Below are 44,615 nucleotides of genomic sequence, written 5' to 3' on the forward strand. Positions count from 1 at the left end.
TGCCTTGTTCCAGTTTCACCTGATAACTCAAAGGCGGCGCCATGCCCTGCAGTGCCAGTTCGCGGACACGGGTCGCGAGTGCCGGGCTGTCCACCAGCACGCCGACTTCGGTGTTCCACAGTACTGACCGTGGGTCGAGGTTGAACGAGCCAATGAACGATTTCTGCTGGTCGAAGATCATTGCCTTGCTGTGCAGGCTGGAATCGGAATTCGGCGAGGATTTGCTGGCAAAAACAAGCGGTCCGCTGCCACTGCCACTGCCGCCGCCGGGCTGTCGACGCAATTCGAACAATTGCACGCCGTGCTCCAGCAGTACCTTGCGATAGGGCGCGTAACCACCATGCACCGCCGGCACATCAGTGGCCTCCAGTGAGTTGGTCAGCAGCCTCACCGAGACGCCAGAATCGGCACGCCCGGTCAGGTACACCACTCCCGGTTGGCCGGGTACGAAGTATGCCGCAATCATGATCAGCTCTTTGCTGACCCCGTTGAGCTCAGGCGCCAACTGCGTGGTCAGCAGCAACTGCGGGTCGGGTTTGCCGTCGGCCAGCACCTTGCTCGGTGCATCCCACAATGCCTGGCTCCGGGCCCAGATCAACTCCCTGCGCCAGATGTCCAGGCGCGGGTGCGTGGCGTAGGTCATCATCTGCCGATAGAGCGCGTGATTCTGTTTGCGCGTTTCTTTCAGGGATTTTTCCAGCTGGGTGCGGGTATTTTCCAGGTCCTTGGTGGTCGGCTTGTTCGTGAGGAACTCATTGATTGGCTTGCTCAGCGCACTGTTCCAGTACTGGTCAAAACTGTGCCCCAGTTGCTCGGCAACCGGGCCGACGCCGAGCAGGTCGATGTCGGTGAAATTCAGGTTGGGCTCGGCATCGAAATACTCGTCCCCCAGGTTGCGCCCGCCGACAATCGCCACGCTGTTGTCCGCCAGCCACAGCTTGTTGTGCATGCGCCGGTGTTGCTGCGACAAGTTGAACAGTCGGCCCACGGTTCGCGTGACACCGGTGCTGCGGCCCAGGTGCAGCGGGTTGAACAGGCGGATCTGGATCTGCGGATGTGCCGCGAGCGTGGCGATGATCCAGTCCAGACCGTCGCTGGTGGTGTCATCGAGCAGGATTCGTACGCGCACGCCACGGTCGGCAGCCTTGAGCAGTTCGTCCACCAGCATCCGTGTACTGATGCCGTCGTGGACGATGTAGTACTGCAAATCAAGACTGCTTTTGGCGTTGCGGATCAGCTCGGCGCGGGCCGTAAAGGCTTCGGTACTGTCGGGCAGCAGTCGAAAGCCGGATTGCCCTTGGTGGGGGGCGGCCTGGGCCTGGATTGACCGGCCAAACGCCGAGTCGCTGGCGGGTAGCGTCTGGCTGGGTTCGCGCTGAACGTGGACGCTGGCGCAACCGCCAAGGAGCGAAGCGAGTAACAGAAGAGCAAGCAGGGGCGGTCTGATTCTCACGTGGGATCGTTCCGATTGGCGGTAGATGTCGGCTTATGGAAGCTGGCTTACTGGTAAGGTTAGTCGGTGATGCGGTTAGTTTCTGCCAGCAATTTGATTGCTGCGGCGCCGACCTTGCGTACCGCTTCCTCAATCAGTGGTGTCGGCTTGGCAGCGTAGTTCATGCGCAGGCAATTGCGGTACTTGCCCGAGGCGGAAAAGATACTGCCGACGGCAATCTGTACGCCCTGATCGTGCAAGGCGCGATTCAGTTTCAGGGTGTCGAAACTTTCCGGCAGTTCGACCCAGAGCATGAAACTGCCTTGCGGGCGACTCGCGCGGGTGCCGGTCGGGAAATACCGGCTGACCCAATCGATCATCATGTCGCGATTGCGTTGGTATTGGCTGCGCATTCGCCGCAAATGCGGTTCGAAGTGCCCAGCCTTGAGGAATTCCGCAATCGCGATTTGCGGTTGTGGAGCCGTAGAGCCCGTGCTGATGTATTTCATGTGCAGCACCCGTTCCAGATACCGGCCCGGCGCAACCCAGCCGATCCGCAATCCCGGTGCGAGTGTCTTGGAGAATGAACTGCACAGCAGGACGCGGCCGTCTTCGTCGAAGGATTTGATCGTACGTGGACGCGGATAGGTGTAGGCGAGTTCGCCATACACATCGTCTTCGATAATCGCCACGTCGAAGCGCTGGGCAAGCGTTAACAAGGCACGTTTACGCGACTCGGGCATGATGTAGCCCAGCGGGTTATTACAGTTCGGAGTCAACTGTATGGCTTTGATCGGCCATTGTTCCAATGCCAGTTCCAGCGCATCAAGGCTGATCCCGGTGAGCGGGTCGGTGGGAATCTCGAGGGCTTTCATGCCCAGGCCCTTGAGGGTCTGCATGGCGCCGTGAAAGCTTGGCGAATCTACCGCGACGATGTCTCCCGGTTCGCAAATCGCCCGAATGCTGGTGGACAGTGCTTCGTGGCAACCGGTGGTGACCACCAGCTCGCTGGCGCTCAACTGGCAGCCCGAATCGAGCATCAGGCGGGCGATCTGTTCGCGCAGTTCCAGGGTGCCGTGGATGTTGTCGTAATACAGTCCGGGCATGTCCTGCCGGCGGCTGATACGCGCCAGGCCTCGCAGCAGTGGTTTCATCGTCGGCGTAGTGATGTCCGGCATACCGCGACCCAGTTGCACCACATCCTTGCGCGGCACCGCGCGGATCAACTCCAGCACTTGATCCCACTGGGAAATATCCACCGGTCGCTGGGCCGGCCGGCCAATGGCTGGCAGCTCGGGCAGCGCTCGGCTCACCGGTACGAAATACCCGGATTTCGGTTTCGGAGTCGCCAGTCCGCTGTCTTCCAGCACGCGATAGGCCTGCTGCACCGTACTCAGGCTGACCCCGTGTTCGACACTCAAGGCCCGCACCGATGGCAGCCGGTCACCGGGGCGATAGAAGCCCTGTTCGATACGCGTGCCGAGCAATTCGGCGAGATTGACGTACAGGGTCATGGCGCAGTCTCGGTAGGGTTATTCACTTGAGCAGTACAGATCAGGTAAAAATTTATGATTCAGAGGTCAAAATGGCAAATCTGTATGGAGTTAATACAGATATTTTGAATCTGTAATGCTTTTTGCCGTCCCCGCATCATGAAAGCTCTGGCTACCCAAGTAAACAGGAGCGATAGAAATGAGCGGCTTGAGCGATGTGCGGCTGACCTTATACAGTCAGGAGCTGGCGGCAGGGCAAATCAATGGCGCGCGTGAGGCGGTCATGCGCAATGCACCGTCCGGCCTGGGTCGTTGGGGGCTGTTCTGGCATCGTCTGCACACGCGCAAGGCGTTGCTGGAGCTGACACCCCAGCAGCTCAAGGATGTCGGATTGAGCCGTGAGCAGGCGCGGGAGGAGGGGTTAAGACCGTTCTGGCGGATGTGAAATCTATGGTGTTTCTGCCGGCCCTTTCGCGAGCAAGCTCGCTCCCACAGGTGATCTGTGTCGTTCACAAAACCTCTGTAGGAGCGAGCTTGCTCGCGATGAGGCCTGAAGCAACACAGACAGTGTCTCAGACCAACTCTTTAAGCCGATGCCACAACATCCCCAACGCCAACAACGGCGAGCGCAAATGCTTTCCTCCCGGAAAAGTGATGTGCGGCACTTTGGCAAACAAATCGAACCCACCGCTCTGCTGCCCGCTGATCGCTTCAGCCAACAGCTTGCCCGCCAGGTGCGTGGCATTTACCCCATGACCCGAATAAGCCTGGGCGTAATACACATTCGGCTGGTCCTTGAGCCGACCGATCTGTGGCAGGCGATTCGCACCAATGCCAATCATTCCGCCCCATTGATAGTCGATTTTCACCCCGGCCAGTTGCGGGAAAACCTCCAGCATCTTCGGCCGCATATAGGCCGCGATGTCCTGTGGGTCGCGACCTGAATAATGGCAGGCGCCGCCGAACAGCAAGCGTCGGTCCGCCGAGAGCCGGTAGTAATCCAGCGCTACTCGTTGATCGCAGACGGCCATGTTTTGCGGCAGCAAGGCGTGCGCCTGTGCTTCGCTCAAGGGTTCGGTGGCAATGATGTAGCTGCCGGCGGGCAGCACTTTGCCGCTGAGTTCGGGATTGAGCCCGTTGAGGTAGGCATTACAGCCCAGCACCAAGGTCTTGGCGCGGACCGAGCCTTGAGCGGTATGAACCTTGATCTCGGGGCCATAATCGATGCGGGTAACCGCCGATTGTTCGAACAGCCTGGCGCCCAATTGTTGTGCGGCAGCGGCTTCGCCAAGGGCCAGGTTCAATGGGTGAAGATGCCCCGAACCCCTGTCGATCAGGCCACCGACGTATCGGTCGGAACCCACCACGCTGGGCATTTCGTGGGCTTGCAGTAAGCGGGTTTCGTAACGGTAACCGAGGCTGCGCAGTTCTTCGGCGTCTTCGGCGAAGCCTTCGAGGTCACGAGGTTTGTTGGCGAGGTCGCAGTAGCCCCAGGTCAGGTCGCAAGGGATCTGAAAACGCTCGATTCGCTGTCGGACGATTTCCACCGCTTCGAGCCCCATGAGTTTCATCTGACGCACGCCTTGCGCACCGATGACGTTGGCGAATTGATCGAGTCCATGGCCAATGCCGCGAATCAGTTGCCCACCATTGCGTCCGCTGGCGCCCCAACCGATTTTGCGGGCTTCGAGCAGCACCACGCTGAGGCCGCGCTCGGCCAGTTCGAGCGCCGTGTTCAGCCCGGAAAACCCACCGCCAACCACGCACACATCCGCGACCAGCTCGCCCGCGAGCGCTGGATAATCAGGCTGCGGCAGACTGCTGGCGGCGTAGTAAGAGGCAACGTGCTGGGCACGGGCGTTCATGCGCATCATCCTGATTCTGTGTGTTTAGAAAATTTGACGGAGCATAAGCCGGACCCTCGAGCGCGGGCAACACTGGTCGGTTGGTGCTGTCTGGATCGGGTTTTTTGCGGCAGAATCCCGCTCTATTCCGCTTTCGGCACCGCTTCGATGAGTTGCAACAGTCAGAAAATCCGCACGCTTCGCCAGCAGATTCCCTCGTTCGAGTGTGTGCCCGGCTGCCATGACTGCTGTGGGCCGGTGACCACTTCGCCGGAAGAAATGTCCCGCCTGCCGCGCAAGACACGCGCCGAACAGGATGCGGCGATGGATGAGCTCAATTGCGTCCATCTTGGGCCCAATGGCTGCACCGTGTATGACGAGCGTCCACTGATCTGCCGATTGTTTGGCACCACCAAGACCTTGCCATGCCCCAATGGGCGGGGGCCGGTGGAGCTGATTCATCCACGGGTCGAGAAGCAGATCCACGAATACATGGCTTCGACTCGGCAGGTCCTCGTCTAAGGGAAGACCGAGTCGCCTGCCTTCGCGAGCGGGCTCGCTCCCACAAGGACGCCACGGTACCTGTGGGAGCGAGCCTGCTCGCGAAGGCGCCAGACCAGGTGGCACTTCAATCCGGAATCGGCAGGTTCAAGCTCTCTTTCACCTCTTCCATCACGATATAGCTCTTGGATTCGCGCACATGCGGGAGCTTGAGCAATATGTCGCCCAGCAGCTTGCGGTACGAGGCCATCTCGGAGATCCGCGCCTTCACCAGATAGTCGAAATCCCCTGATACCAAATGGCATTCCAGCACGTGGGGCAATTTCAGCACTGCGCGTCGGAACTCTTCGAACGTATCGCCGGATTTGTAGTCGAGGCTGATCTCGACGAACACCAGGAGACTACCCTTGAGGTGCTGCGGATTGAGTCGGGCGTTGTAGCCCATGATGATCCCTTCGCGCTCCAGGCGCCGGACCCGCTCGGTACAGGGCGTGGTCGAGAGCCCGACCTTTTCCCCCAGCTCGGTGAAGGAGATGCGCCCGTCTGTTTGCAGGATCCGCAAGATATTACGGTCGATCTTGTCCAGCTCGCGTTTGGTTTGAGTGTTGGTACGCATAGGGGATGCGCCTCCGTGAAAAGCGTTTTTGCCGAGAATTCTCGCCAAATATAGGCACTTATATAGTGAAAAGCACTGCCTAATCTTTTTTACACTGCGCACATCTAATGCTTTGAACAAACAACGTCAGCGGTAAGCCGCGATGAGGGATATGAAAATGCGCGTTATGGTCTTGGGTAGCGGCGTCATCGGTACCGCCAGTGCTTATTATCTGGCACGCGCCGGATTTGAAGTGGTGGTCGTGGACCGTCAGCCGGCCGCTGCCATGGAGACCAGTTTCGCCAACGCCGGGCAGGTCTCGCCGGGTTATGCCTCGCCGTGGGCCGCGCCTGGCGTGCCGCTCAAGGCCATCAAGTGGCTGCTGCAACGCCATGCGCCTTTGGCGATCAAGGCCACTGCCGACATCGACCAATACCTGTGGATGGCACAGATGTTGCGCAACTGCACCGCCAGCCGTTACGCGGTGAACAAAGAGCGCATGGTCCGCCTGTCCGAGTACAGCCGTGACTGCCTTGACGAACTGCGCGCCGAAACCGGTATTGCCTACGAAGGCCGTAGCCTCGGTACGACCCAACTGTTCCGCACCCAGGCTCAGCTCGACGGCGCCGCAAAAGACATCGCCGTTCTGAAAGAGTCCGGCGTGCCGTTCGAATTGCTCGACCGCGCCGGCATTGCCCGCGTCGAACCCGCATTGGCCAGCGTCACTGACATTCTCGCCGGTGCGTTGCGCCTGCCGAATGACCAGACGGGTGACTGCCAGATTTTCACCACTCGCCTGGCCGAAATGGCTGTGAAACTGGGTGTGGAATTCCGTTTCGGTCAAGACATCCAGAAGCTCGACTACGCCGGTGATCGCATCAATGGTGTGTGGATCGACGGCAAGCTGGAAACTGCCGACCGCTACGTGCTGGCGCTGGGCAGCTACTCGCCGCAGTTGCTTAAGCCACTGGGCATCAAGGCGCCGGTGTATCCGCTCAAGGGCTACTCGCTGACCGTGCCGATCACCAATCCGGCGATGGCACCCACGTCGACCATTCTCGACGAGACCTACAAAGTCGCGATCACCCGTTTCGACAACCGCATTCGCGTCGGTGGCATGGCTGAGATAGCCGGTTTTGACCTATCGCTGAACCCGCGTCGGCGCGAAACCCTGGAGATGATCGTCAACGACCTTTATCCTCAGGGCGGCGATCTGGCCCAGGCGAGCTTCTGGACCGGTCTGCGTCCGACCACCCCGGACGGCACGCCAATCGTGGGTGCCACGCCGTTCAGTAACCTGTTCTTGAACACGGGTCACGGTACGCTCGGCTGGACTATGGCGTGCGGTTCCGGCCGTTTGCTGGCTGACCTGATGGCGAAGAAAACGCCGCAGATCAGCGCTGAAGGCCTCGATATTTCCCGTTATGGCAAAAAAATTCAGGAGTCCGCAAAACATGGCAATCCAGCGCCAGCTCACCAATGAGCGCATGAGTCAGATCGTCGCTCACAATGGAACGGTGTATCTGGCAGGGCAGGTCGGCGATGACCTGAGCGCGGGGATTGAACAGCAGACCCGTGAAACCCTGGCCAACATCGAGCGTCTGCTTGATCTGGCCGGGACTGACAAAAACCACCTGTTGTCAGTCACCATCTACCTGAAAGATATAGACGCACACTTTGAAGGCATGAACGCGGTGTGGGATACGTGGCTGCCAAAAGGCGCCGCCCCGGCCCGCGCGACGGTTGAATCGAAACTGTGCGAACCGCACATACTGGTCGAGCTGTCGGTTGTGGCCGCTCTGCCGTAACTGCTCTGAAATAAGTTGCTCAGAAAGATCCCTCTCCCGGTGCAGCAGGCGGTTAACGCCGTCAGCCAGCGCCGGTTTTTATTCCCAATGACCGACCAGAAGTCTGCCGCCATGCGTCCTGCCCGTGCCCTGATCGACCTTCAAGCCCTGCGTCACAATTACCAAATCGCCCGTGAAGTCACGGGGGCCAAGGCCCTCGCGGTGATCAAGGCCGATGCCTACGGCCATGGCGCGGTGCGTTGCGCCCAGGCGCTGGAAGCCGAGGCGGACGGGTTTGCGGTGGCCTGCATCGAAGAAGCGTTGGAACTGCGCGCTGCGGGCATTCGGGCGCCGGTATTGCTGCTGGAAGGTTTTTTCGAAGCCGATGAGCTCTCGCTGATCGTCGAACATGATTTCTGGTGTGTGGTGCATTCGCTGTGGCAACTCGAGGCCATAGAAAAAGCCACACTGAGCAAGCCGATCACGGTCTGGCTCAAGCTCGATTCGGGCATGCACCGGGTCGGACTGCATCCGAAGGATTACCAGGCGGCCTATCAACGGCTTCTGGCCAGCGGCAAGGTCGCGAAGATCGTGCTGATGAGCCACTTCGCCCGTGCCGATGAACTGAACAGCCAGGCCAGTGCCGAGCAGGTCGCGGTGTTCGAAGCGGCACGTCAGGGTTTGTCGGCGGAAATCAGCCTGCGCAACTCGCCGGCGGTGATGGGTTGGCCGCAGATTCCGAGTGATTGGGTTCGCCCGGGCATCATGCTCTACGGCGCCACCCCATTCGAAGAAGCCAACGCCGTGGCCTCGCGCCTGCAACCGGTGATGACGCTGGAATCGAAAGTCATTTGTGTGCGTGAACTGCCGGCCGGTGAGCCGATTGGTTACGGCGCCAGGTTCATTACCCAGAAGCCAATGCGCGTTGGCGTGGTGGCCATGGGTTATGCCGATGGCTACCCGCGTCAGACACCGACCGGAACCCCGGTGCTGGTCGCCGGGCAACGCAGCCAGTTAATTGGCCGGGTGTCGATGGATATGCTGTGTATTGATTTGACCGATGTGCCGCAAGCCGGTCTCGGTTCGACCGTCGAGTTGTGGGGCAAAAACATCCTGGCCAGCGACGTGGCCGCGGCCGCTGATACGATTCCTTATCAGATCTTCTGCAACCTGCGCCGGGTGCCACGGCTCTATTCCGGGAGCTAGGCGCAGGTAGCCCGAATCGAAAGTCGTTTCACCGAAGAGGATTCAGGTCAAAGTGTTGTAAATACTGAACGCTGTCGCCATGATAACGCTCAATATTCCAACAACCTGAATTCCTGGAGGCGCAAGCTTGGACGTCGGTGAACGACTGCAATCGATCCGTAAGCTCAAAGGTCTTTCCCAGCGTGAGCTCGCCAAGCGCGCGGGTGTCACCAACAGCACCATTTCGATGATCGAGAAAAACAGCGTCAGCCCTTCGATCAGTTCGCTGCGCAAGGTGTTGGGCGGGATTCCCATGTCCATGGTCGAGTTCTTTTCCGAAGAAATCCTGGAGGAAAAGCCGACTCAGATCGTCTACAAAGCCAACGAGCTGATCGATATTTCCGATGGTGCAGTGACCATGAAACTGGTCGGCCGGGGTCACCCGAGCCGTGCCATCGCGTTCCTCAACGAAATCTATCCCCCCGGCGCCGACACCGGTGACGAGATGCTCACCCATGAAGGTGAGGAAACCGGAATTCTGCTCGAAGGGCGACTTGAGCTGGTGGTCGGGCTGGAAACTTTTGTGCTCGAAGCTGGCGATAGCTACTACTTTGAAAGTACCAAGCCGCATCGTTTCCGAAATCCGTTCGATGCGCCGGCGCGACTAATCAGCGCAGCGACTCCAGCAAACTTTTAACCAAAGAGGCGCCCTGCCAGCATGGCCGAGGCACCCGTGCTGTTTTTCCGTTGCACAACAAGACCCCTTCGACTTTGGGGTTGTTTCAGTGTGGCGGGCTTACCGCTATACTTGCGCCCGCCTGCGAACCGTGGCCGTAGGCGTGACTAGCCACCATTGAGGGTGAACGCGTGAACCTAATTATGAAAATGCTGGCCGTACCAGCAACCGTATTGGCCCTTTGGGCAGTTAGCGCTCAAGCGGCGACCAACGACGATATCGCCAAGCGCCTTGAGCCTGTCGGCCAGGTCTGCGTTCAGGGTCAAGAGTGCAAGGGGATGGACGTCGCGGCTGCGGCAGGCGGCGGTGGTGGTGCCAAGACACCTGACGAAGTAATTGCAAAACATTGCAACGCTTGCCACGGTACCGGCCTGCTGGGATCGCCGAAAATCGGCGACGCGGCTGACTGGGGCAAACGTGCCAAAGAGCAAGGCGGGATTGATGGCCTGCTGGCCAAAGCCATCACCGGCATCAACTCCATGCCGCCAAAAGGCACCTGTGCCGACTGCTCGGATGCCGAGTTGAAAGGCGCAATCTCGAAGATGTCCGGCTTGAAGTAAGCCTTCATCTCCAGCGAAAAAGCCGCTTCCGAGCGGCTTTTTTGTGCCTGCTGATCCCTTGTAGGAGCGAGCTTGCTCCGGGCGGCGTTCCGACGATGAATTCGAAGACGCTGCGGGGTGTCAGTCTTGCCGCGTTATCGTTGACGACTATCGCGAGCGAGCTCGCTCCTACAAGGTTTTGTGTTGGCTGATTGGTTTTTGAGTCTGTTCATTGCAGCAAAGACCCGGCAAGCTCGTTCCAACCCCAACTCACGGAATGTAAGGGAGGATCAGATGGTGCAGCTGTGTTCTATCGAGCAGGCGGTCGATGATGTCTTGGCACGGTTGCCGACGCATATTCATATGGGCCTGCCCCTGGGCCTGGGCAAACCCAACCACTTCGTCAACGCGCTGTATCAGCGCGTTGCGCAATTGCCCGATCGCCAGCTGACGATCTACACGGCCCTGTGCCTCGGTCGACCTTCGTTGGGCGACGGCTTGCAAAAACGCTTCCTCGAGCCCTTCATCGAACGGGTATTCGGCGATTATCCAGAGCTGGATTTCCTCGCGGCTCTGCACCAGGACAACCTGCCGCCCAACATTCATGTCCAGCAATTTTTCATGCAGCCAGGCAGCCTGCTACACAGCGCCTGCGCTCAGCAGGATTACGTCAGCAGCAACTACAGCCACGCCGCCCGGGATATCAACGCGGCCGGTTTGAACCTGGTGGCGCAATTGGTGGCCAGCCAGGGTGAACATCCCGATTGCCTGAGCCTGAGCTGCAACCCGGACATCACCCTCGACCTGTTCCCGATGATCGCCAAGCGCCGCGCGGCCGGCGAGACGATCCTGCTGGTGGGCCAGGTGCACAACGCGTTGCCCTACATGCCCGGTGACGCGGAAGTCGGCATCGACACCTTCGACCTGCTGATCGACGAGAAGGACAACACCACGCTGTTCTCCACGCCGAACATGCCGGTAGGTTTCCAGGATCACTTCATCGGCCTGCACGCCAGCACGTTGGTGCGCGATGGCGGCACCTTGCAGATTGGCATCGGCGCCATGGGCGATGCGCTGACCGCTGCGGTGCTGGCGCGACAAGCTGACAACGCGGGTTATAAGGCATTGCTCGCGGACCTGAATCTAAGCCAATGGGCGCAGTTGATCGATCGCGAAGGGGGGATCGAGCCTTTCGTAAAGGGCCTTTACGGTTGCAGCGAAATGTTCGTCAACGGTCTGCTGGTGCTGGTCGATGCCGGGATTGTGCGGCGCAAGGTCTATCCTGACGTGGCGACCCAGCAACAGGCGAATGCCGGCACCCTCGACGAAGCGGCGCAAACCGATGGTATTTGCGTCCACGGCGGTTTCTTTCTCGGGCCGCGCAGTTTTTACCAACGCCTGCGCGAGCTGCCGCACAGCAAGCGGCTCGAATTCAACATGACCCGCATCAGCTACATCAATGAGCTGTACGGCCAGGAAGAACTCAAGCGTTTGCAGCGCATCGATGCGCGATTCGTCAACACGGCATTCACCGTGACCCTTCTCGGAGCCGGCGTGGCCGATCAGCTCGAAGACGGGCGCGTACTCAGTGGCGTCGGCGGGCAATACAACTTCGTGGCACAGGGGCATGCGCTGGAAGGTGCGCGCTCGGTACTGATCCTGCGCAGTTGGCGCGAATCGGGTGGTGAGGTCAGTTCGAACATCGTCTGGGAATACGGTCACTGCACAATTCCGCGACACCTGCGGGACATTGTGGTCACCGAGTACGGTATCGCCGACCTGCGGGGCAAGACCGATGCAGCAGTGATCGAGGCGTTGCTCAACATCAGCGATTCACGGTTTCAGTCGGGGTTGATCGCGCAGGCGCAAGGCGTCGGCAAACTGCCGAAGAATTTCCGCCTCGATCGACGATTCACCGAGAACACTCCACAGCGTTTGCAGGCGATCCAGGCGCGGCATCCGAACCTGTTTGCGGAGTATCCATTGGGCTGCGATTTCACCGAGGTGGAGCGGGATGTGTTGCGGGCGCTGAACTGGCTGAAGAGCAAGTTCAAACTCACGGAGATTCTGGAGTTGGGCAAGGCTGCGCTGGATGCGCCGGAGCCTTCATCATTTCCCGAACATTTGGAGCGGATGCAGCTGAGCAATCCTGAAGGGCTGAAAGAGGATTTGTTTCAGCGCCTGCTGCTCACCGGCCTGAAAGCCACCGCCATCTAACGGCCAACCGAAAATACCTGTAGGAGCGAGCTTGCTCGCTCCTACAGAGGGATATGCGCTGTGGCGTTATTCGATGAACGTCACGACGCCGTCCGCCAGCGACTGCACCCGGGCCAGCGATTCAACGCGATAACCCTGCGCATCCAGTTCCGCGCGGCCGCCCTGAAACGACTTCTCGATCACGATACCCAGACCCGCCACGGTGGCGCCGGCCTGTTTGATGATCGAGATCAGCGCCTGGGACGCTTTGCCGTTAGCCAAAAAGTCATCAATGATCAGCACGCGGTCGCTGCTGGTCAGGTGGCGCGGGGAGATCGCCACGGTGCTTTCGGTCTGCTTGGTGAACGAGTAAACGGTCGCCGACAGCAGGTTCTCGGTGAGGGTCAGGGATTGATGCTTGCGCGCAAAAATCACCGGCACACCCAGGTTCAGACCGGTCATGATCGCCGGGGCAATGCCCGAGGCTTCGATGGTGACGATCTTGGTGATCCCCGAGTCCTTGAACAACGTGGCGAATTCGTCGCCGATCAGCTTCATCAGGGCCGGGTCGATCTGGTGGTTCAGAAACGCGTCGACTTTCAGGACCTGGTCGGAAAGCACGATGCCTTCTTCGCGAATTTTCTTGTGCAGTGCTTCCATGAAGCGTTCCTCTTTGGGCGCCTTGTGCGCCTAAGCTTGTAAATGCTGTCGGTTTAAAAAGCAGTCGGTTAAAAAATAATCAATTCTAGCGCTTTAACATCGCGCGTATATCCGCCAGTGCGGTATTGCCGCGAACCGCTTTGACTTCAACCGGCGTGTCGTCGTTGCCTTCCCAGGCCAGATCGTCCGGCGGCAGTTCATCGAGGAAGCGGCTTGGCGCGCAGTCGATGATCTCGCCATATTGCTTACGTTTGGCCGCGAAGGTGAAGGCCAGTGTCTGACGCGCTCGGGTAATCCCGACGTAGGCCAGGCGGCGTTCTTCTTCGATGGTGTCGGCTTCGATACTGGAGCGATGGGGAAGGATTTCCTCTTCCATTCCCATGATGAACACGTAAGGGAATTCCAGGCCCTTGGAGGCATGCAAGGTCATCATCTGCACGCCTTCGGCGCCGTCTTCCTCTTCCTGCTGACGCTCCAGCATGTCGCGCAAGACGAGTTTGCCGATGGCGTCTTCGACGGTCATCTCGCCTTCTTCATCTTTCTCCAGGGTGTTTTTCAACGCCTCGATCAGGAACCAGACGTTACCCATGCGGTAGTCGGCGGCCTTGTCGCTGGAGCTGTTGGTGCGTAGCCAGTTCTCGTAGTCGATGTCCATGACCATGCTGCGCAGGGCCGAGATCGGGTCTTCGCCGGCGCACTGCTCGCGCACCTTGTCCATGAAGCGCTTGAAACGCGACAGGCGATCGGTGAAGCGCGTATCCAGATGCTCGCCCAAACCGATTTCGTCGGTGGCGGCGTACATCGAGATTTTGCGTTCGGTGGCGTAATTGCCGAGCTTTTCCAGCGTCGTCGAGCCAATCTCCCGGCGTGGGACGTTGATCACCCGCAAGAAGGCGTTGTCATCGTCCGGGTTCACGATCAGGCGGAAGTAGGCCATCAGGTCTTTCACTTCCTGACGTCCGAAAAAGCTGTTGCCGCCTGAAAGTCGGTAGGGAATCTGATGGTGTTGCAGCTTCAGCTCGATCAGCTTGGCCTGGTAGTTACCGCGATACAGGATGGCGAAATCGCTGTACGGCCGATCCGTGCGCAAGTGCAGGGTCAGCAGCTCCACGGCCACGCGTTCGGCTTCGGCGTCTTCGTTGCGGCAGCGGATCACGCGGATTTCGTCTCCGTGGCCCATCTCGCTCCACAACTGCTTTTCGAATTCGTGCGGGTTGTTCGAGATCAGCACGTTGGCGCAACGCAGGATGCGGCTGGTGGAGCGATAGTTCTGCTCCAGCATGACCACTTTCAGGGACGGATAGTCGTCCTTGAGCAACATCAGGTTTTCCGGGCGGGCCCCGCGCCATGCGTAGATCGACTGGTCGTCATCGCCCACCACGGTGAACTGATTGCGCGTGCCGATCAGCAACTTCACCAGCAAATACTGGCTGGCGTTGGTGTCCTGGTATTCGTCCACCAGCAGGTAACGGACTTTGTTCTGCCACTTTTCGAGGATGTCGGCGTGTTCCTGGAACAGCTTTACCGGCAGCAGGATCAGGTCGTCGAAGTCCACCGCGTTAAATGCCTTGAGCGTGCGCTGGTAATGGGTGTAGACGATGGCGGCAGTCTGTTCCTTGGGGTTGCGCGCGTTTTCCAGGGCTTCGGGCGGCAGGATCAGGTCGTTTTTCCATGAGCCGATCATGTTCTTGATCTCGTCGACGCCGTCGTCGCCCGAGTATTCCTTCTGCATGATGTCGGTCATCAGGGCTTTGACGTCGGCCTCGTCGAAAATCGAGAAGCCCGGTTTGTAGCCCAGCCGTACATGTTCCTTGCGGATGATGTTCAGGCCCAGGTTGTGGAAGGTGCACACGGTCAGGCCGCGGCCTTCGCCGCCCTTGAGCAGGGTGCCGACCCGTTCCTTCATCTCGCGCGCAGCCTTGTTGGTAAAGGTCATGGCGACGATGTACTGGGCGCGAATGCCGCAGTTCTGAATCAAGTGCGCAATCTTGCGGGTGATCACGCTGGTCTTGCCGGAGCCTGCACCGGCGAGCACCAAAAGAGGGCCGCCGACGTAGCTCACGGCTTCTTGCTGCCGGGGATTGAGTCGGGACATACGGAATCAGGGAGTCGTTTGCGAAATGGGCCGGCATTTTAACAGGCTCAGCGAATTGTGCTGCTCTCTCCGACTTGTGACGCAATACGCTATCTATATTTGCCGGTTTTGATACTTTCACGCAGGATGCGCGAGGGATTTGCGTCTAATGTTCGTAATTCCAGATACAAAAGACCACGCCTGATAACTGATGTCATTTGGTCATTGGTTACTGGCGCGGCATAATGCCCGCCGCCTACATCATTGCAGAGTCTAGGGAGCTAGCTTGTCTACGCCTGTCGAACCCTTGCGTTTGCTGCTACTGGCCGAAGAGCCAGCGTGGGCAGCGTTGTTGCGCGAGTGTCTGGCTCCGATGGGGAGCTCGGCCGTGCTTATCAGCGCCCCGAGCTGGGAGTCGGTCAGCACTCTGTTCGATGACAACCGCAGCGCGGTGTTGCTGACGATCCCGGCCCTTCAGCCAGCGCCCGGTCGTTGCAATTTGCCGACGGTATTGCTGCTCGAACAAGAGCCGCTGTCGCCACCCGATGGCGTGAGCGACTGGTTAGTGCGTGATCACCTCGACCCGGGCATGTTGCGCCGTTGCCTGCGCCATGTGCGCGAGCGCGGTGTACTGGAAAACACCTTGCAACGCCTGGCCGAGCAAGACCCGCTCACCGGCATCGCCAACCGCCAGGGTTTCCAGACTCTGCTGGCCGCGCGGCTGGCGGATAATGACGGCCGCGGCCTGGCCCTCGGTCACCTCGACCTCGACAACTTTCGTCATGCCAACGACGCCCTCGGCCATCAGGCAGGGGACCGGCTGATCCTGCAAGTGGTCGCGCGGCTGAAAAGCCAGCTTGAGGCCGGCGATCAACTGGCGCGCCTGGGCAGCGATGAATTTGCCCTGCTGATCGACACCCGCCGTGCCCCTCAGCGCGCCGAGTGGATGGCCGAACGCATCACCGAAGCACTGGCCGAACCCTATTGGGTCGATGGCGAAAGCCTGTTGATCGGTTCAAGCCTTGGCATCGCCCATGCCCGGGCCCAGGCCGGTGCCGACCCGCTGATGTGGCATGCGCACATCGCCATGCAACAGGCCAAGAGCACACAGGGCTGCACCTTTCACATCTTCAACGAACGCATCAATCGCAATGCCCGCAGCATCGCTGACCTCGAAAGCGAGCTGCGCCGGGCCTTGCGCCGTGATGAACTGGAATTGCACTACCAGCCACGGCTGAACCTTGAGGACGGACAGATCGTCGGCCTCGAAGCCTTGGTGCGCTGGCGTCATGCGGAGCGCGGGCTGCTGGCGCCAAGCGAATTTGTGCCGCTGGCCGAGCAAAGCGGTTTGATCGTGCCGCTCGGTTATTGGGTCATTTCCCGGGCGCTGCGGGACATGCAGGCGCTGCGCGAACTGGGCCTGCCCGCGTTGCACATGGCGATCAACCTATCGTTCCGGCAGTTCCAGGACAGCCAGTTACTCTCGACGTTGAGTCGCTTGATTAGCGAGCGCGGCGTCGAAGCGCAATGGCTGGAATTCGAACTGACCGAAACCGCGGTCATGCGCCGCAGCGATCTGGTGAAGCAGACCATGGATGCCCTTGGGCGTCTGGGTGTGCGCTTCTCCCTGGACGACTTTGGCACGGGCTTCTCTTCCTTCGTGCACCTCAACAGCCTGCCGATTGCCTTGCTGAAGGTCGACAAGAGTTTTGTCGGCGGCATGGAAGAGCGCGAAGAAAATCGAAAACTGGTCCACGCCATGATCAACCTGGCGCACAACCTAAACCTGGAAGTGGTCGCCGAGGGCGTGGAAACACCCGAGCAGCTGGATTTGTTGCGCGGGTTTGGTTGCGATCAGGTGCAGGGGTATTTGATCAGCAAGCCGTTGCCGTTGGTGGATCTGGTTGAGTATCTGAGCTTTGGCAGTAGCCAGCAGCCCGCCCGGGAAGTCGTGAGCTAACACGAACCCTTTGTAGGAGCGAGCTTGCTCGCGAAGGTGGGTCAGTCAACATCTCTGTGCCTGACACACACACCTTCGCGAGCAAGCTCGCTCCTACAAGGGGATCTCAGTCAGGCTGAGCCATCTGGAAACCGCTCTGTGCCGACGGCTCTCGCCGAATCATCCGCTTCATTTTCCACTCAAACGCCAGCGTCAGGCTCACCGCCGCGCACGCCAACCCCAGTGCCAACCCCCACCAGACGCCCGTCGGCCCCCAGTTCAAATGGAAGGCCATCCACCAGGCGGCCGGCGCGCCAATCAACCAATAGCAGCCCAGCCCGACCAGAAACGTAGTCTTGGCATCCTTGAGCCCGCGAATGCAGCCCATGGCGATGGTTTGCGTGCCGTCGAACAGCTCGAACCATGCAGCCACTGCCAATAGGCTTACAGCCAGATTGATGACGTCGCGAAACGCCGGGTCGTTTTGATCGAGGAACAAACCGATCAACTGATGCGGCAGCAGCCAAAAAACTATTGCGAAGGCGAGCATCGACGCCGCCCCGAAAGCGATCCCGACCCGTCCGGCCAACCGCGCATCCAGTAGCAGCCCGGCGCCGTAGTGCTGGCCGATGCGCATGGTGATCGCATAGGAAATCCCCGCCGGCACCATGAACGCCACCGAGACGATTTGCAGGGCAATCTGATGGGCGCCCAGTTGCGTGCTGCCCATGGTGCCCATGCACAGCGCGGCGAACGCAAATAGCCCGACTTCCACCGCGTAGGTGCCGCCAATCGGCAGTCCCAGGCGCCACAGCTCCTTCAAATACTGCCGGTTGGGTCGCGACAGCCCCTGGCGCAGCGGATAAGCGTCGTAGGCCGGATGCCGACGGATGTGCCAGGCCAGCGCAAGGGCCATGCAGTTGGCAACAATGGCCGTGACCAGCCCGATGCCCATCAGGCCCATTTTCGGCAGGCCAAACATACCGGTAATCAACGCATAGTTGAGCACGAAGTTGGCCACCGTACCGCCGAGGCTGATGACCATTACCGGCGTTGCCCGGCCGATTGCGCTGGTGAAACCGCGCAGAGCCATGAAGGTCAGGTAACCGGGCAGGGCGAATGGCAGGATCAGCAGAAACTGTCCGGCTGCGTGGACGTTGGTTTCGGTCTGGCCGAACAGCAACAACACGGGTTTAAGGTTCCACAGCAGCAGCCCGGCCACCAGCGCCATCAACCACGCCAGCCACAACCCGGCCTGGGTCAGCCGGGTGGCGCCGACGATGTCGCCGGCACCCTGACGGATCGCCACCAGGGTGCCGACCGCCGCAATGACGCCGATGCAGAAGATCGACACGAACGTATAAGTCGCCGCGCCCAGGCCGCCTCCGGCCAGCGCCTCGGGACTCAGGCGCGCCATCATCAAGGTGTCGGTGAGGACCATCAGCATGTGTGCCAACTGCGAGGCAATCAACGGCCCCGCCAGCCGCAGAATGGCCCAGAGTTCACTACGCGCTGGATGCTGCATGATCATCACGCTCATTTATCAAAGAGGACAGGGAAGCGTCGATTCTCGGCGCTCTGCGGAGTTTGCACAAAGGGATAAAAAGGATGGGTCGCATGATTAAAACTCATCCTGAGGAGTTTCTGATAAGTTGACGGCATTGCGCTGTAGGAGTTTTCCTGATGTCCCGTCGTCTTCCTCCCTTGTATGCCCTTCGAGCCTTCGAAGCGGCGGCGCGTCATAGCTCGTTTACCCGGGCCGCGGAAGAACTGTCGATCACGCAAAGTGCGGTCAGTCGGCACATTCGTACACTCGAAGAGCATTTCGCCTGTCGGCTGTTTCATCGCAGTGGGCGCAACCTGCAACTGACCGAGTCGGCGCGGTTGATCCTGCCGGGCATTCGCGAAGGTTTTACTGCGCTGGAGCGGGCCTGCAATACCTTGCGTGCCGAAGATGACATCCTGCGCATGAAAGCCCCGTCCACCCTGACCATGCGCTGGTTGCTGGCGCGCCTCAGCCGCTTTCGCCACTTGCAGCCGGGCAACGAGGTGCAGTTGACCAGCGCCTGGATGGACGTCGACTCGGTGGACTTCAATCACGAACCTTTCGACTGCGCGGTTATTCTCAGCAACGGAAACTTTCCACCTGACTGGGAGGCCACTTTCCTGTTCCCCGAAGAGCTGATTCCGGTGGGCGCGCCGAATCTCCTGAAGGATCAGCCATGGGACGTCGCCCGACTGTGCTCCGCCGAATTGTTGCACCCGACACCGGATCGGCGCGACTGGCGCAATTGGCTGGAGCGCATGGGTCTGGCGGATCAGGTGTCACTCAAGGGCGGGCAGGTGTTTGACACCCTGGAGTTAGGCATGATTGCCGCCGCACGGGGTTATGGGGTGTCGATGGGTGATTTGCTGATGGTGGCCGAGGATGTGGCCCAGGGACGTCTGAGCTTGCCGTGGCCGACCGCCGTCGCCAGTGGTGAGAATTATTACCTCGTCTGGCCGAAAACACGCCCGGGAGGCGAACGTTTGCGCCGTCTCAGCGATTTCCTGCAAAGCGAGGTCCGGGCCATGGAGTTGCCGGCCGTCGAGCACTTGAGCTGAATCGATAGGTTCTATAGTCACCGTCGATCCAATGTGAGCGAGCCTGCTCGCGAAGGGGGACGACTCGATTCCGGCACTCATTGAGTCGCCGGCCGATACTGCAGCGCCTCCGCCAGATGCTCACGGGTAATGCCATCGACCTGCTCAAGGTCCGCCAGGGTCCGCGCAACCTTCAGCAGGCGGTGGGCGGACCTTAGCGACAGGTTCAACCGTTCACACGCTGTCTCCAGCCAGGTTTCGTCGACTGTGGATAACTTGCAATGCTTGCGCAGGCCCGGCAGATCAAGGAAGGCGTTGGCACAGCCTTGGCGTTTGTGTTGCCGCTCCCTGGCGTCGGCAACCAGAGCGGCGGCGGTGGCGGTGTTGTCGCCGGGGTTGACCGCCGGATTGAGGGCCGTGGCTTCGCGGGCAACGGTCAGGTGCAGGTCGACTCGATCGAGCAACGGGCCGGAAAGTTTGTTGCGGTAGCGTTGAACCATGTCCGGGGTGCAGGAGCAACGACCACTCGGGTCGCCAAGGTATCCACAGGGGCAGGGATTCATCGCAGCAACCAGTTGAAACCGGGCCGGGAAACGGACGCGATCCTTGGCGCGGGATATCACAATATGACCGGACTCCATTGGCTCTCTTAATACCTCCAGAACCCTGCGATCGAATTCTGGAAGCTCATCGAGAAACAGCACGCCATGATGGGCGAGGGTGATTTCGCCAGGCTGGGGTTTCGAGCCGCCACCCACCAGTGCCGGCCCCGACGCCGAGTGATGCGGTTGTCTGAAGGGCCGCTGTGGCCAGTGACTCAAGGGAACGCAACTGACCACCGACTTGATTGCTGCAACCTCCAGCGCTTCGCTTTCGGCCAGTGGCGGTAAAAGGCCGGGAAGTCGACTCGCCAGCAGGGTTTTTCCGGTTCCCGGAGGTCCGCTGAACAGCAGGTTATGAGCGCCCGCTGCCGCAATCAGCAAGGCCCGTTTCGCCGAGAGTTGCCCCTGCACTTCATTCAAATCGGGGTAGGGCATGCTGGCATGCATCAAGCCATCTGACACATAAGGCTCGATGGGTGTGTGGCCATTGAAATGTGCAACCGCTTCCAGCAGATGATCCACCGCAATGACCTTCAAGCCCGATGCCAGACAAGCTTCCTCGGCATTCGCCCGAGGCACCATCAACGAACGCCCGGCCTTGCGCGCTGCCAGGGCGGCCGGCAAAACGCCCCTCACGGCACGTACCGCGCCCGAAAGCGCCAACTCTCCCAGGCATTCAATATCATCCAGCGTCAACGTCGGCACCTGCACGCTGGCCGACAGAATCCCCAAGGCAATCGCCAAATCGAACCGCCCGCCATCCTTCGGCAAATCGGCGGGAGCGAGATTCAAGGTGATGCGCCGCGCCGGAAACTGCAGCCCCGAATTAATGATCGCACTACGCACCCGGTCCTTGCTTTCCTTCACCGCTGCTTCAGGCAGACCGACCATCGTCAGCGACGGCAATCCGTTGGCCAGATGGACTTCGACGGTAACGGCGGGCGCATCCACGCCAATTTGGGCGCGGCTGTGGACGATGGAGAGGGACATGGTCGTTCCTTGAGCTTTACGGGGTCCGCTTCCTGCGGGTTTTTGAAGGGTAGTTGGGAGGTGATGATTTGGAGTGGCAGCGGAGGCGCCAAACTTTCACAGGATGTTGCGAGCTTTGTTGCGTTGCTTTGGATGCGAAAAAAAACCGCCACTCGGGCGGTTTATTCGGGGAGCTTGGTCAGGCTCGTGCCTGCAAGCAAGCCATCAGGTTCGAGCTCCTTGCCATACATTGCTGCTACTTTAAAAAAACGATGTTGACTGGCTGAAACCCTTCCGGCCAAACGGAGCGCCTCGGCATGATACTCGGCGATGAGTAACAGTTTTGCTTGCCGTTTTTTGGGTTTCACAGTGACCTGCCTTTGATTGATGGATTTGTTGTTAGGCCAGTCAACTTAAGCGCCGAAGACGGTTTTGATGCAATCGGAATTGACGCATATTTTTGTAGGATCATGCCTAGTTTTGGTCGCCTTCTGAAGGGCGTTAGTAGTCCTCTTCCTAAAATTTTGAAAGACACGCAAATACTCAAAGCCGCGCGTTTGCATTCGTGAGCTCGCCTTATACACTCAATATTAATGCATAACGTTAAGCTTTAAATTATGATCGTTAGCTTTAAGTGTTCTGAGACCGAGTTTCTGTTTCGCAACGGTAAGACCCGTATGTGGTCAGCCATTCTGAGTGTCGTGGAACGAAAGCTGACGATGCTTGATGGGGCTGCCGTGCTGATGGACCTTCGATCACCACCAGGCAATCGATTGGAGGCGCTGGAAGGCAATCGAAAGGGTCAGCACAGCATTCGCGTCAACGCTCAATGGCGAATTTGCTTTGTTTGGGGTCTCAATGGGCCAGAGAATGTCGAAATCGTCGATTATCACTGAGGTGAGTAATGACTAAGAATGGTATGCGCCCGGTTCACCCTGGCGAAATCCTCAAAGAGGAATACCTGGAGCCTCTGAACCTCACGGCTGCCGCTCTGGCTAGAGCGTTGAGCGTGTCGACACCTACGGTGAATGACATCGTGCTCCAGCGTCGTGGCGTCAGTGCTGATATGGCTCTAAGGCTATCTATCTGTCTGGACACGACCCCGGAATTTTGGCTGAACCTGCAATCGACCTACGATTTGCGTAAGGCCGAGATTGAGCGAGGGGCTGCGATTCGGGATCAGGTCGAGCGGCTTGCGCACTGCGCCTGATTGCTGTTTTGGATTTACTGAACCCCACGCCAAAAGCGTGGGGTTTTTTATTCAGAATGCGTGAAGCATCTTCGCGGCCTTTTCCCACCAAGGCGAATTGATAGCAGGCCTTGGAGTCTCCTGATCAGGCAATAGTTGCGGAACATTCTGCAACCGAATCCAAGGCTGGTTGTTCCAGTGCAGCAAGCTCAGTGACATTTCCGGCCAGTTGAGCAGACTCAGTATCGGGCGCTCGGGTGACGTCGGTTGTTGCGCGTCTCTAAGGGCTGGGACGACTTCGTGAGTCAGCCATTCGCGCAAGGCTCGGTATTCGGGGCAGTAGTGGTAGACCAGTAGGGCGTAGACGCCGGATTCGCTGATTAGCAGGGTGTTTTCGATGTTGCCGTGGATGAGCATTCGTGCGGTTTGGCGTTGGTCGGGGTCGAGTTTTCGGACGGCGCGTTCGTCGAGGTAAAGGCGCAAGAGGCGACCAAGGTCGCGGGCGCTGAACCACGGTTGGTTTTCCAGGAGGAGGGCGTGGAGGTGGAGTTTGTGGCGGGTGAAGACGTGAGGAGTCAGATAGTTTTCGTCCATCGAGCAGTTCTCGGGATCAAATGAAGAAAACTGCCTCTGATCGTCGCCAAACGAAAAGGGTGGCAGCCATGCGCGGGTTGGCGAACCGGTGACGCCCGAGAACCGGCAGACCCGAAGGTCTCCCACGCATAGCCGCCATAATTCGAGATGGGAATAAATTCCTCGGCCGAATGTGGTCGCGGTGCTTCGGGGGCTTCCGGGTCGCCAAACCCAGAGCTGATTATTCAGCTGGGGATGAGCATAGAAACCAGAGGCATTACGGCGCAATCGGACGGCGGTGGTTTTCTTGTAGGACGTTGCCGGGATTTTTGCGAGGTTTTAGATCAAAAGATCGCAGCCTGCGGCAGCTCCTACAGGGGATTGGATTTCACACTGGGGCGGTGTGTTACTCGGCAGGCGGATTCAGCCTCGTTTCCAGCTCCGCCACCTTCGCCTCAAGACTCTCCAACCGTGCGCGAGTCCGCGCCAGTACGACCATCTGGCTATCGAATTCTTCCCGGCTCACCAGGTCCAGTTTGCTGAAGGCGCTCTGCAGCAACGCCTTGAACTGGCTTTCGATTTCGCTTTTCGGCAGTGGGGTTTCGCCGCTGAAGAGGCGGGAGGCGGTGCCACTCAGAGCGTCGAGGAAGTCTTTGGGTGCGAGCATGGGAAATGTCCTGGAAACAATGGCGGGCAGTGTATCACGCAGTGTCTATAGTCATTCCCGCAGGCCTCAGGTGCACGCTTTTCGCGCATGGGGACGGACGGTAACGCACCGTTGTTGTGCGTAACGCGACGAGTGTTGTCGCGAAGTGGTAGGCATCGGCGTCCAAAGGCTTGAAAACAGAGAGTTTTGTGGAGATGGCAAGCTTTCTGCTTAGTCCTTGGTGACCCATGCACGAATGCAGTCGCTGTGACGGATGCAGTGCGCCAAGCGAAACGGGGGAAGAGTTTCGTGCGGAGTGGTTAGCAGGCGTCGGACGGGCAGGTAAGGCCGACGATGCGTTACAAAGCCAGGCACTGCGCTTAGACTTGAGACGGGTTTGTTTTCCTGGGGCAAGTCCACCAATTCGGGAGAGAGTTTTCATGAAGCTAGTCACTGCCATCATCAAGCCGTTCAAACTGGACGACGTACGCGAGTCGCTGTCCGAGATCGGCGTGCAGGGCATTACCGTTACTGAAGTCAAAGGCTTCGGTCGGCAGAAGGGTCACACCGAGCTGTATCGCGGCGCGGAATACGTGGTCGATTTCCTGCCTAAGGTGAAGATCGATGTCGCCATTGACGACAAGGATCTTGACCGGGTTATCGAGGCGATAACCAAGGCAGCCAATACCGGCAAGATCGGTGACGGCAAGATCTTCGTGGTCAATCTGGAACAGGCGATTCGCATCCGTACCGGCGAAACCGATACCGACGCAATCTAAGCCGCCACAAACCCAACGCCCCAGGAGAAAACAATATGACTCTGCGTAAATTCGCAGGGCTTGGAGCCCTGTTGTCCATCGTAATGCCCGGCCTGGCCATGGCGGCAGATCCGGTGGCGCCTCCAGTCCTCAATTCAGGCGATACCGCCTGGATGTTGATCTCGACGGCCCTCGTGCTGTTCATGACCATTCCCGGCCTCGCGCTGTTCTACGGCGGTATGGTTCGCTCCAAAAACGTTCTTTCCGTGATGATGCAGTGCTTCGCCATTACCGGCCTGGTCACCGTCCTGTGGTTCATTTATGGCTACAGCATGGCGTTTGACACCACGGGGATGGAACTCAACGTCGTCAACCTCAACTCCTTTGTCGGCAGCTTCGCCAAGGCCTTCCTCGCCGGCATCACGCCTGCCAGTATTACCGGGCCTGCGGCGCTGTTCCCTGAGGCGGTGTTCGTCACCTATCAGATGACCTTTGCGATCATCACCCCGGCCCTGATCGTCGGTGCGTTCGCTGAGCGGATGAAGTTCTCCGCGATGCTGGTGTTCACGGGCCTCTGGCTGACGCTGGTTTACTCCCCTATCGCGCATATGGTCTGGAGCGGTCCGGGTTCGCTGTTGGGCGACTGGGGCGTGCTCGACTTCGCGGGCGGCACCGTGGTGCACATCAACGCCGGTGTGGCCGGTCTGATTGCTGCGCTGGTATTGGGCAAGCGCAAAGGCTTCCCAACCACTCCGATGGCACCGCACAACCTCGGTTATACCCTGATGGGGGCCGCGATGTTGTGGGTCGGCTGGTTCGGCTTCAACGCCGGTTCCGCCGCTGCAGCCAACGGCACTGCCGGTATGGCGATGCTGGTCACCCAGATCGCAACCGCTGCGGCTGCACTGGGCTGGATGTTCGCCGAGTGGATGACTCACGGCAAACCAAGCGCACTGGGTATTGCTTCGGGTGTGGTCGCCGGTCTGGTAGCAATCACTCCGGCCGCTGGCACCGTAGGCCCGATGGGCGCTCTGGTGATCGGTCTGGCAGCGGGTGTGGTGTGCTTCTTCTGCGCCACCACGCTGAAGCGCAAACTCGGCTATGACGACTCCCTGGACGCCTTCGGCGTACACGGCATCGGCGGTATTCTCGGCGCGATCCTGACCGGTGTGTTTGCTGCACCGTCCCTGGGGGGCTTCGGCACCGTTACCGACATCGCCGCACAAGTCTGGATTCAGTGCAAAGGCGTGGGCTTCACGGTGATCTACACCGCAATCGTCACCTTCGTCATTCTCAAGGTCCTGGACGTTGTCATGGGCCTGCGTATCACGGAAGAAGAAGAGGCTGTCGGCATCGACCTGGCACTTCATAACGAACGCGGCTACAACATGTAAGACGCGCATAAAAAACTTGCCCGGCTTGCCGGGCATTTTTTTGTCCGGAATTTGTCATTGAAGAAGTAGCTGAAAGGTTTTTTCTTACAGCTTTGGCCGCGTTTACAGCGGGCATTTTTCTGCGGCCAATGGCTTACGTGATGGAAGGAATATTAGGGCCTTTGTTTTTTCCCAGAGCGCGCTAGAATGCGCCCCGAACGTGCGGAGAACTGTATGTGGCAACAGACTCTGATTACCTTGCGGGCGAGGCCCCGGGGCTTTCATCTGGTAACGGACGAGTTACTCGCCGGCCTGCCTGAACTCAAGGCGTGTCGGGTCGGTCTGTTGCATTTGTGGCTGCAGCATACCTCGGCGTCGTTGACCATCAACGAGAACGCCGATCCGGCGGTACGTCGCGACTTCGAACGATTTTTCAATCGTCTGATCCCACAAGGAGCGGACGGCTATGAGCATAACGACGAAGGCCTGGACGACCTCCCGGCGCACTTCAAGGCCAGCGTGCTTGGCTGTCAGCTCAGTTTGCCGATTTCGGCGGGCCGGTTGGCGCTAGGGACCTGGCAAGGTGTTTATCTGGGCGAGCACCGTGATTCTGGTGGTGCTCGTAAAGTCCTCGCCACCGTGCACGGTGAAGAGGCATAAGCCGTTGGTCACCAATGGCGGTTGAATTTTTTCCGGCGGCCGTCGACAGACGGCGAAGCTGGGCTATAACTAATCTGCTTTTCGCAAGTCATGAGGTAGAACATGAGCGACGATGATCTGGAAAACGACGACCTCGAAGTAGGCGACGACGACGAAACCGAAGAAGGTCTGGAAGCAGCGGTGGAAGACGTCGCTGAAGACGACGGCGGTGATGCGCCCGTTCCGACCGCCAAAGGCAAGGCCAAGGCAGCGGTATCGGTCGATGAGCTGCCGAGCGTCGAAGCGAAAAACAAAGAGCGTGATGCTCTGGCGCGGGCTATGGAAGAGTTCCTGGCCAAGGGCGGCAAGGTGCAGGAAGTGGAGGCCAACGTGGTCGCCGATCCTCCCAAGAAGCCTGACAACAAGTACGGCAGTCGGCCTATCTAAGCGCCAGCTATTTGCTTGCTTGCAGAAAAAGCCCGCCGTCGCTGCGGGCTTTTTTATGGGCGAAACAAAATTCTGAATTCGCGCATATCCCCTGTGGGAGCGAGCTTGCTCGCGATGAGGGCTTAACATTCAAAATTGATATTGACTGACACACCGTCATCGCGAGCAAGCTCGCTCCCACAGGGTTTTGTGGTGATTGCAGGGTCAGTGTCGGGCGTTCCACCGCGCCAACAGCGCCGGCAATTCGGCCAAGCTGCGAATCTCGGCATCCGGTGCCTTCTGCGCTTCCCACAGCTTGCCCGCCGGGTTAAACCAGATCGCCCGTAACCCTGCCTGCTGGGCGCCGGCAATGTCATCACCTGGATGATCGCCAATATGCACTGCTGTTTTGGCGGTAGCGCCACCCCGCTGCAACGCCTCATGAAACAGTCGTGCATCCGGTTTGGCGATGCCGATGTCTTCGGCACACAAGGCAAATCTGAAATAATCCGCCAGGCCCAGCCGACTCACATCGGCATTGCCGTTGGTGACCACGCCGAGGGCATAGTGCTTGGCCAGAATCTCCAGCGTCGGCTCGACTTCAGGGAATACTTCGATCTGATGTCGCGCATGCAGGAACACTTCAAAGCTCTGATCGGCCAGATCTGAAGCCTGGCGATGGTCATAACCGGCCTCTTCCAGCGCATGGAACAGCACCCGCCGGCGCAAAGCGCTGATGCGATGTTTGAGTTCCGGTTCGCTGCTCAGGATCCGCTCACGAATGGTCCACAAATGTTCCACCGGGACCGCGCCAAGGTTCGGCGCATGTTCGGTCAGCCATTCGCGCAAAACGGCTTCGGCGTTGACGATCACTGGGGCGGTGTCCCACAGGGTGTCGTCGAGGTCGAAGGTGATCAATTGGATGGTCATGAATCATCGCCCTTAATGCGTTTGGCCCGTGGATGGGCGCTGTCGTAGACCGTCGCCAGATGCTGGAAGTCCAGGTGGGTATAGATCTGGGTGGTCTTGATGTCCGAGTGGCCGAGCAACTCCTGCACCGCCCGAAGGTCCTGGGAGGACTCCAGCAAGTGGCTGGCAAAGGAGTGCCGCAACATGTGTGGATGCAGATTTTGTCCAAGCTCGCGTTCGCCGGCCGCCTTGACCCGCACCTGAATCGCCCGAGGACCCAGTCGCCGGCCTTGCTGGCTAACGAACACGGCATCGTCCGCAGGGTTGGTCATGGCGCGCAGCGGTAACCACCGCTCCAGCGCTTCGCGAGCCTTTTTGCCCACGGGTAAAAGACGGGTCTTACTGCCTTTACCGAGCACTTGAACCATGCCGTCTGCCAGATCCAGTTGATCGAGATTGAGCCCGGTCAGCTCCGACAAGCGCAATCCGGAGGAATAGAACAGCTCGAGAATCGCCTGATCCCGACGCGCCAGAAAATCATCCTCCACCGCCCCTTCAAGCAATTGCAGCGCGCGGTCGGTGTCGAGGGTTTTCGGCAAGCGACGTTCGCCCTTGGGCGGCGCCAGGCCGTTTGCCGGGTCATGGTCGCAGAGACCTTCACGGTTCAGATAATGATAAAGCCCACGTACCGCCGACAGGAGCCGCGCCAGGCTGCGGGACGATTGACCCTGTGAATGCAGGCGGGCGATCAGGCTGCGCAGGCGCTGGATGTCCAGCGCAGCCCAGCTGCCGATGTTCTGTTTGGCACACCAGCCCAGCACTTTGTCGAGGTCGCGGCGGTAAGCGTACAGCGTGTGAGGCGACACCTGCCGCTCACTGCGCAAGTGTTCGCAGTAAGCGTCCAGTTGTCGTTCCACGATCAGCGCACCGAGCGTAGGGAATTGTTGACCCGTGGCAAGACACGGCCCATGACTTCGGCGATATAACTCAGGAACAGCGTGCCCACCGAACTCTTGTAGTGCTGCGGGTCGCGGCTGGCGATGGCCAGGACGCCGTGTATGCCCTGGTAGCTGATGGCGACGACGGCGGTGGAACCGATCTGCTTGCGCTGTTCTTCGCCGAACAGGAAGTCCAGTTCGTGATCACGCAGGCTGCCGCTGACGCTTTTGTCTTCCGAGAGCAGGCCGCCGATGGCCGTTTGCGCCTCGGCATGCGTCACCCAGCGCCCTACAGGCATCGGGTTGTCGCCCAGCAGGATCAGGCTCACGAAGGGCACCTGAAAGTCCTGGCGCAGGCTGTCTTCGACGCTGATCACCACGTCGTCGAGGCTGGTGGCATCCATCAGCGCGAGAATCAGGCGGCGGGTCTTGTCGAAGAGACGGTCGTTGTCGCGGGCCACGTCCATCAAGTGCGAGAGGCGATGACGCAACTCGATGTTGCGGTCGCGCAGGATGGTCATCTGGCGCTCGACCAGTGAAATGGTGTCACCACGCTGGTGCGGAATACGCAGGGCCGGGAGCAACTCTTCGTGCTCGACGAAAAAATCCGGATGCGCCTCCAGGTACGCGGCAATCGCCGCCGCCTCCAGGCTTTCGGACGGTGATTCGTCGGGCTGTCGGGCGGGTACCTGAGGCTTATCGGTCATGGATTTCGCTCACTCAAAGACGCACTTGTCCTTCATATACGCGGACTGCCGGGCCGGTCATCATGACCGGTTGGCCAGGGCCTGCCCATTCAATGGACAGACGCCCGCCGGGCAGGTCGATCAATAGCGGCGAATCCATCCACCCCTGGCTGATCGCGGCCACTGCGGCCGCACAGGCGCCGGTTCCGCAGGCCTGGGTTTCCCCGGTCCCGCGCTCCCAAACGCGCAGCTGCGCGCGGTTCCGGTCAATGACCTGGAGAAAACCGACATTGACCCGTGCCGGGAAGCGCGGGTGATGTTCGATTTTTGGCCCCAGTTCATGCACCGGTGCATTGTTGATGTCGCTGACCCGCAACACGGCATGAGGGTTACCCATGGACACGGCGGCCAGGTCTACCATGGTGCCGTCGACGTCGACCTGATAGCTCGAAGCCTGCTCCGGCGCCAGGAAAGGAATATCGGCCGGCACCAGGCGCGGTGCGCCCATATTGACACCGATCTGGCCGTCGCTGCGGATATCCAGTTCGATGATGCCGCTTTTGGTCTCGACGCGGATCTGCCGTTTAGCGGTCAGGCGCTTGTCGAGTACGAAGCGGGCGAAGCAGCGCGCACCATTGCCGCACTGTTCCACTTCCGAGCCGTCGGCATTGAAGATCCGATAGCGAAAGTCCACGTCCGGGTTGCTCGGCGCTTCGACGATCAGCAACTGATCGAAACCGACGCCAGTGTGCCGATCGCCCCATTGCTTGGCGTGCTTGGGCAGAATGTGCGCGTGCTGGCTGACCAGGTCGAGGACCATGAAGTCATTACCCAGGCCGTGCATCTTGGTAAAACGCAGCAGCATGGTTTTACTCCGGCAGCAGGCTTTCGCCAGCAAACAACTCGGCTACCGTCTCACGGCGACGCACTTCAACTGCCTGATCACCGTCCACCAACACTTCAGCGGCGCGGCCGCGGGTGTTGTAGTTGGAACTCATGACAAACCCATAGGCACCGGCCGAATGCACGGCCAGCAGGTCACCTTCTTCCAGGGCCAGCTGACGATCCTTGGCCAGGAAGTCGCCGGTTTCGCAGATCGGCCCGACGATGTCATAAGCGCGAGCTGCGCTAGCGCGCGGGTGTACGGCGGTGACGTCCATCCAGGCTTGATACAGCGCCGGGCGGATCAGGTCATTCATGGCCGCGTCGACGATGGCGAAGTCTTTGTGTTCGGTGTGCTTGAGGTACTCGACCTGAGTCAGCAATACGCCGGCGTTGGCGACGATAAAACGGCCCGGCTCGAACACCAGCGCCAGGTCGCGACCATCGAGACGTTCACGCACGGCTTTGATGTAGTCGGCAGCCAATGGCGGCTCTTCATCACGATAACGCACACCCAAACCACCACCGAGATCGATGTGGCGCAGGTAAATACCGCAATCGCCGAGGCGGTCGACCAGGCCTAGAAGGCGATCGAGGGCATCAATGAACGGCGCCAGAGTGGTCAGTTGCGAACCGATGTGGCAATCGACGCCGACCACTTCCAGGTTCGGTAGCTGAGCGGCACGGATGTACACGTCTTCGGCGTCGGCGATGGCGATGCCGAACTTGTTCTCTTTCAGCCCGGTGGAAATGTACGGGTGAGTGCCAGCATCGACGTCCGGGTTCACGCGCAGCGAGATCGGTGCACGAACACCCAGCTCGGCGGCAACAATTTGCAGGCGTTCGAGTTCGTCGGTGGATTCGACGTTGAAGCAATGTACGCCGACTTCCAGGGCACGACGCATGTCGTCACGGGTCTTGCCGACACCGGAGAACACGATCTTGTCGGCGCTGCCGCCAGCGGCTAAAACGCGTTCCAGTTCACCACGGGAGACGATGTCGAAACCGGCGCCAAGACGGGCCAGGACATTCAGTACACCCAGGTTGGAATTGGCTTTTACTGCAAAGCAAACCAGGTGCGGCATGCCGGCCAGCGCATCGGCGTAAGCCAGGTACTGGGCTTCGATGTGGGCGCGGGAGTAGACGTAGGTCGGCGTGCCAAAGCGTTCGGCAATGGCGGACAGGGCAACACCTTCCGCGAACAGCTCGCCGTCACGGTAGTTAAAAGCGTCCATGGCATTCCCTTATTGGTAGACGTCGTGCTTGTGTGCTTTCGAAGGGGATTGCTGCGACGCCTTGGCCTGCTCGGCAGGATCCTGGCTGTCGTCGGGCAGGTACAGCGGGCCTTTTTGACCACAGGCCGACACAAGGCAGGCAACCGCGAGGAGGGCAGCAAGGGAAGAGATCAGGCGCTTCATGGCGAAATCCTTGAAAATGCGTTAATTGCGCCGGAGTATACCGGCCACCCGGCACCTTGCCTATGTAACGCGGCTCCCGTCCGGCGGGGCTTCGGCCTATGCAGATAAGTTATGTGCAATCCATTGTGGGAGCGAGCCTGCTCGCGAAAACGGAGTGTCGGTCAACATTGATGTTGAATATGATGGCCTCTTCCCGAGCAGGCTCGGTCCCACAGTCGTTATCCTTTGCAATCACCGGGGCTCGCCCGTATCTTGCGGCGCTTGAGCGTGAGTAGACACTTTTTGAGGTTCCCGCAATGAGTTTGACTGAAGCCCGTTTCCACGATCTGGTCGATGCTACCCAGCAGACGCTGGAGGATATTTTTGACGAGAGTGACCTGGATATCGATCTGGAGAGCTCGGCCGGTGTGCTCACCGTCAAGTTCGAAAACGGCAGCCAGTTGATCTTCAGCCGTCAGGAGCCGTTGCGTCAGTTGTGGCTGGCGGCGGTGTCGGGCGGTTTCCACTTCGACTATGACGAAGAGAGCGAACGCTGGATGTGCGACAAGAGCGAAGAGCAGCTGGGCGAAATGCTGGAGCGCATCGTCAAGCAGCAAGCCGGTGCTGAATTCGATTTCGAAGGCCTGTGAGACCGTGACTCAGCCTGTACCTGTTCGTCCGCCCAAGCCGCTCTACAGCAATGTCAGCCCGGCGGTGCCTTCGCCGTGCAGCGGTGTGTGTCGGCTGGATGAGCAGAAGGTCTGCCTGGGGTGTTTTCGCCATGTCGAAGACATCCGCGAATGGCGTTCGGCGGATGATGAGCGCCGCCGGGTCATCTGTGCCCAGGCGGCCGAGCGCAAAACCTCCGCCTGAAGCCATAGCGCCAGCTGCTACAAATGTGTGTCGTCGCCCCTGACTTGTATATTTATTGAGCTGTGATAGTGTCCAGAAACGCCTCAACCCATCGAGGCTCGTGAAAACCCCGCCTTTTTCTGGCGGGGTTTTGCTTTTTTTGTGCAGAAGAAAGGAGTCTGCCTCAATCATGACCGCACCTTCCATCACCCTTACTCGTCTGGACGTTCAACGTCTGGAGCGTCTGATTGACAGCCTCGATGACACGCTGCCGGGCGTTATTGCGCTGCAAACCGAACTGGATCGCGCCGATACCGTGGTCGGTCACGATGAAGTGCCAGCCGATGTCGTGACCATGAACTCTAAAGTGCATTGCCGTGAAGAAAGCAGCGGCAAGGACTATCACCTGACGTTGGTTTACCCCAAGGACGCCAACGCCGACGAAGGCAAGATATCCATTCTGGCACCGGTCGGCAGTGCACTGCTCGGTCTCAAGGTGGGGCAGCACATCGACTGGCCTGCACCGGGCGGCAAAACCCTGAAACTGACCCTGCTGGAAGTCGAATCGCAGCCGGCCAATGGCGGCGCTTTTCCGGAATAAAATTCCTCAGACCTGCTCGAGCGCCTCGTTCAATGCGCGCTCCAGGTCAGCTTTGTAGCGCAGGTATAAATTGCTTGAGCTCTGCCCGTCACCGAGCAAGCCGGACAAGTCCAGGTCGGTGATGTAGCAGCGGTAGCGTTCAGTCTCGCGGCGCTGTTCGACGATTTCCCGGGCGACCACGCTGAACAGTTGGTCGCCATGTTCCAACGCTGAAAATTCCCGCTGATTGCAATACAACGTGACCTGCACTTTACCGGGCTGGGCTTTGCCGACGATCGCCTGCACGTCGTAAAACGGTTTGTTGATCGGGGATTGCGGCGCCAGCCGGGCTTCGACCCGGCGAGCTCGACCCGGGCCTGAAGGCAGCAATTGGTAATACAACGTTTCCAGGCTCAAAGGTTGTGCGGCGTCCACCGGCAGTAAGGTATCGCGCCGGTACTGGATCGATTGCAGGAAACGTTGTAACGGCACCAACAGGCTTTGTTCGTCGTGGTAGGGCAGCCGCTGCTGCCACAAGGCGTTGAACTCATCGAGTACATACAGATCAGCCTGGTCTTCGTTGATCCGGTAGAACACCTGAATACAGTCCGGCTGGCCCATCGGCAGAACCAGCGCCAGGTCATGCTCTTCCAGCGCCTTCGGGTCCAGTTGCAGCGGGCTGTAGCTCACCCGTTCTTCGCCCAGGTAATCGAGCAGCGCCGGCAGCGTGGCGAGGGCCACATGATTGACGTGTCCGGGCACCAGCTCCAGCACGTGATAATGCTGCTGAACCTGAATCAGGTAGCGATGATTGAGATTGCTCAGCAATAGGTTTTGTGCGGTATCGAGGATTTCCTCGACCCGCTGGGCGATGAACTGTGCACGGTTGTGACAGAAGCAGCGCACACGTAATTTTGGCGGCTGCCCTGTGCCTGGCAGGTTGTTGAGGTAATCGCGCACGCAGTCGAGCAGGGCATGTCGGCCATCGAAGCGGTTGACCAGCACCTCGTTCCAGCTATTGAGCGTGACCTGGTCCAGTGTCAGCACCAGATTTTCCCTGACGCCTGCGTAGCTCAGGGAGTCGGTGCGCTCTGTGGTCATCAGAATGTTCAGGTCGCGGTGGTGCTTGAGCGGATCAATGCCGACGTTAACCAGAATCAGCACTTCACTTGGCGCACTGGCGCGCAATAATGGTTCTTCGGCGACAGTGGGCAGCGGCAGCGTAATGCTCTGTTGCAGGCTGCCAAGCAGGTTGAACAGTTCGAACTCGCTCAGGTCGCTGGTGCCCGGATGCAAGGCCAGTCGGGTGCTGCTGTCGATCACGCCGTTGCGGTGACACCAGGTCAGCAACTCCAGTAATTGGCGGCTGCGCTTGATCGGGGCGAAATGCTCCCACTCCTGGGCCGTCAGGCTGCCGTTGTACAAACCCCATTGGGCTTGCCTCGGTTCTTTCTTGTTTGGCGCCTGCACCAGCGTCAGTGTGTCTTCGGCCAGGTCCTGGGCGATGCCCGGGTTGATGAACTCGACCTTATCGGCCTTGCGCTCGAAAGCTGCGTACAGCCGCCGACCCAGGACGTTCAGGTCGCGTTTGTTGATCAAGCTGATGGCTTGTTCGCTGCGGGCGAACTGCGTCAGGAAGCGGTAGCTGTAATTCAGCTCGTTGACCAAGGCCCGTCGTTCAGCGCTGACCTGACGAACTTTCCACTGGCTGCGGCTGTCGAGCAAGGCCAGCTGCCGCTGATCCCACTGCCATTCGTGGCTCAGGCGTTCAAGCAGTGAGCGTTGCCAGCTTTGAGTGCGACTGCTGCTGCCGGTCAGTTTGCGATTGACCTTCAGGTACAGCGCCCGACGCACCAGTTCCAGACGTTCTGGCTCGCCACGGGCGATGAGGTATTCCTCGATGCGTCGATAGACCACGACATAAGGGTCCAGCTCGTCGAGGTCGAGCTGATTGGCGAACACGGCTTGTTTGAAGCGCAGGCTCAGACAGTGAACCCTTGGGTGTTCGCTGGCGTAGACCTCGGTCAGCAGCAGCTTGAGCACCGATTTGTAGGGCGACTCGATGCCCTTGAACAGTTGCCAGAGCCCGGCGCCGACGAATTCGCCAGGCGGGATATAGGCCAGGTGCCCCAGGTCCAGGGTTTCATCGGCGCGGATAAAGCGCTTGGAAATCAGCGTGTGAGTGTAGCGATCGTAGTTTGCCTCTTCGTAGACCGGCACCAGCCACCAAATGGGTGTGCGCCCGCCCAGCCAGATCGCGGTGCGATAAAATTCGTCCAGCAGCAGGTAGTGCTGGGTGGTGCCGCAATCTTCTGAGCTCAACTGCGTATCGCGTTCGCCGCGCACGAAACGGGTCGGATCGATCAGGAAGAAGTGTGCCTCGGCGCCTTGGCTGGCAGCCCATGTCTCGAGCAGCTGACATTTTTTGCGCAGCTCGGCGAGATCGTTTTCGCTCAGGTCCGGACCGTGACAAACCCATACGTCCATATCGCTCTGTTCGGCCTGAGCCAGGGTGCCGAGGCTGCCCATCAGGAACAGACCGTGAATGGGGCGCGGTGGATTGCTGCCATGGCGTGGCTTGTAGGAAAACGAGCGGGTCAGGCGCTGAGCTTCGGCGAGGGTGTTGGCGTCAGGCTCGAAGTTCGACAGCCCGGCCGGTGTACTGCCTGAAACGTAACCCGGCAGCAGTGGATGATTGACGTGAAAAAACAGCGGCAGCAGGGTCAATACCCCTTGCTGGCGGGACGACAGGCCTTCCATGGCGCGCGCCATGCGACCTTCGTTGAGCGTCAGAAACCGTGCACGCAGTTGACTCAGAACCTTGCGGTCGATTCCCTCGGCCAGATCGGGGCGGATTTCATGGGTGCGGGTCATGTCAGCTAAAACCGGCTCGCAGGGCTAGGACGTGGAAGGTCACAGTGTGAGGGGCAGTTTAGCGCCTCGGTCCCGGGACTTTTAAGCTGATTTTGTTTTTCTGGCGTCAGATTTATATCGCGCAACGGTACGGATAACAGGGTGTGCCCGCGGAAATCCTGTGATGGGGGTTTCCGTGGGCAAAACGATAAGGCTCAGGCTGTTTCCTGGACGCTCAGAATGGTAAGGACGGTTTGCACATTTTGCGCGGCGTCACGACCCAGGCTGGTCAGATAACCGCCATCAGGCTGGTCGATCAGTTCTTTTTCATACAGGCGTCGGGCAGCGGCAATGGCTTTCGGGGCAGCGGTCTGATGAATTTTCAAACCTTCCTGGGAACTGTCCAGGTTGAAGAGTGCGAGGATTTCCAGTTCGGCAACCAACTCAGGGGTAAGCGACATAAGGACTCCAGACTTTCTAGGAATTGGACGACAGCGCCCCTAAGGTGAGCCCACTTGTGCGGCATGTCCAGTGTTCGCGACAGGGTTTTTTCGCCTTGGGCGACATTCCCCGGTAACGGAGTGTTGTAGGAGCGAGCTTGCTCGCGAAAATCGTTAACGATCATGCGGGGCATCTGATTTCCCGCAGCGACCTTGAGTTTTTCGCGAGCAAGCTCGCTCCTACAGGGGGCGGGGTTATTTCTTTTCCGGCGGCAACTCTGGCAATGCGCGCAACGCGGCTTCATACCATTCGGTGTTGAACGCGCGGTCTTCTTCCAGGATTGCGTCGATTTCTACCGCCAACACATGGGCCATCAGGTTGAGGATTTCTTCCCGCTCATAACCCACCAGTGTCAGCTTGTTGAACGTCGCCTTGGCGGCTGGCGGGTTGTCGCTTTCGATCTGGTTTTCGATGGCTTCGATCAGGGTGGTTTCGGTGAATTCTTCTTCGTCGCTATCGATGTCGGTTGGCTCGCTCATGGCAGGCTCCTGAAGTTAAGGCGGCCAGTTTACCTGCATTCAGTGCTGTGATGCTGCTGGCAAGAAACGCCTTTGCGTTCTATAAAACAGGACTGCCAACCCCGCACGGCCTGGAGGCTATGTGATGCTCAAGCTTTATGGATTTCCCGTCAGCAACTACTACAACATGGTGAAACTGGCGTTGCTCGAGAAAGGCCTGCCATTCGAAGAGGTGCCGTTTTATGCAGGAACAAGCCCGGAAGCGCTGGCCATCAGTCCGCGCGCAAAGGTCCCGGTGCTACGTACCGAGCAAGGTTTCATCAATGAAACCGCTGTGATACTCGAGTACATCGAGCAGAGCCAGAAAGGTACGCCGCTGCTGCCGAGCGATCCTTTTGAACGGGCGCAAGTCCTCGCGTTGGCCAAGGAAATCGAGCTGTACATCGAACTGCCCGCGCGAGCCTGTTACGGCGAAGCGTTTTTCGGCATGCCGGTGCCGGACGCGATCAAGGACAAGACCAAGACTGAGTTGCTACTGGGGTTCGCCTCTCTGGGCCGGCATGGCCAATTCGCCCCTTACGTGGCAGGTGAAAGCCTGAGCGTGGCGGATCTGTATTTCCTGTACAGCGTGCCGCTGGCCAGTGCCGTGGGGCAGAAGCTGTTTGACCTGGACCTGCTGGCGCAGATACCTGGGGCCAAGGCGCTGCTGGAGCGTTTGGAAAAGAACCCGAATGTGCAGCGGGTTGCGGCGGACAAGGAAGCAGCCATGCCAGCGTTTATGGCGATGGTTGCGTCCAGGAAGTAGGTTTTGTAGCGGGTTCGAGAATGCATTCGCGGGCAAGCCTCGCTCCTACAGGATTTATGCGATCCCCTGTAGGAGCGAGGCTTGCCCGCGAAGCTTTTAGCGACTAGCGAGCAGTGCCTGGCCGCGAGCCACAGCCTTCTTGACCTGCGCCGGCGCAGTACCGCCGATATGGTCACGGGCATTCACCGAGCCTTCCAGCGTCAGTACGGCAAATACGTCCTGATCGATCTGGTCGCTGAACTTGCGCAGCTCTTCCAGGCTCATTTCCGCCAGGTCCTTGCCGCTTTCCACGCCATACTTCACGGCATGGCCAACGATTTCGTGGCAGTCACGGAACGGCAGGCCACGGCGTACCAGGTAGTCGGCCAGGTCAGTGGCGGTGGAGAAGCCGCGCAGCGCCGCTTCGCGCATTATTGCGTGCTTGGGTTTGATCGCCGGGATCATGTCGGCAAAGGCTCGCAGCGAGTCGCGCAAGGTGTCGGCGGCATCGAACAGCGGTTCTTTGTCTTCCTGGTTGTCCTTGTTGTAGGCCAAAGGCTGGCCTTTCATCAGGGTCAGCAGACCCATCAGTGCGCCGAACACGCGGCCGGTCTTGCCGCGAACCAGTTCTGGCACGTCCGGGTTTTTCTTTTGCGGCATGATCGAACTGCCGGTGCAGAAACGGTCCGGCAAATCGATGAACTGGAACTGCGCGCTGGTCCACAGCACCAGCTCTTCGGAGAAACGCGACAAGTGCATCATCGCGATGCTCGCAGCCGAGCAGAATTCGATAGCGAAGTCGCGATCGGAGACGTTGTCCAGCGAGTTGCCGCCGACAGCATCGAAGCCCAGCAGTTGGGCGGTGTATTCACGGTCGATCGGGTAGGTGGTACCGGCCAGCGCGGCGCTGCCCAACGGCATGCGGTTGGTGCGCTTGCGGCAATCCACCAGGCGCTCGTAGTCGCGGCTGAGCATTTCGAACCAGGCCAACATGTGGTGGCCGAAGGTCACCGGCTGCGCGGTTTGCAGGTGAGTGAAGCCTGGCATGATGCTGCCGGCTTCGCGTTCGGCCTGTTCCAGCAAGCCTTTTTGCAGGCGGGTGATTTCGCCCAGAATCAGGTCGATCTCGTCACGCAACCACAATCGAATGTCGGTGGCGACCTGGTCGTTACGGCTGCGGCCGGTGTGCAGCTTTTTGCCGGTCACGCCGATGCGGTCGGTCAGACGCGCCTCGATGTTCATGTGCACGTCTTCGAGGTCGATGCGCCAGTCAAACTGGCCGGCCTCGATTTCACCCTGGATGGTTTTCAGGCCATCGGTGATGCTGTCGCGCTCGACATCGGTCAGCACGCCGACCTTGGCCAGCATGGTAGCGTGGGCGATCGAGCCCATGATGTCGTGGCGATACAGGCGCTGGTCGAAAGTGACGGAGGCGGTGAAGCGGGCGACGAAGGCGTCGACGGGTTCACTGAAGCGGCCGCCCCAGGACTGATTGGTCTTGTCAGTGCTCATGAATTCGCTCGTATCGGCTAAAGAAAGATGGCGTAGAAAGCTGCCGCGGATAATAACAGGGTTGCCAATCCTGTCGCTGACACTGGTCGGCACGTTTTTTTCTCATGGACTGGCCCATACTCGGGGCCGCGCATGGGCCAATTGCGCAACGATATTTTTCAAATGAGCAATATCGTCTCGGCAACCGTCTACAGTTGGACAGTAGGATCAGTGCACTTAGATGCTGCAACTGACTATAAGAAGAGGGGATGTTCATATTGTGTATCAACAAACCCTGTGGCGATGCCTCGCCCATGTTGGCCCGGGTCGCCAATCGCCAGGCAGATGAAAATTTAGCCGTCGGTCGGGCGGCACTTTTTGGCCTTCGCGCTAGTCTTAGCGTGGATCGCGGTGACGGACGTCACTTCACCTGTCTACGCTATCCTTGTGCGAGACTCACGCAGGAATCCAGCGCAATATGAATGTCCTGATCGTTGATGACGAACCCCTGGCCCGCGAGCGCCTTAGCCGAATGGTTGGCGAACTCGAGGGATACAGTGTCCTGGAGCCCAGCGCCACGAACGGCGAAGAAGCGTTGGCACTGATCGACAGTCACAAACCGGATATCGTGCTGCTCGATATCCGCATGCCGGGCCTTGATGGTCTGCAAGTGGCTGCACGGTTGTGCGAACGCGAAACTCCGCCCGCCGTTGTGTTTTGCGCGGGGCCCGATGAATTTGCCGTGGAAGCCTTACAGGCAAGCGCCGTAGGCTATCTGGTGAAACCTGTGCGTACTGAACATTTGCATGAAGCGTTAAAGAAAGCCGAGCGACCCAATCGCGTCCAGCTCGCTGCCCTGACCCGTCCCGCCGCCGAAAGTGGCAACGGCCCGCGCAGCCACATCAGCGCCCGAACCCGTAAAGGTATTGAACTGATCCCGCTGGATCAGGTGGTGTACTTCATTGCGGACCACAAATACGTCACCTTGCGTCATGAAGGCGGCGAAGTGCTGCTGGATGAACCACTCAAGGCGCTCGAAGACGAGTTTGGCGATCGATTCGTGCGTATCCACCGCAATGCGCTGGTCGCACGGGAGCGCATCGAACGCCTGCAACGCACTCCGCTGGGACATTTTCAGCTGTTCCTCAAGGGCCTGAACGGTGACGCCTTGATCGTCAGCCGGCGTCATGTGGCTGGCGTGCGCAAGATGATGCAACAGCTTTAATTCGCTGTTCGCAGGCACATTTCACACCCGGTTGCGGGATATCCGAGGCCAGGGAGGCCAAGCAGTTTCTGATACAAGTCAAAGAGGATTTGGCTGAGCTGTTATTATCCGCCGTATCTATTCAGTACGGATTGACCCATGTCCTCTCGCGAAGTCCGCATCGCCACCCGCAAAAGTGCTCTCGCCCTGTGGCAGGCCGAATATGTCAAAGCCCGTCTGGAGGAGGCCCATCCTGGCCTGCTCGTGACGTTGGTGCCCATGGTCAGTCGCGGCGACAAGCTGCTGGACTCGCCACTGTCGAAAATCGGTGGCAAGGGCTTGTTCGTCAAGGAGCTGGAAACCGCGCTACTGGAAAACGTAGCCGACATCGCCGTGCATTCGATGAAAGATGTGCCGATGGATTTCCCCGAAGGCCTCGGTCTGTTCTGCATCTGCGAGCGTGAAGACCCGCGCGATGCCTTCGTCTCCAATACCTACGCCAGCCTGGAGGCGTTGCCGCCAGGCAGCATTGTCGGTACGTCCAGCCTGCGCCGTCAGGCCCAGCTGTTGACCCGTCGCCCGGACCTGGAAATCCGCTTCCTGCGTGGCAATGTGAATACGCGACTGGCCAAGCTTGATGCCGGCGAATACGACGCCATCATCCTCGCCGCCGCTGGCCTGATTCGTCTGGGCTTTGAAGATCGCATCACCTCGGCCATCAGCGTCGACGACAGTCTGCCGGCGGGAGGCCAGGGTGCGGTCGGTATTGAATGCCGCAGCGTCGACAGTGAAATTCACGCGCTGCTGGCGCCGCTGCACCATCAGGACACCGCCACTTGCGTGACGGCTGAACGCGCACTCAACAAACATCTGAATGGCGGCTGCCAAGTGCCAATCGCCTGCTACGCCGTGCTTGAAGGCGAGCAGATCTGGTTGCGTGGCCTGGTGGGGGATCCGAGCGGCGGCTTGCTGCTCAGTGCTGATGCCCGAGCACCGCGCAGTGATGCCCAGGCGCTGGGTGTGCGTGTGGCCGACGACCTTCTGCGCCAAGGCGCCAACGACATTCTGAAAGCAGTCTACGGCGAGGCAGGTCACGAGTGACTGGCTGGCGCCTGCTGCTGACGCGTCCCGAGGATGAGTCGGCGGCCCTGGCCGGTGTTTTGGCGCAGAAGGGGATTTTCAGCAGCAGTTTGCCGCTTTTGGAGATCGAGCCGATCCCGGCCTCTGACACAATGCGCGGGATGATGCAGGATCTGGATGCCTACTGCGCAGTGATCGTGGTCAGCAAGCCGGCCGCCAGAATCGGTATTGATCTGGTCAGCCGGTTTTGGCCACGGCCACTGGCTCTGAAATGGTTCAGCGTGGGCGCGGCGACCGCACAGATCCTCAAAGATCACGGACTGGATGTGAGCTTCCCTGCGCAGGGCGATGACAGCGAAGCCTTGCTTGACCTTCCTCAGCTGCGCGAGGCGATCGCACGGCCTGAACCACGCGTACTGATCATGCGTGGGGAGGGTGGACGCGAGTTACTCGCTGAGCGTTTGCGCGAGCGAGGTGCTAGTGTCGAGTATCTGGAGTTGTACCGTCGTGACCTGCCGCAGTACCCGCCGGCGGCACTCCCTGACCGGATCAAAGCGGAACGCTTGAACGGGCTGGTGGTCAGCAGTGGGCAGGGTTTTGAGCACCTGCTTCAATTGGCCGGCGATGCCTGGCCGCAATTGGCGCAGTTGCCGTTGTTTGTTCCAAGCCCCAGGGTCGCCGAGCTGGCACGTGCCGCCGGCGCCCTGACAGTTGTGGATTGTCGCGGCGCCAGTGCCGCGGCTTTGCTGACGGCGTTACGGGAACATCCCGAACCCGTTCTCTAATGCAAAGGATGGATACGTGAGCGAAACAGCCTTGCCTAAAGATGACGTCCAGCCAGTGCTCGATGCACCGGTTGAAGCACCGGTTGAAACCGCGCCACCTGCTGCAGGGCAGCGCCGAGGTAATGGGCTGGCAATCGTCGCGCTGTTGCTGGGCGCTGCCGGTGTTGCGGTAGGTGGTTGGGGAGTCTTGCAGGTGCGTCACCTGCAAGCCACGAACCAGCAGCAATTGAGTCAGGTGCAGGCATTGAACGATCAGGCACAGAGCCTGAAACTCAATGAACAGCGCCTGAGCGCTCGGCTTGAACAGCTGCCACCGGCCGACGAGCTGGAAGCACGCAGCCGTCTGGTGACGCAGCTGCAAGGCGATCAGCAACGCTTGAACCAGCGCCTGGAAACCGTCCTGGGTGCCAGTCGAAAGGACTGGCGTCTGGCTGAGGCCGAGCACTTGTTGCGCTTGGCGAGCCTGCGTCTTTCCGCCTTGCAGGACATCAGCAGCGCCCAGGCCCTGGTGCAGGGCGCCGATGAAATTCTTCGCGAGCAGAACGACCCGGGCTCTTTTGCCGCTCGCGAGCAAGTGGCCAAAACGCTGGTGGCATTGCGCAGTACCGAACAGCCGGATCGCACAGGGCTGTTCCTGCGACTGGGTGCCTTGCGCGATCAGGTGATCGACCTCACTGAGCTGGCGCCCGAGTTCAAGGAACGTGGCGAATCCCTGCTGCGCCCGACCGCCGATGGCGACGGTGCCAGTCGCTGGGCGCAATGGTGGGATCAGATTTCGCGTTACATCCGCATCGACTTCAATGCCGACAAGAACGTGCGGCCCTTGTTGGCCGGGCAGAGTTTGAGCCAGGTACGCCTGGCCCTGAGCCTGGCACTGGAGCAGGCGCAATGGGCTGCGCTCAATGGCCAGGCAGCCGTTTACACCCAGGCGCTGACAGAAGCGCGGGATGTACTTAAAGGCAATTTCAACCCGGATAACCCGCAAAGCAAAGTGATGCTTGAGCAGGTTAGTGAGTTGAGCAAGCAGCCGGTCACCGTCGTGACACCGGATCTGACCGGCACACTGAGCGCAGTTCAAGGGTATCTGGAGCGGCGTAATGTCAACGCCGAGGACTCGATCAAACCCATGGCGAAACCTGCCGCGGATACCGCGCCGGAGGCCACGCCATGAAGCGTTTCTATGTGATCGTGTTTCTGGCCATCGCCGCTGCCGCCGCGTTGGGGTTGGCGATTGCCGAGCATTCCGGCTACGTGCTGATTGCCTACAAAAGCTTCCGTTTCGAATCGAGCCTATGGGCAAGCCTGGCGTTGTTGGCGGTTCTCTGGCTGGTGTTCTGGGGCATCAAGGCGTTGATCGATTTGGTGACGACCTCCGGTGGTGTGGTCAATCCCTGGTCCCGGCGCAATCGTAGTCGCCGGGTGCAAGTGGCGATAGAGCACGGTCAGCTGGATCTGGCTGAAGGTCGCTGGGCCAGCGCGCAGCGTCATCTGCATCGGGCCGCCGAAGCCGAGCGTCAGCCGCTGCTGTACTACCTCGGAGCCGCACGCGCCGCGAACGAACAAGGCCTCTACGAGGAAAGCGACAACTTGCTGGAGCGCGCCCTCGAGCGCCAGCCCCAGGCCGAGTTGGCGATTGCCCTGAGTCACGCGCAATTACAGACCGATCGCGGTGATACCGAAGGCGCCCTGGCAACCCTGCAAGTCATGCATGAGCGCCATCCTCATAACGTTCAGACCTTGCGCCAGCTGCATCGCCTGCATCAGCAGCGGGGCGATTGGTCAGCGGTGATTCGCCTGTTGCCCGAGCTGCGCAAGGACAAGGTCCTGCCACCGGCCGAGCTGGCCGAACTGGAGCGCCGGGCCTGGGGTGAAAACCTGTCTCTGGCGGCGCATCAGGAAGAGGACGGAACGATCGGCCTGCAATCGCTCAATCGCGCCTGGCAACAGCTGACCTCGGCTCAGCGCCAGGAGCCGCAACTGGTGCTCGCTTATGCCGAGCAACTGCGGCAACTGGGTGCGCAGGTCGAGGCCGAAGAGGTCCTGCGAGCGGCACTCAAGCGTAACTACGAGAGCCATTTGGCGCGTCTGTACGGGTTGGTGCGCGGCAGTGATCCGGCGCGTCAATTGCACACCGCCGAAGGCTGGCTAAAAGAGCATTCGGCTGACCCGAGCTTACTGCTGACGTTGGGCCGCCTGTGTCTGCAGAGCAGTCTTTGGGGCAAGGCGCGGGATTATCTGGAAAGCAGCCTGCGTGTGGAGCGTAATCCGGAAGCCTGCGCGGAGCTGGCGCGACTGCTGGCTCAACTGGGCGACACCGAGCGCAGCAATCAGTTGTTCCAGGAAGGCCTGTGCCTCTTGGATGAGCGTCTGCTGGCCGCACCTTTGCCGGTGCCAGCAAGCGCCTGATGTCGTCTCTGTAATTGAATGGACTCGCCCACGCCGAGGCGTCAATGCGCCACGGTGGCAGTCTAAACAG

General features: G+C 59.5%; 46 protein-coding genes and 1 pseudogene (1 of these 47 running past the window's edge). 26 read left to right on the top strand and 21 right to left on the bottom strand.

The annotated features are described in order from the left end of the window. Both ACM6IR_RS23725 and ACM6IR_RS23730 read right to left on the bottom strand, forming a co-directional pair. Positions 1-1,453: the 5' portion of a phospholipase D family protein gene (locus ACM6IR_RS23725; protein ID WP_414909939.1), read on the bottom strand. The gene continues 122 nt to the left of window position 1, outside the view; only the first 1,453 of its 1,575 coding nucleotides appear in the window; it begins with the start codon at positions 1,451-1,453; its stop codon lies off the left edge, out of view. A gap of 59 nt (positions 1,454-1,512) precedes the next feature. Beyond that, positions 1,513-2,946 carry a PLP-dependent aminotransferase family protein gene (locus ACM6IR_RS23730; RefSeq protein ID WP_414909940.1) on the bottom strand — a complete coding sequence of 478 codons (1,434 nt, stop codon included), beginning with the start codon at positions 2,944-2,946 and terminating at the stop codon, positions 1,513-1,515. Between the two features lie 178 nt (positions 2,947-3,124). Here ACM6IR_RS23730 and ACM6IR_RS23735 point away from each other — a divergent pair, with 178 nt between their 5' ends. Continuing rightward, the gene (locus tag ACM6IR_RS23735; RefSeq protein ID WP_414909941.1) at positions 3,125-3,370 is read left to right on the top strand and encodes a DUF1127 domain-containing protein; all 246 of its coding nucleotides are present in this window, start codon (positions 3,125-3,127) and stop codon (positions 3,368-3,370) included. Between the two features lie 127 nt (positions 3,371-3,497). Here ACM6IR_RS23735 and ACM6IR_RS23740 read toward each other — a convergent pair whose 3' ends face one another. After that, positions 3,498-4,790 carry an NAD(P)/FAD-dependent oxidoreductase gene (locus ACM6IR_RS23740; protein WP_414909942.1) on the bottom strand — a complete coding sequence of 431 codons (1,293 nt, stop codon included), beginning with the start codon at positions 4,788-4,790 and terminating at the stop codon, positions 3,498-3,500. A gap of 147 nt (positions 4,791-4,937) precedes the next feature. Between ACM6IR_RS23740 and ACM6IR_RS23745 the strand changes: the two genes are divergently transcribed. Beyond that, the gene (locus tag ACM6IR_RS23745) at positions 4,938-5,291 is read left to right on the top strand and encodes a YkgJ family cysteine cluster protein (RefSeq protein WP_007947437.1); all 354 of its coding nucleotides are present in this window, start codon (positions 4,938-4,940) and stop codon (positions 5,289-5,291) included. Positions 5,292-5,397: 106 nt separating this feature from the next. On the opposite strand, the gene ACM6IR_RS23750 is transcribed toward ACM6IR_RS23745, so the two are convergent. Further along, entirely contained in the window at positions 5,398-5,886 is a 489-nt protein-coding gene (locus ACM6IR_RS23750; protein ID WP_003176896.1) for an Lrp/AsnC ligand binding domain-containing protein, read from the bottom strand. 157 nt (positions 5,887-6,043) lie between these two features. Here ACM6IR_RS23750 and dadA point away from each other — a divergent pair, with 157 nt between their 5' ends. The 6 genes from dadA (at position 6,044) to ACM6IR_RS23780 (ending at position 12,329) form a co-directional block, all read left to right on the top strand. Next, positions 6,044-7,348 (top strand): D-amino acid dehydrogenase, encoded by a 1,305-nt coding sequence (gene dadA / locus ACM6IR_RS23755; RefSeq protein ID WP_414909943.1) that lies wholly within the window; start codon positions 6,044-6,046, stop codon positions 7,346-7,348. Next, positions 7,320-7,673 (top strand): RidA family protein, encoded by a 354-nt coding sequence (locus ACM6IR_RS23760; RefSeq protein ID WP_414909944.1) that lies wholly within the window; start codon positions 7,320-7,322, stop codon positions 7,671-7,673. The genes dadA and ACM6IR_RS23760 overlap by 29 nt, the downstream gene beginning before the upstream one ends. A 111-nt stretch (positions 7,674-7,784) precedes the next feature. Next, complete coding sequence (gene alr / locus ACM6IR_RS23765) at positions 7,785-8,858, top strand: alanine racemase (protein ID WP_414909945.1); 1,074 nt, start codon at positions 7,785-7,787, stop codon at positions 8,856-8,858. Between the two features lie 127 nt (positions 8,859-8,985). After that, on the top strand, positions 8,986-9,534 hold the full coding sequence (locus ACM6IR_RS23770) for a cupin domain-containing protein (protein WP_414909946.1): 549 nt from the start codon (positions 8,986-8,988) through the stop codon (positions 9,532-9,534). Between the two features lie 182 nt (positions 9,535-9,716). Continuing rightward, a complete protein-coding gene (locus ACM6IR_RS23775; protein ID WP_414909983.1) occupies positions 9,717-10,133 on the top strand; it encodes a c-type cytochrome in 417 nt (138 codons plus the stop codon). Between the two features lie 273 nt (positions 10,134-10,406). Then, complete coding sequence (locus tag ACM6IR_RS23780; protein ID WP_414909947.1) at positions 10,407-12,329, top strand: acetyl-CoA hydrolase/transferase C-terminal domain-containing protein; 1,923 nt, start codon at positions 10,407-10,409, stop codon at positions 12,327-12,329. A 66-nt stretch (positions 12,330-12,395) separates the two neighbouring features. Here ACM6IR_RS23780 and ACM6IR_RS23785 read toward each other — a convergent pair whose 3' ends face one another. Both ACM6IR_RS23785 and rep read right to left on the bottom strand, forming a co-directional pair. After that, entirely contained in the window at positions 12,396-12,968 is a 573-nt protein-coding gene (locus ACM6IR_RS23785) for a xanthine phosphoribosyltransferase (protein ID WP_083349906.1), read from the bottom strand. An 85-nt stretch (positions 12,969-13,053) separates the two neighbouring features. Further along, positions 13,054-15,063, bottom strand: coding sequence for a DNA helicase Rep (gene rep, locus ACM6IR_RS23790; protein ID WP_414909948.1), 2,010 nt, complete (start codon positions 15,061-15,063; stop codon positions 13,054-13,056). A 265-nt stretch (positions 15,064-15,328) separates the two neighbouring features. Between rep and ACM6IR_RS23795 the strand changes: the two genes are divergently transcribed. Beyond that, on the top strand, positions 15,329-17,002 hold the full coding sequence (locus ACM6IR_RS23795; RefSeq protein WP_414909949.1) for a putative bifunctional diguanylate cyclase/phosphodiesterase: 1,674 nt from the start codon (positions 15,329-15,331) through the stop codon (positions 17,000-17,002). A gap of 106 nt (positions 17,003-17,108) precedes the next feature. Here ACM6IR_RS23795 and ACM6IR_RS23800 read toward each other — a convergent pair whose 3' ends face one another. Beyond that, on the bottom strand, positions 17,109-18,506 hold the full coding sequence (locus ACM6IR_RS23800; protein ID WP_414909950.1) for a NorM family multidrug efflux MATE transporter: 1,398 nt from the start codon (positions 18,504-18,506) through the stop codon (positions 17,109-17,111). Between the two features lie 158 nt (positions 18,507-18,664). Between ACM6IR_RS23800 and ACM6IR_RS23805 the strand changes: the two genes are divergently transcribed. Continuing rightward, positions 18,665-19,585, top strand: coding sequence for a LysR substrate-binding domain-containing protein (locus tag ACM6IR_RS23805; RefSeq protein WP_414909951.1), 921 nt, complete (start codon positions 18,665-18,667; stop codon positions 19,583-19,585). A gap of 77 nt (positions 19,586-19,662) precedes the next feature. On the opposite strand, the gene ACM6IR_RS23810 is transcribed toward ACM6IR_RS23805, so the two are convergent. Continuing rightward, on the bottom strand, positions 19,663-21,156 hold the full coding sequence (locus tag ACM6IR_RS23810; protein WP_414909952.1) for a YifB family Mg chelatase-like AAA ATPase: 1,494 nt from the start codon (positions 21,154-21,156) through the stop codon (positions 19,663-19,665). A gap of 161 nt (positions 21,157-21,317) precedes the next feature. Beyond that, positions 21,318-21,503 (bottom strand): hypothetical protein, encoded by a 186-nt coding sequence (locus ACM6IR_RS23815; protein ID WP_414909953.1) that lies wholly within the window; start codon positions 21,501-21,503, stop codon positions 21,318-21,320. Positions 21,504-21,752: 249 nt separating this feature from the next. On the opposite strand from ACM6IR_RS23815, the gene ACM6IR_RS23820 reads away from it, so the two are divergent. Both ACM6IR_RS23820 and ACM6IR_RS23825 read left to right on the top strand, forming a co-directional pair. Further along, a complete protein-coding gene (locus tag ACM6IR_RS23820; RefSeq protein WP_414909954.1) occupies positions 21,753-22,031 on the top strand; it encodes a type II toxin-antitoxin system RelE/ParE family toxin in 279 nt (92 codons plus the stop codon). 8 nt (positions 22,032-22,039) lie between these two features. After that, positions 22,040-22,345 carry a HigA family addiction module antitoxin gene (locus ACM6IR_RS23825; RefSeq protein ID WP_121733398.1) on the top strand — a complete coding sequence of 102 codons (306 nt, stop codon included), beginning with the start codon at positions 22,040-22,042 and terminating at the stop codon, positions 22,343-22,345. Positions 22,346-22,396: 51 nt separating this feature from the next. On the opposite strand, the gene ACM6IR_RS23830 is transcribed toward ACM6IR_RS23825, so the two are convergent. Both ACM6IR_RS23830 and ACM6IR_RS23835 read right to left on the bottom strand, forming a co-directional pair. After that, entirely contained in the window at positions 22,397-22,918 is a 522-nt protein-coding gene (locus tag ACM6IR_RS23830; RefSeq protein ID WP_414909955.1) for a Bro-N domain-containing protein, read from the bottom strand. A gap of 385 nt (positions 22,919-23,303) precedes the next feature. Next, positions 23,304-23,564: an accessory factor UbiK family protein gene (locus tag ACM6IR_RS23835; RefSeq protein ID WP_414909956.1), complete on the bottom strand. Its 261-nt coding sequence runs from the start codon at positions 23,562-23,564 to the stop codon at positions 23,304-23,306. Positions 23,565-23,983: 419 nt separating this feature from the next. Between ACM6IR_RS23835 and glnK the strand changes: the two genes are divergently transcribed. The 4 genes from glnK (at position 23,984) to sutA (ending at position 26,760) form a co-directional block, all read left to right on the top strand. Next, positions 23,984-24,322, top strand: coding sequence for a P-II family nitrogen regulator (gene glnK, locus ACM6IR_RS23840; RefSeq protein ID WP_002555808.1), 339 nt, complete (start codon positions 23,984-23,986; stop codon positions 24,320-24,322). A gap of 35 nt (positions 24,323-24,357) precedes the next feature. Beyond that, the gene (locus ACM6IR_RS23845) at positions 24,358-25,695 is read left to right on the top strand and encodes an ammonium transporter (RefSeq protein ID WP_414909957.1); all 1,338 of its coding nucleotides are present in this window, start codon (positions 24,358-24,360) and stop codon (positions 25,693-25,695) included. Positions 25,696-25,908: 213 nt separating this feature from the next. Beyond that, positions 25,909-26,334: a secondary thiamine-phosphate synthase enzyme YjbQ gene (locus tag ACM6IR_RS23850; RefSeq protein WP_414909958.1), complete on the top strand. Its 426-nt coding sequence runs from the start codon at positions 25,909-25,911 to the stop codon at positions 26,332-26,334. Positions 26,335-26,436: 102 nt separating this feature from the next. Next, positions 26,437-26,760: a transcriptional regulator SutA gene (gene sutA, locus ACM6IR_RS23855; protein WP_414909959.1), complete on the top strand. Its 324-nt coding sequence runs from the start codon at positions 26,437-26,439 to the stop codon at positions 26,758-26,760. Positions 26,761-26,964: 204 nt separating this feature from the next. Here the strand turns inward: sutA and ACM6IR_RS23860 are convergent, their stop codons facing one another. The 6 genes from ACM6IR_RS23860 to lptM are packed head-to-tail and all read right to left on the bottom strand — an operon-like array spanning position 26,965 to position 31,572. Further along, complete coding sequence (locus ACM6IR_RS23860) at positions 26,965-27,669, bottom strand: HAD family hydrolase (RefSeq protein ID WP_414909960.1); 705 nt, start codon at positions 27,667-27,669, stop codon at positions 26,965-26,967. Continuing rightward, complete coding sequence (gene xerC / locus ACM6IR_RS23865) at positions 27,666-28,565, bottom strand: tyrosine recombinase XerC (protein ID WP_414909961.1); 900 nt, start codon at positions 28,563-28,565, stop codon at positions 27,666-27,668. The genes ACM6IR_RS23860 and xerC overlap by 4 nt, the downstream gene beginning before the upstream one ends. A 2-nt stretch (positions 28,566-28,567) precedes the next feature. Beyond that, positions 28,568-29,293, bottom strand: coding sequence for a DUF484 family protein (locus ACM6IR_RS23870; protein WP_414909962.1), 726 nt, complete (start codon positions 29,291-29,293; stop codon positions 28,568-28,570). Positions 29,294-29,306: 13 nt separating this feature from the next. After that, the gene (dapF, locus tag ACM6IR_RS23875; RefSeq protein WP_414909963.1) at positions 29,307-30,137 is read right to left on the bottom strand and encodes a diaminopimelate epimerase; all 831 of its coding nucleotides are present in this window, start codon (positions 30,135-30,137) and stop codon (positions 29,307-29,309) included. Between the two features lie 4 nt (positions 30,138-30,141). Next, complete coding sequence (gene lysA, locus ACM6IR_RS23880; RefSeq protein WP_414909964.1) at positions 30,142-31,389, bottom strand: diaminopimelate decarboxylase; 1,248 nt, start codon at positions 31,387-31,389, stop codon at positions 30,142-30,144. A 9-nt stretch (positions 31,390-31,398) separates the two neighbouring features. Then, positions 31,399-31,572: an LPS translocon maturation chaperone LptM gene (gene lptM, locus ACM6IR_RS23885; RefSeq protein ID WP_414909965.1), complete on the bottom strand. Its 174-nt coding sequence runs from the start codon at positions 31,570-31,572 to the stop codon at positions 31,399-31,401. A gap of 296 nt (positions 31,573-31,868) precedes the next feature. Between lptM and cyaY the strand changes: the two genes are divergently transcribed. The 3 genes from cyaY to rnk all read left to right on the top strand — a co-directional run bounded on the left by cyaY (position 31,869) and on the right by rnk (position 33,004). Further along, a complete protein-coding gene (gene cyaY / locus ACM6IR_RS23890; RefSeq protein WP_187678252.1) occupies positions 31,869-32,201 on the top strand; it encodes an iron donor protein CyaY in 333 nt (110 codons plus the stop codon). A 4-nt stretch (positions 32,202-32,205) separates the two neighbouring features. Further along, complete coding sequence (locus tag ACM6IR_RS23895) at positions 32,206-32,424, top strand: DUF1289 domain-containing protein (RefSeq protein WP_414909966.1); 219 nt, start codon at positions 32,206-32,208, stop codon at positions 32,422-32,424. Between the two features lie 169 nt (positions 32,425-32,593). After that, complete coding sequence (gene rnk, locus ACM6IR_RS23900; RefSeq protein WP_414909967.1) at positions 32,594-33,004, top strand: nucleoside diphosphate kinase regulator; 411 nt, start codon at positions 32,594-32,596, stop codon at positions 33,002-33,004. Positions 33,005-33,010: 6 nt separating this feature from the next. On the opposite strand, the gene ACM6IR_RS23905 is transcribed toward rnk, so the two are convergent. From ACM6IR_RS23905 to ACM6IR_RS23915, 3 genes are all read right to left on the bottom strand, one after another. After that, positions 33,011-35,857, bottom strand: coding sequence for a class I adenylate cyclase (locus ACM6IR_RS23905; RefSeq protein WP_414909968.1), 2,847 nt, complete (start codon positions 35,855-35,857; stop codon positions 33,011-33,013). Between the two features lie 194 nt (positions 35,858-36,051). Continuing rightward, entirely contained in the window at positions 36,052-36,297 is a 246-nt protein-coding gene (locus ACM6IR_RS23910; protein ID WP_084320242.1) for a TIGR02647 family protein, read from the bottom strand. Positions 36,298-36,531: 234 nt separating this feature from the next. Further along, positions 36,532-36,816: a hypothetical protein gene (locus tag ACM6IR_RS23915; RefSeq protein WP_414909969.1), complete on the bottom strand. Its 285-nt coding sequence runs from the start codon at positions 36,814-36,816 to the stop codon at positions 36,532-36,534. A 124-nt stretch (positions 36,817-36,940) separates the two neighbouring features. Between ACM6IR_RS23915 and ACM6IR_RS23920 the strand changes: the two genes are divergently transcribed. After that, the gene (locus ACM6IR_RS23920) at positions 36,941-37,600 is read left to right on the top strand and encodes a glutathione S-transferase family protein (RefSeq protein ID WP_414909970.1); all 660 of its coding nucleotides are present in this window, start codon (positions 36,941-36,943) and stop codon (positions 37,598-37,600) included. Between the two features lie 96 nt (positions 37,601-37,696). Here ACM6IR_RS23920 and argH read toward each other — a convergent pair whose 3' ends face one another. Next, a complete protein-coding gene (argH, locus tag ACM6IR_RS23925; protein ID WP_414909971.1) occupies positions 37,697-39,091 on the bottom strand; it encodes an argininosuccinate lyase in 1,395 nt (464 codons plus the stop codon). A 347-nt stretch (positions 39,092-39,438) separates the two neighbouring features. Here argH and ACM6IR_RS23930 point away from each other — a divergent pair. From ACM6IR_RS23930 to ACM6IR_RS23955, 6 genes and pseudogenes are all read left to right on the top strand, one after another. Next, a pseudogene (locus ACM6IR_RS23930) lies at positions 39,439-39,552 on the top strand (sensor histidine kinase); the annotation flags it as partial. After that, entirely contained in the window at positions 39,549-40,295 is a 747-nt protein-coding gene (locus ACM6IR_RS23935; RefSeq protein ID WP_414909972.1) for a LytR/AlgR family response regulator transcription factor, read from the top strand. The pseudogene ACM6IR_RS23930 and the gene ACM6IR_RS23935, both read left to right, overlap by 4 nt. A 138-nt stretch (positions 40,296-40,433) precedes the next feature. Continuing rightward, positions 40,434-41,375 (top strand): hydroxymethylbilane synthase, encoded by a 942-nt coding sequence (hemC, locus tag ACM6IR_RS23940; RefSeq protein WP_414909973.1) that lies wholly within the window; start codon positions 40,434-40,436, stop codon positions 41,373-41,375. Beyond that, positions 41,372-42,139: a uroporphyrinogen-III synthase gene (locus ACM6IR_RS23945; RefSeq protein WP_414909974.1), complete on the top strand. Its 768-nt coding sequence runs from the start codon at positions 41,372-41,374 to the stop codon at positions 42,137-42,139. Before hemC ends, ACM6IR_RS23945 begins: the two co-directional genes overlap by 4 nt. A 16-nt stretch (positions 42,140-42,155) precedes the next feature. Further along, on the top strand, positions 42,156-43,310 hold the full coding sequence (locus ACM6IR_RS23950) for a uroporphyrinogen-III C-methyltransferase (RefSeq protein ID WP_414909975.1): 1,155 nt from the start codon (positions 42,156-42,158) through the stop codon (positions 43,308-43,310). After that, positions 43,307-44,545, top strand: a complete 1,239-nt coding sequence (locus ACM6IR_RS23955) for a heme biosynthesis protein HemY (RefSeq protein WP_414909976.1) — start codon at positions 43,307-43,309, stop codon at positions 44,543-44,545. The genes ACM6IR_RS23950 and ACM6IR_RS23955 overlap by 4 nt, the downstream gene beginning before the upstream one ends. Positions 44,546-44,615 lie beyond the last annotated feature (70 nt).

Source organism: Pseudomonas sp. IT-P253 (assembly GCF_949768125.1).
Lineage (GTDB): Bacteria > Pseudomonadota > Gammaproteobacteria > Pseudomonadales > Pseudomonadaceae > Aquipseudomonas.

Bases quoted from the DNA above. Each gene is read 5' to 3' on its own strand.
- ACM6IR_RS23730 (WP_414909940.1), bottom strand. From the start codon at position 2,946: ATGACCCTGTACGTCAATCTCGCCGAATTGCTCGGCACGCGTATCGAA.
- ACM6IR_RS23735 (WP_414909941.1), top strand. From the start codon at position 3,125: ATGAGCGGCTTGAGCGATGTGCGGCTGACCTTATACAGTCAGGAGCTG.
- ACM6IR_RS23740 (WP_414909942.1), bottom strand. From the start codon at position 4,790: ATGAACGCCCGTGCCCAGCACGTTGCCTCTTACTACGCCGCCAGCAGT.
- ACM6IR_RS23745 (WP_007947437.1), top strand. From the start codon at position 4,938: ATGAGTTGCAACAGTCAGAAAATCCGCACGCTTCGCCAGCAGATTCCC.
- ACM6IR_RS23750 (WP_003176896.1), bottom strand. From the start codon at position 5,886: ATGCGTACCAACACTCAAACCAAACGCGAGCTGGACAAGATCGACCGT.
- dadA (WP_414909943.1), top strand. From the start codon at position 6,044: ATGCGCGTTATGGTCTTGGGTAGCGGCGTCATCGGTACCGCCAGTGCT.
- ACM6IR_RS23760 (WP_414909944.1), top strand. From the start codon at position 7,320: ATGGCAATCCAGCGCCAGCTCACCAATGAGCGCATGAGTCAGATCGTC.
- alr (WP_414909945.1), top strand. From the start codon at position 7,785: ATGCGTCCTGCCCGTGCCCTGATCGACCTTCAAGCCCTGCGTCACAAT.
- ACM6IR_RS23775 (WP_414909983.1), top strand. From the start codon at position 9,717: ATGAAAATGCTGGCCGTACCAGCAACCGTATTGGCCCTTTGGGCAGTT.
- ACM6IR_RS23780 (WP_414909947.1), top strand. From the start codon at position 10,407: ATGGTGCAGCTGTGTTCTATCGAGCAGGCGGTCGATGATGTCTTGGCA.
- ACM6IR_RS23785 (WP_083349906.1), bottom strand. From the start codon at position 12,968: ATGGAAGCACTGCACAAGAAAATTCGCGAAGAAGGCATCGTGCTTTCC.
- rep (WP_414909948.1), bottom strand. From the start codon at position 15,063: ATGTCCCGACTCAATCCCCGGCAGCAAGAAGCCGTGAGCTACGTCGGC.
- ACM6IR_RS23800 (WP_414909950.1), bottom strand. From the start codon at position 18,506: ATGCAGCATCCAGCGCGTAGTGAACTCTGGGCCATTCTGCGGCTGGCG.
- ACM6IR_RS23805 (WP_414909951.1), top strand. From the start codon at position 18,665: ATGTCCCGTCGTCTTCCTCCCTTGTATGCCCTTCGAGCCTTCGAAGCG.
- ACM6IR_RS23810 (WP_414909952.1), bottom strand. From the start codon at position 21,156: ATGTCCCTCTCCATCGTCCACAGCCGCGCCCAAATTGGCGTGGATGCG.
- ACM6IR_RS23820 (WP_414909954.1), top strand. From the start codon at position 21,753: ATGATCGTTAGCTTTAAGTGTTCTGAGACCGAGTTTCTGTTTCGCAAC.
- ACM6IR_RS23825 (WP_121733398.1), top strand. From the start codon at position 22,040: ATGACTAAGAATGGTATGCGCCCGGTTCACCCTGGCGAAATCCTCAAA.
- ACM6IR_RS23830 (WP_414909955.1), bottom strand. From the start codon at position 22,918: ATGGACGAAAACTATCTGACTCCTCACGTCTTCACCCGCCACAAACTC.
- ACM6IR_RS23835 (WP_414909956.1), bottom strand. From the start codon at position 23,564: ATGCTCGCACCCAAAGACTTCCTCGACGCTCTGAGTGGCACCGCCTCC.
- glnK (WP_002555808.1), top strand. From the start codon at position 23,984: ATGAAGCTAGTCACTGCCATCATCAAGCCGTTCAAACTGGACGACGTA.
- ACM6IR_RS23845 (WP_414909957.1), top strand. From the start codon at position 24,358: ATGACTCTGCGTAAATTCGCAGGGCTTGGAGCCCTGTTGTCCATCGTA.
- ACM6IR_RS23850 (WP_414909958.1), top strand. From the start codon at position 25,909: ATGTGGCAACAGACTCTGATTACCTTGCGGGCGAGGCCCCGGGGCTTT.
- sutA (WP_414909959.1), top strand. From the start codon at position 26,437: ATGAGCGACGATGATCTGGAAAACGACGACCTCGAAGTAGGCGACGAC.
- ACM6IR_RS23860 (WP_414909960.1), bottom strand. From the start codon at position 27,669: ATGACCATCCAATTGATCACCTTCGACCTCGACGACACCCTGTGGGAC.
- ACM6IR_RS23870 (WP_414909962.1), bottom strand. From the start codon at position 29,293: ATGACCGATAAGCCTCAGGTACCCGCCCGACAGCCCGACGAATCACCG.
- dapF (WP_414909963.1), bottom strand. From the start codon at position 30,137: ATGCTGCTGCGTTTTACCAAGATGCACGGCCTGGGTAATGACTTCATG.
- lysA (WP_414909964.1), bottom strand. From the start codon at position 31,389: ATGGACGCTTTTAACTACCGTGACGGCGAGCTGTTCGCGGAAGGTGTT.
- lptM (WP_414909965.1), bottom strand. From the start codon at position 31,572: ATGAAGCGCCTGATCTCTTCCCTTGCTGCCCTCCTCGCGGTTGCCTGC.
- cyaY (WP_187678252.1), top strand. From the start codon at position 31,869: ATGAGTTTGACTGAAGCCCGTTTCCACGATCTGGTCGATGCTACCCAG.
- rnk (WP_414909967.1), top strand. From the start codon at position 32,594: ATGACCGCACCTTCCATCACCCTTACTCGTCTGGACGTTCAACGTCTG.
- ACM6IR_RS23905 (WP_414909968.1), bottom strand. From the start codon at position 35,857: ATGACCCGCACCCATGAAATCCGCCCCGATCTGGCCGAGGGAATCGAC.
- ACM6IR_RS23910 (WP_084320242.1), bottom strand. From the start codon at position 36,297: ATGTCGCTTACCCCTGAGTTGGTTGCCGAACTGGAAATCCTCGCACTC.
- ACM6IR_RS23915 (WP_414909969.1), bottom strand. From the start codon at position 36,816: ATGAGCGAGCCAACCGACATCGATAGCGACGAAGAAGAATTCACCGAA.
- ACM6IR_RS23920 (WP_414909970.1), top strand. From the start codon at position 36,941: ATGCTCAAGCTTTATGGATTTCCCGTCAGCAACTACTACAACATGGTG.
- argH (WP_414909971.1), bottom strand. From the start codon at position 39,091: ATGAGCACTGACAAGACCAATCAGTCCTGGGGCGGCCGCTTCAGTGAA.
- ACM6IR_RS23935 (WP_414909972.1), top strand. From the start codon at position 39,549: ATGAATGTCCTGATCGTTGATGACGAACCCCTGGCCCGCGAGCGCCTT.
- hemC (WP_414909973.1), top strand. From the start codon at position 40,434: ATGTCCTCTCGCGAAGTCCGCATCGCCACCCGCAAAAGTGCTCTCGCC.
- ACM6IR_RS23955 (WP_414909976.1), top strand. From the start codon at position 43,307: ATGAAGCGTTTCTATGTGATCGTGTTTCTGGCCATCGCCGCTGCCGCC.